This is a genomic window from Mycoplana azooxidifex, from assembly GCF_014196765.1.
Taxonomy (GTDB): Bacteria; Pseudomonadota; Alphaproteobacteria; order Rhizobiales; family Rhizobiaceae; genus Mycoplana; species Mycoplana azooxidifex.
This window is the reverse complement of the sequence record NZ_JACIEE010000004.1, coordinates 213,875-270,385: the sequence shown is the minus strand read 5'-3', so window position 1 is coordinate 270,385 and position 56,511 is coordinate 213,875. Positions and strand designations below refer to the sequence as shown.

Here is a 56,511-nt window from a genome sequence, read left to right as displayed (position 1 = left end):
TCCGGTCGGTATCGTTGATCACGCCGAAGGCGGTGACGGCGCCCGGAATGACGCCGAGATACTCCATCAGCTTCTCGGGCTTGCCGAACGAGACGCGGCTAGCTGCGCCGATGACCGTATGGATAGTCTTCAGGTCGACGCTGGCGTTTTCCTCCACCGTCAGGAGGAAGTAGTTGTCCTTCTTGTCCTTGAGGAAGAGGTTCTTCGTATGCCCCCCCGGAATCTCGTCGCGCAACGCCACGGATTCGGCGACCGTGAAGACGGGCTGATGGGTTTTCGTCGCATGGGCGATGCCGAGGCTGTCGAGGAAGGCGAAAAGATCGCCGTCGGTCTTCGGCTGCTGAGTGTCGGAGGTCATGTCCATGTCAGTCCTCATCGCTGTCGTCTGGCGCCCGCACCTGGCTTCTGGCCCCGCCCTGTTGCCGCGTTGCATAAAGCCTTCCCGGCCGGCAGGCAACGGGAACGGCGGGCAACGGAGGGGAACGGGCCCGGACTTGCGCCATCGGTCCGAAAATTTCTGGAACGCCGCGTCATTTCCCTGTTGCATTTGAAAATCGCTTGGGCCATATAGCGCCCGTCGCCGCAACGCTGCGACCTTCGGCCACCGACTACCCCAGGCCGTCGACGATGAGCGGGTGTAGCTCAGGGGTAGAGCACAACCTTGCCAAGGTTGGGGTCGGGCGTTCGAATCGCCTCACCCGCTCCATTCTTCCCAGACGTTCGAAGCCTCGGTTCGCCGGGGCTTTTGTGTTTTCTGGCCGGTTGAGATCCCCTTCCGTCGAGGATCGACGGAAGGGTGTGGTTACCGCAGGGATATAGGCTCCGGTTCCAGCGAGATCGTGGCGGTGGTGCGAAGGTATGTCGACCTCGATGCCAGCGCCGTTGCCGCACAATTATTGAAACAACACTCCGCACTGATCTGCCATGTATCCGTCGAGGATTTTTCTTAGTCGGGCGGAGATACGACGCGGCCATCGCAACGATTTTCGGCTCTAGGAAATCGACTCATCGCGAAAGGGTCGCATTGACTGGGAGTTCTGCCTCTGCTCAACCTATAGTCACAATTTGCAGGGCGAGGCTAGGGAACGAGCATGACTCATATTACCGGGACGTCCAAGGGAGAAACCCTGAGCGCAACTTCGAGAAACGACGTCGTCAAGGGGCTGGGTGGCGATGACATCCTCTACGGTGGCCTCTCGAGTAACATTGAGGAGAACAACAGCGACGGCGACGACGTGCTTTACGGCGGAGCGGGCAACGATCAGCTTTTTGACGCCGGCGGTGAGGACCGGCTTTATGGCGGAGACGGCGACGACCTCATCGCCGTCTACAATCACGCCGCCATCGACAGCGGGAAACGGGGCGGCGACAAGATCTATGGCGGGGCGGGCGATGATGATATCCAGGTCCGCTACTCGATCGGCCCTACATTGAAGGAAACAGTCTACATCGATGGAGGCAGCGGCGTCGATCGGGCCGTGCTCGACCTATCCGGCTTTAAGAGCGGTGCGACATTCACAGTCTCCGCCACCAAGACCGTCACCATCGGGTCCGTGACTTTGAAAAGGATCGAGCGGGTCTCTCTCGACGGCGGCGTCGGCGACGACAATTTTACCGGTGGGGCTGGTACCGACTATCTTAAAGGTGGGCACGGCAACGACAGGCTGATCGGCAGAGCCGGCGATGACGAACTTCATGGCGGCGTGCGGCAAGGCGACCGGAGTTCCGAATATTACGGCTATTATCTCCCCGACGGCGACGACTACGTCGATGCAGGCGCCGGCAACGATACCATCACCGACTACGGCGGCGCCAACACCATCAGGGCCGGTTCCGGCGACGACAGGGTCGACATAGGTGAAGGCGGCGACTACTTCTGGTGGGAGAAGGGCCAAGATTTGGGTGACAGTGCTCCCGAGACCGTGCCTTTCGATGCCACGGCCAATGGGTCCTATACTGTCGACCTCGGGAGTGGAAACGATCGCCTCGGCTGGCGAGGCGGTCCGCTAGGCGCGCTGGATATCGATGGCGGGCACGGGTCCGACCATGTCTGGCTCGACTTCCGCTATGTCGGTTTCACCAAAGACCTGACATTCGCGCTCGCCTCCGTGGCAACGTTTACCAATGTATCGGTGACGCTGAAGAACATCGAAAGCGTCACGCTGTTTGGCGGGTCAGGAAATGACACCTTCACCGGCGGCGCGCTGGCGGACGAAATGGCCGGTGGCGGGGGCGACGACACGCTGGAAGGTCAAGGCGGTCATGACAGGCTGATCGGCGGGGCTGGCAGCGATACGATCCGGGGCGGAGCGGGTAACGACACGATCTATGGCGGCATGGCCTTCAGCAACGGCGACGGCACGTTGCGCCCCTACGACGACGACGTCGACGACAAGATCTATGGTGGAGCAGGAAACGATACGATCTATGCCGGCCATGGCGACACCGCCGACGGTGGAACGGGTATCGACACGCTCAACTTCGTTCTGGTTACAGAGGAAGATTTCGTCTTCGATTTCACGACCGGCACCGTTGCGGTCGATCCGGAAACGATATTCAGCAATTTCGAGGTGTTGAATTATGGCGGAGGTACGGGCCGGGACAACGTGACAGGCGGCAGCCGCGGCGACACGCTGTTCGGCGGAGCGGGGGACGATACGTTGATCGGTGGTGGCGGAAACGACACGCTCGACGGCGGCCTTGGGACCGACTCCATGGAGGGCGATGTCGGCAATGACATTTATGTCGTTAACAGCCGCAGGGACAAGGTGGTCGAAAAGACAAAAGAAGGTACGGACCGTGTCGAGTCCTCGATCGACTACATGCTTACGGCGAACGTCGAGAACCTGACGCTGACGGGCAAAGCGCATAACGGCACCGGCAACAGCCTCGACAACACCATCATCGGCAGCGATCGGAAGAACAGGCTGGACGGCGGGGCCGGGGTCGACATCCTCAAGGGTGGCATGAACGACGACAGACTGATCGGCGGCGGTGGGGGCGACAAGCTCCGCGGCGGGAGCGGATCGGACACCTTCATCTACAAAACGCTTCAGGACAGCACGCCCGGAAAGTCGGGCCGCGACACGATCTTCGACTTCTCCAAGAGCGACAAGATCGACATTTCAGCTATCGACGCGAGCACGAAGAAGGGTGGCAACCAGGGCTTTACCTTCATTGGAACGGACGACTTCTCGAAGAGGGCAGGTGAATTGCGCTACGACAAGGGCAAGTCCAACACCTATATTCGTGGTGACGTGGATGGTGACGGCAAGGCGGACTTTGCCATTCATCTCGATGATGTGCGGACGCTCGACAAAGCCGATTTCATCCTTTAACGATTGAAGCCGCGCGTTTTGAGCCGACGCCGACAGGGCGTCGGTTTGGAGCGCCGGTTGGCTTTCCGCCTTGGGGGCCGGGGGGTGATCTATCGGCTCCCGGCGACGTAGAATCCCCCAGCGACCTCTACTCCTTCAATCCGTTCGCGTCGGCGACAAAATCCGACAGCATTGGTACAAAGTCCTCGCCGTGGCCGGCGCCGACGGCCTGGGCGAAGGTGTTGCGGACGGCGGCGCCGATCGGGTTGGCTGCGCCTGCCGCGTTGGCGAAGGCTGCGAGGTAGCTCATGTCCTTGAAGCCGTTGCGGATGGCGAACTTGTGGGCGTTCGGGTCGCGTTCGATGACCCAGCGGAAGAAGGTCTGGTAGAAGCCGCAGTCCATCCGTCCGCCGCGTATCACGCTGTCGAAGGTCTCCGGCGCCAGTCCGGCCTTGCGCCCGAGCATCAGGGCCTCGGAGTAGAGTGCCGCATAGCCCATCGAGAGGAAGTTGTTGAGGAGCTTCATGGTGTGGCCCGTCCCCGTCGGGCCGGTGTGGATGACGCGGCCGGCGAAGCAGTCGAGGATGGGACGGACCTGGGCGACGTCGGGCTCGGCGCCGCCGACCATCACGTCCAGCGTGCCCGCGGCAGCGTCGGCGGGCGTGCGCCCCAAGGGTGCATCGAGCAGCGTGATGCCCTTCTGTGCCAGCCGTGCGGCCAGCGCCGTCGTGATCGAGGGGTCGGAGGTCGAGCAGTCGATGACGGTGAGTTTCCGGTCGGCGGAGGCGATGCCGTCCGGTCCCTCGACGACGGCGAGCACTTCGGGCGAACCGGTCACGCAAAGGACGATGACGTCGCATTGCGCCGCCATCTCGCGTGGCGACTTCACCTCGCGCGCACCCTTGGCGACGAGCGCTTCGAGCGGCGTCCGGTTGCGGTGCGCCATGCACACCAGCGGATAGCCCTTGGCGAGGATGTTGGCGGCCATGCCCTGACCCATGTAGCCGAGCCCGATGAATCCGACCGTTTGCTTCGTCATGATAGTTGGCCTCCCTTTCCAGATATCTATTGACGCCTGGTCCGTCGGCAGTCGTCGCGGCACGACGGAACCTTCGACCAGGCTGCTTTCCACGTTCGATCTTCCTGCGGGCGGCCCCGTTGCAGACGCGGTAGGCGCGACCGGCGCTTAGCCCTTCGTGAAGATATAGTCGGTTTCCTGGCGCAGCGTTTCGCCCGGCCGCAGGATCGCGTTCGGAAAGCCCTGATGGTTGATCGCATTCGGCCAGACCTGCGTTTCGAGGCAGAAGCCGGCGAAGGCGCCGTAGCGGCGCCCGTCAAGGCCCGGAACGGGGACGTCGACCATGGAGCCGGTATAGAGTTGCACGCCGGCCTCGGTTGTTCGCACTTCGAGCGCCACGCCGGACCGGTTGCTGCGGGCGACGGCGACCGCGGTCTTGGCGCGACGCTCCCCGGCCAGGCAGAAGTTGTGGTCGAAGGCGACGCCGCCGGTTTCGGTCTGGCGACGCATCGGCGTCATCTTTCGAAGGTCGAACGGCGTTCCCTCGACCGGCCTGATCTCTCCGGTCGGAATCAGGCGCTCGTCCACCGGCAGGTAGCGGTCGGCTGCGATGCTGATCTCGTGTCCCAGCGCGTCGGCTTCACCGTCGAGGTTGAAGTAGCTGTGCTGGCAGAGATTGGCGATGGTCGGCGCGTCGGTGGTGGTCTCGTAGACGACCGACAGCGTTCCCGGATCCTGGAGGCGATAGGTGCAGGTGACCGTGCAGTTGCCGGGATAGCCGGCGCGGCCGGCCGGATCGACGATCTGCAGGGTCACGTGGCTTTCGGACTGCTCCACGATCTGCCAGTTGCGCCGGCCGAGCCCGTCGCTGCCGCCATGGAGATGGGTGGCGTCGCGCTCGTTCCGTTCGAGCTGGAAGGGCGTGCCGTCGATCGCAAAGCGGCCGTTTTCGATCCGGTTGGCGTTGCGGCCGGGGGTGGCGCCGAAATAGGGGGAATGGGCGACATAGTCGGCAAGGCGTTCCAGTCCAAGGACCAGCGGCGGCTCGTGCCCGGCAAGCCGCAGGTCCTGGATGACGGCGCCCCAGGTGATGATCTTCGCCTTCAGGCCACCCCCGGCGAGGGCGACCAGCTGGACGGGCTCGCCCGTCTCGAGCAGGCCGAACTGTTCATTGCGCACGTTCACCGATGTCCCTCCCGGCATTCCCAAATTCGCGCCGCAAACTGCGGCAAAACCGGTGCAGGGGCAACGGAAAAATCATACCATCCATGCAGCTTTGCACGCGCTGGCCGCGCCCGCGCGACCATGGTCGTCAGAGGGTCTTCTGATAGATGATGAAGGGCGTCTGGTCGGCGATCCTGTCGTAGAGCCGGCGGGCCGTGGCATTGAACTCCTGCGTCATCCAGTAGACTTCCGCCGCATTCGCCTCGGCAGCCCTGGCATAGACCGCCTCGATCAGGGCGCGGCCGATGCCGGTGCCGCGGACAGACGGGTCGGCATAGAGATCCTGCAGGTAGCAGACGTTGCCGATCGTCCAGCAACTGCGGTGGAACAGGTAGTGGGCCAGGCCCACGGGCCTGCCGTCGATGACGGCGAGCAGGCCCGCATAGTCGTTCGCGCCGCCGCCGGTCAGCCGGGCGAAGGTCGTGCGAAAAATCTCCTCTGGCAGGACGGTCTCGTAGAAGGCGAGATAGGCAGTCCAGAGGCGCCGCCAGTCGGCCTCGTCAGACGGGGCGAGGGGTCTGATTTCGAGGCCGCTCATGGTCTCATCCTTGCGTGCCGATCTTGTCGAGGTCGTAGGGCGTCGTCTGGTACATCTCGTTGATCCAGTTGCCGAACAGAAGATGCGCATGGCTGCGCCAGCGGTTCAAGGGGGCGATTGCGGGATCGTTGTGCGGAAAGTAGTTCTTCGGCATCTTGATCGGCACGCCGGCATCGACGTCGCGGAAATACTCATCGGCCAGCGAGGTCGAATCGTACTCCACGTGGTTGAAGACGTAGAGCCGCCTGCCGCCCTCTTCCTGCACGAAGCAGACGCCCGTCTCGTCGGATTCCATCAGGATCTCCAGGCCGGGCCGCTTGCGGATGTCCTCCGCCCGCACCTCGGTCCAGCGGGACACCGGAATCTGGAAGTCGTCGGAGAAGCCGCTCAGAAACACCGATGCCGGATTGCGGTTGTGGTGGCGGAACACGCCGAAGGCCTTCTCGTCGAGCGTATATTTCGGTACGCCGTGGAAATGGTAGATCGCCGCCATCGCGCCCCAGCAGACGTTCAGCGTGGAATGGACGTTGGTGACGGTCCAGTCGAGAATGCGCTCCATCTCGTCCCAATAGGTCACGTCCTCGTAGTCGAGCGTCTCGATCGGGGCGCCGGTGATGATGAAGCCGTCGAACTTGCGGTGCCTGATCTCCTCCCAGGTGTCGTAGAAGGCGAGCAGGTGATCCTCGGAGGTGTTCTTGGCCTTGTGGCCGCCGATGCGCACGAGCGACAGTTCGACCTGCAGCGGCGAGGCGCCGACGAGGCGCGCCATCTGGATCTCGGTCTTGATCTTGTTCGGCATGAGGTTGAGAAGCCCGATCTGCAACGGGCGGATGTCCTGCCGGACAGCCACCGTTTCGGTCATCACCCGCACACCCTCGTGAGCGAGGGTTTCGAATGCGGGCAGCGTATCGGGAATCTTGATGGGCATGTTTCACTCGATCAAAAACAAAAAAACCGGCGGCGACGTCAGTCGCAACCGGTCCACGGAAGGTCTCTTCTCGCGGCCCCTTTAGCGACTTGTTTTACGTGGCTGCAAGCCGGCCGGCCAAATCACCACGGGACGGTCCCTACATAGCGCCAGTCCGAACAAGAATCAATGTTGGCCATCCGTGCGACTGTCGTGCCGCCGGCACCGTCGCCAGCGCATCGCTTACGAGGCTGACGATGCCGCCGCGATCCTCGGTGCGACGCGCATGACTTCGGCGGGAGGCCGGCCACGGCGCAACTGCCCGGCCATGAAGCGCATGTAGGGATCCATGTGCGCGAACATCGCCCTGTAGCCGGAGCAGAGATGGTTGTGCCAATGGTTGCCGACGCGGTGGATGCGGTTCTTCGGACAGCCGCCGTGGCAGGTGAAGCGCCACTCGCACTGCACGCAGCTCTTCGGCAGGTCGGCCTTCGCCATGCCGAAGGCGCGCTGCTGCCTGCTGTTGACGAGGCCCGCCAGACCATCCGTCCGGACATTGCCAAGCTTGTGGGCGGGGTAGACGTAGTGATCGCAGGAATAGATGTCGCCGTTCTGCTCTATGACGAGGGCGAAACCGCAGTTCGGCTGCATGACGCAGAGGCTCGGTCTTTCGCCGAGCCAGGCGCCGAGAGCGTTGTCGAATAGCTGCACGTAGACCCGGCCGACATCGCTGCGGACCCATTCATCGAAGATGCCGATCATGAAGCGGCCATAGTCCTCGCCCGAGACGGACCAGGGCGTGACCTTGGCCGTCAGGTCCTCTGTCTGCGGATGGGCGAGTTCGCCGACGGTCGTGCCTTCGGTGCGCTGTTCGACGGCCGGAATGAACTGGATGAACTGTGCGCCCAGATCCCGGGTGAGGTAGCGGTAGATCTCGCGCGGATGCTGGGCCGTCGTGGCGTTGACGACGGAGAGGATGTTGTACTGGACGGCGTGCCGCTTCAGGTGCCCGAGGGCTTCGATCACCCTGGCGTGCACGCCCTTGCGGTTTCGGGCACGGCGGTGGGCGTCGTGCAGATGCTCCGGGCCATCGATGGAGAGGCCGACCAGGAAGTCGTGCCGTGCCAGGAAGGCGGCCCAGGCGTCGTCGATCAGAAGACCGTTTGTCTGGATGGCGTTCGTGACCGTTTTGCCCTTCGCGTACTTCGCCTGAAGGGCCAGCGCCTTCTCGTAGAACGCGATACCTGCCAAGGTCGGTTCGCCGCCCTGCCAGGCGAACTCGATCTCCGACGCCGGATTGGCTTCGATGTAGCTCCGGACGTATGCCTCGAGCGTTGCATCGTCCATGTGACGCCGGGAGTCCTTCGGCTTCAGCGTTCCGGCGTCCTTTTCCAGGTAGAAGCAATAGTCGCACGCTATGTTGCATCGAAAGCCCGTCGGCTTTGCCATGAGGTGGAAAGGTCGCGGGGACGTTCTGCGGGCAGCCATGCGTTTTGATTCCGGGCCAGGATCTGTCAGGGCTCGTTTCTAGCGTCTCGCAGCATCCCGAGGCAACAAGTACGAATGGCCGCCCAGCGGGGGCGCCGGCCCTGCCGGTCGGACGGCGGCGCCCGGCGGCACCGCCGATCTTCGATGCGTCAACCCGTCAGACGAAGAACTGCCCGCCATTGGCGGAAATCGTCGAGCCGGTGATGAAGCCCGCGTCGTCGGAGGCGAGGAAGACGACGCAGCGCGCGATCTCCTCCGGTTCGCCCAGCCTGCCGACCGGGATCTGCGGAATGATGCGTTCGGCCAGCACCTTCTCCGGGATCGCGCGGACCATCTCGGTGCCGATATAGCCCGGGCAGATGGCGTTGACGGTGATGTTCTTCGCAGCACCTTCTTGGGCGAGCGCCTTGGTGAAGCCGAGATCGCCCGCCTTGGCGGCCGAGTAGTTCGCCTGTCCCATCTGGCCCTTCTGGCCGTTGATGGAGGAGATGTTGACGATGCGGCCGAACCCCCGGTCGCGCATGCCGCTCCAGACCGGGTGGGTCATGTTGAACAGGCCCGATAGGTTGGTGTCGACGACTTCGCGCCATTGCTGCGGCGTCATCTTGTGGAACATGGCGTCGCGGGTGATCCCGGCATTGTTGACGAGAATCTCCACCGGCCCGAGGTCGGCCTCCACCCTGCCTACGCCATCGGTGCAGGCCTCGTAGCTGGATACGTCCCATTTGAAGACCGGAATTCCGGTCTCGGCCTTGAAGGCTGCGGCGGCCTCGTCATTTCCCGCATAGTTGGCGGCGACCGCGTAGCCCGCGGCCTTGAGCCCGATCGAGATGGCCGCACCGATACCGCGTGTGCCGCCGGTTACCAAAGCTACCCTGCTCATGTGTGCACTCCCCCCAAAGATTATATTGCCACTGTTCTTGGGCCATTGTTCTTGGGTCGGGCCGGCACCCTGGTGGGCCGCCCCGATGCGGCTTGTCGGTGAAGGCAGTCGGTAAGCTCCTCCTTACGTTCGTTCGACGCACATGGCGACGCCCATGCCGCCGCCGATGCAGAGCGTGGCAAGGCCCCTGGACACGCCGCGGCGCTTCATTTCGAAGAGCAGCGTGTTGAGCACGCGTGCGCCGGAAGCACCGATCGGATGACCGATGGCGATGGCGCCGCCGTTGACGTTGACGATCGCCGGATCCCAGCCGAGGTCCTTGTTGACGGCGCAGGCCTGGGCGGCGAAGGCCTCGTTGGCCTCGACGAGGTCGAGGTCGCCGATCTTCCAGCCGGCCTTCTCCAGGGCCTTGCGGGACGCGGGGATGGGCCCGGTGCCCATGATCTGCGGATCGACGCCGGCCGTCGCCCAGGAGACGATCCTGGCAAGCGGTTGGATGCCGCGGCGGTTGGCCTCTGCCTCGCTCATCAGCAGCGTTGCGGCCGCTCCGTCGTTGAGGCCGGATGCGTTTGCGGCGGTAACGGTGCCGTCCTTGTCGAAGGCCGGCCGCAGCTTGGCCATGGAGTCGAGCGTCGCGCCGTGGCGGATGTATTCGTCGTTGTCGACGATCACGTCGCCCTTGCGCGTCTTGACGGTGAAGGCAACGATTTCGTCCTTGAACCGGCCCTCCTTCTGGGCGGCCTCGGCCTTGTTCTGCGATGCGACGGCAAAGCCGTCCTGCTCCTCGCGGGATAATTGCCACTTCTTGGCGACGTTCTCGGCGGTGATGCCCATGTGATAGCCGTAGAAGGCGTCGGTCAGGCCGTCCTTGATCATCGTGTCGATCATCTTGAAATCGCCCATCTTCACACCGTTGCGGAGGTGGGCGCAATGGGGCGCCATCGACATGGATTCCATGCCGCCCGCAACGATGATGCCGGCGTCGCCGGTCGCGATCTGCTGCATGCCCAGCGCGACGGCGCGCAGGCCCGAACCGCAGAGCTGGTTCATGCCCCAGGCGGTCTTCTCCTGCGGCACACCGGCCTTCATGGCGGCCTGCCGGGCCGGGTTCTGGCCCTCGCCGGCGGTAAGCACCTGGCCAAGGATCACCTCGTCCACTTCCACGGCGGAGACACCGGCCCGCTCGAGCACGGCTGTGATCGCCGCGGCCCCCAATTCATGGGCGGGCGTATTGGCAAAGGCGCCGTTGAAGGAGCCGACGGCGGTCCTGGCTGCGCTGGCGATGACGATGGACGGGGTGGCCATGAAGCGTCTCCTCACGTGTTTTTTGGTGCCGAGACCGCCGGTTGCGAGGCCCTGCGGCCCGCCCGGTTCTCGGGACTACCCTCTTCGATTGCATCGCCGGACGACCGCCGGCGCGAACAACCGCCTCAAGGCAAAACTGTCAAAGCTTAGGGGGAGAGTCAAACAACTTGTCTCGGCAAATCCAGCCCCGTGCGCGGCGACCGGGACCGGCGAAAATGATTTTGCGCAGCATTTTTTCACTGCAACGCACAATGCGTTTGTTATAACGTTGTTTTTTGCGGATACTCGCAAATGCATGGAGTGGATTGGAATACGGGGAGGAGGAGACCCAGATGGCCAAGAACGACAGCCCGATCACAATCAAGAAATATGCGAACCGGCGCCTCTACAATACCGGAACGAGCACCTACGTGACGCTCGACGATCTCGCAGTGATGGTGAAGAAGGGGGAGAACTTTACCGTCCAGGATGCGAAGTCCGGGGAGGACATCACGCATTCGGTCCTGACGCAGATCATCTTCGAACAGGAATCGAAGACCGGCAACACGCTTTTGCCGATATCCTTCCTGCGACAGCTCATCAGTTTCTACGGCGACCAGATGCAGATGGTCGTGCCGAGCTATCTCGAACATTCGATGCAGGCCTTCACCGACCAGCAAGTACAGATGCGCGAGCAGATCAACAAGGCCTTCGGCGACACCCCGCTGACCAAGAACTTGCAGATGCCCATGCAACTGGTTGAGGAACAGGTGCGCCGCAACACCGAGATGTTCCACAAGGCGATGCAGATGTTCTCGCCCTTCATGACGGCGCCGCAGCCGAAAGAAACGAAGAAGGCCGAGGCGAAGGACATAGACGAGCTGAAGGAGCAACTGCGCGCGCTGCAGTCGAAGCTCGACAACCTAGGCTAAGACCCGAGCGGCATTCCAGCAAGAAAAAGGGCCGGTCGAAGCCGGCCCTTTCAGGAATATCGCTGTACGAAAGCGCTTATGCGCTTTCCTTCGGCGTCAGCACCTGGCGACCGCGGTACATGCCGGTCTTCAGGTCGATGTGGTGCGGGCGGCGCAGTTCGCCGGAGTTCTTGTCTTCGATGTAGCTCGGAGCCTTCAGGGCGTCGGCGGAGCGGCGCATGCCACGCTTGGACGGGCTCGTTTTTCTTTTCGGTACAGCCATTTCACTACTCCACTGAACGGGCAAACACGTCTAAAGCCACTGAAAATGGCCGAAAAGACATGTATCTATCTCGGAAATTTGGCGGGCTTATACATGGCAAATACCGGCTTGACCAGTCCCCGCGGCCATTTTTTCATCTTGCCCGGAGCGCCCGCCGATCCAGGACAGGCGAACCCTCAGGCCTCGTCTTCGGGGACGATCCAGGTTTCGGCAAGCGCCGCCGCCTGCCACGTCTTCCAGGCCGGATGGGCCATGACCCGGTCCATGTAGGCAAGCGAGATCGGATCCTTCGTCAGGAGATAGGCGTGGAGGCGGTTGACGACCGGTGCGAACATCGCGTCGGCAGCCGAAAAGGCGCCGAAGAGGAAAGGGCCGTTCCAGCGCTGCAGCGCATCGTGCCAGATCGTCTCGATGCGGGTGACGTCGTCGGTCACGCCGTCGGGCAGGTCGATTGAGCGTTGCGGCCGGCGAATGTTCATCGGGCAGGCGCCGCGGAGCGCCCGGAAGTCGGACAACATCTCCATCGAGACGGATCGTGCCTGGGCCCGGGCTTCACGGTCCCTCGGCCATATCCCCGCCTCCGGGAAGAGCTCGGCCACGTATTCGATGATGGCGAGCGACTCCCAGACTCGCACCTTGCCGTGATGGAGAACGGGGACGCGGCCGGTCGGAGAGATTTCCCTGAAGGCCGGGTTGCCGGCGGCGAAGTCGAAGGGGATCACCCGGTCGGAAAAGGGGATGCCGGCCGCCTCCATCGCGATCCATGGCCGGAACGACCAGGACGAATAGTTCTTGTTGCCGATGTAGAGGACGAGGTGGGACATGCGCGGCTCTCCTTGCGGACTTCAGTTCCGCGCGACCCTAGAAGCCCGGGCGGCCCGGCTCCAATGAAAAGGCATGAAGTCAGTCATAAAGGCACTTGATGTATTCGCCGGAGCGGCTTGCGCGACGCTCGATCACGGATGCGAGGCGACGCAGGCCGCGTCCCGGCTCGCCGGCATTGCGCTCGATGGGATTGGGGAGCGACACCGCGAGCAGTGCCGCCTGGCGCCGTGTCAGCTTGCTGGCGGGAACGTTGAAATGGTGCCGGGCGGCAGCTTCTACGCCGTAGATGCCAGGCCCCCATTCGGCAACGTTCAGGTAGATCTCCATCAGCCGGCGCTTCGACCAGACGAAGTCGGCAGTGACAGCCAGCGGCAGTTCGGCAGCCTTGCGGACGAACGACCGGCCGTTCCAGAGGTAGAGGTTCTTCACCGTCTGCATCGGGATCGTGCTGGCGCCGCGCGTCTGCGCCCCGTCCAGCGCGTCGGTGACGACGGCGCGCATCTCGCCCCAGTCGACGCCGCCGTGGCGGCAGAACTGGCCGTCCTCCGACATCATCACCGATTGCACCAGGACGGGTGCGATGTCCTCGAAATCCACCCACTGGCGGTCGTATCCCTGGAATGTCGCGAGATCGCGCAGCATCAGCGTCGAAACCGGATGGACGAAGCTTATGGCGTAGACCGGAATGAGCAGGTAGGGCAGGAGCAGAAAGGCGACCACGAGGAGAGCCACCTTCCGCCAGCTGCGCCGCAGCCGCCGGGTCAAGCGCTCTTTCGTGCCGGCGCCATCCACGGCGGCATCGCCCTGCCTTGCATCGAATTCCGCATCGGCGCGTGTTTCCGGTGTTATGTCCAAGGGCGGGGTCCGTCCTGTCGCGTTCCCGGTTTTCATACCGTCATGCCGCCCGGTTTGCCAGTGGTTGCAGCCAACTTTGCCGGCTTTGATGCCGCTATCCCTGCCTGTGCCGTTGCCTAACGCTACGCTCCGTGCCAAACAGCGCGCATGACCAGCCAGTCCATCCTTTTCCAGCAACGCCTGAAATCGAACGCCGAAAGCGTCGAGGCCATGCTCGCGGGCCTTCTGTCTGCGGGTCTGCAAGCGGGCGAGATCGCACGCCCAGAACGGTTACTGGCGGCTGTCCGCCACGGCGCCCTCAACGGTGGAAAGAGGCTGCGGCCCTTCCTGGTGATCGAGGCTGCCGCGCTGTTCGGCGAAGGTCCCGCGTCTTCGGCGGTCCGGGTCGGTGCTGCCCTCGAGTGCGTGCATTGCTATTCGCTGGTGCACGACGACCTGCCGGCGATGGACGACGACGACCTGCGCCGCGGCCAGCCGACGGTTCATGTGGCCTATGACGAGGCGACGGCGATCCTTGCCGGCGACACGCTTCTGACGCTGGCCTTCGACATCATCGCGGCCCCGGAGACGGTGCTTACCGACCGCATCAAGACGGAACTCGTGCTGGCGCTGGCGCGAGCCGCCGGCATCGGCGGCATGGCCGGCGGGCAGGCGCTGGACCTGGCTGCCGAGAAGAACGCGCCGGGCGAGGCCGGCATCGTCACGCTGCAGGCGATGAAAACCGGAGCCCTGATCCGCTTTGCCTGCGAGGCCGGTGCGATCGTCGCCGACGCGGACGCCGAGGCACGCGGCCTGCTCAGGCGCTACGGCGAGACGGTCGGGCTGGCGTTCCAGCTCGCCGACGACCTGCTCGACCTGACGGCGGACGCGCAGACGATGGGCAAGGCAACCGGCAAGGACATGGCGCGCGGCAAGGGGACGCTGGTGGCGCTGAAGGGGCAGGACTGGGCGGAACGCCGGCTGAACGAACTGGCCGCGGAGGCCGAGACCCTGCTAGCGCCCTTCGGCGAGCGGGCCGGCATCCTGGTCGAGACCGCCCGGTTCGTGGCCAATCGCAGGAGCTGAACGCATGAGCAAGTTCTGGTCGCCGATCGTTGCGACGCTGAAGCCCTATGTCGCCGGCGAACAGCCGCGCATCGCCGATCTCGTCAAGCTCAACACGAACGAGAATCCGTACGGCCCCTCGCCGAAGGCGATCGCGGCCATGCAGGCGGCGGTGTCGGACAGCCTGAAGCTCTATCCGGATCCCTCGGCGCTCGGCCTCAGGCAGGCGATCGCCAAAGCTTACGGCGTGGAGCCGGAGGAAGTATTCGTCGGCAACGGATCCGACGAGGTGCTGGCGCACGCCTTCGTGGCGCTGCTGAAGCACGAGAGGCCGTTGCTCTATCCTGATATCACCTACAGCTTCTACCCGACCTATTGCGGCCTGTTCGGCATCGAGGCGGTCGAAGTGCCGTTAAGAGACGACTACACGATCGACATTGCCGATTACCGCCGGCCCTGCGGCGCGATCATCCTGCCGAACCCGAACGCCCCGACGGGCATCGGCCTGCCGCTGTCGACGATCGAGACACTGGTTTCGGAGCATCCCGACCAGCCGGTCGTCGTCGACGAGGCCTATATCGACTTCGGCGGCGAGAGTGCTGTGCCGCTGACGCGCCGGTACGACAACCTGCTCGTCGTCCACACGCTGTCGAAGTCGCGCTCGCTCGCCGGCCTCCGGGTCGGCTATGCGATCGGCCAGCGGCCGCTGATCGAGGCGCTGGAGCGGGTGAAGGACAGCTTCAATTCCTACCCCCTCGACCGGGTGGCGCAGGCGGGGGCGACCGCTGCGATCGAGGATGTCGCCTGGTTCGACGAGACCCGGGGCAAGGTGATCGAGACGCGCGAGCGCGTCGCCGGCGCCCTGCGCCAGCGCGGCTTCGAGGTGCTGCCGTCGCAGGCGAACTTCGTCTTCGCCCGCCATCCCGGCCATAGCGGGGCGGACATCGCCCGGGGCCTGCGGGAGCGGGCGGTGCTGGTGCGGCATTTCGCCAAGCCGCGCATCTCGGACTTCCTGCGGATCACGATCGGCACGCCGGAGGAATGCGACCGGCTGGTGGCTGCCCTCGACGAACTCGTCTAGGTTCCGACGGGGGCCGAGGCGCCGACGGGCCCCCGGATGTTGCGCTTGGCGCCCGCGGCAGGATATGGCTTGCCTGGACAAATAGAGGGGACGACATGAGCGACATCCTGCCCTACCTGCCGCAGCTTGTTGTCGGATGGACGGCCTATCTGATCGCGACCGCTTCGCCGGGGCCGGCCATCCTCGCCATCATCGGCACTTCGATCAGCCAGGGGCGCAAGGCGGGGCTGGCGCTGGCATTCGGCGTGCTGACCGGATCCTATGTCTGGGCCATGCTGACGGCTTCGGGCCTGTCCGCCCTGATCCGCGCCTATGGCCAGGCGATCATCGTGCTCAAGATCGCGGGCGGACTGTATCTCCTCTGGCTCGCCTGGAATGCGCTGCGCTCGGCAATGCGCAGCGGCGAGGCCTATGGCGCGCGGCAGGCATTGCCGGTGCTCTCGCCGCGCCGGCAATATCTGAAGGGGCTCGGCATCCACCTCACCAACCCGAAGGCGATCTTTTCCTGGATCATGCTGACGTCGCTCGGCATGCCGGCGGGTGCCCCGCCCTGGACGATGGCCGCCTTCATCGCCGGCTGCATGGCGCTGGGGCTGATGACCTTCATCGGGTTTGCGCTGCTGTTCTCGCTGGGGCCGGTCCACCGCGCCTACCTGCGCTCGCGCCGCCTCATCGAGGGCGCGATGGCTGCCTTCTTCGCGCTTGCCGGCTTCAAGCTGCTGACGGCGCGGATCTGAGCTATTCCGCGGCCGCCTGGCCCTGGCCGAAACGCTGCTCGATATAGTCGGCGACCAGCGCCTCGAATTCGCCGGCGATGTTGGTGCCGCGCAGCGTCATCGCTTTCTTGCCGTCGATATAGACCGGGGCGGTCGGCAACTCGCCGGTGCCGGGAAGCGAAATGCCGATGTCGGCATGCTTGCTCTCGCCGGGGCCGTTGACGATGCAGCCCATGACGGCGACCTTGAGCGCTTCCACGCCCGGATATTTCTCGCGCCACACCGGCATGTTCTTGCGGATGTCGTCCTGGATCTTCTGGGCGAGTTCCTGGAACACGGTAGAGGTGGTGCGGCCGCAGCCGGGACATGCCGCGACGACCGGCAGGAACTGGCGGAAGCCCATGACCTGGAGCAGTTCCTGGGCCACCTGCACCTCGCGGGTGCGGTCGCCGCCCGGCTCGGGGGTGAGCGAGATGCGGATCGTGTCGCCGATGCCCTGCTGCATCAGGATGCCGAGCGAGGCGGAGGAGGCGACGATGCCCTTGGTGCCCATGCCGGCTTCGGTCAGGCCGAGGTGCAGCGCATGGTCGGAGCGGGCAGACAGCATGGCATAGACGGCGATCAGGTCCTGGACGTTGCTGACCTTGGCCGACAGGATGATGCGGTTGCGCGGCAGGCCGATCTCCTCGGCAAGTTCGGCCGACAGCAGCGCGGAGGCGCAGATCGCCTCGCGCATGACCTCCTGGGCGGTAAGCGGAAACCCCTTTTCCTGGTTTTCGTTCATCAGCCGGGTCAGGAGTTCCTGGTCGAGAGAGCCCCAGTTGACGCCGATGCGCACCGGCTTGTCGTAGCGGATCGCCGTCTCGACGATGGCGCCGAACTGCCTGTCCTTCTTGTCCTTGAAGCCGACATTGCCGGGATTGATGCGATATTTCGCCAGCGCCTCGGCGCAGGCCGGATGATCGGCCAGCAGCTTGTGGCCGATATAGTGGAAGTCGCCGACCAGCGGCACGTCCATGCCGAGCCGCAGCAGGCGTTCGCGGATCTTCGGCACGGCGGCAGCACTTTCGTCGCGGTCGACGGTGATGCGCACGAGTTCGGAGCCGGCGCGAGAGAGGGCTGCGACCTGCGCCACGGTCGCATCGACGTCGGCCGTGTCCGTGTTCGTCATCGATTGCACGACCACCGGCGCGCCGCCGCCAACCATGACGCCGCCGACATCGACGCCGACGGACTGGCGGCGCGGCTTGGGGTCGAAATCGAAGGAGAAGGACATGATAAGCCTCGTGTGGCCTCGCTGTGGTTCCATCCTGGCCGTCGATCATGACAGCCCGTTGCCGGAACGTTCGTCCCTCAGGTGGAACAGGAAATGTGGCTTGTCAACTGCCGGGGCCGTCTAGCGTGCGCGCGCCGCCGTCGATACGAGCCGCACGCGTTATTGTGTTAAAGGTGTTGAAACCCGCTGCGACGGTATCACATCCCATCAGCAGGCGAAAAGCCGGCGTCGGCCAGCTGGAGCCGTCGCGATGACCCTCGAGGAGACAACGATGAAGCTGAACGTCAACGGCAGCGAGCACGAGATCGATGTCGAAACGGAGATGCCGCTTCTGTGGGCGCTGCGCGACGAACTGGACATTCGCGGTCCGAAATTCGGCTGCGGCATCGCCCAGTGCGGCGCCTGCACCGTCTTCATCGACGGCGAGCCGGTGCGCTCCTGCTCGGTCACCGTCGGCGAGGTGTCCGGCGCGGTCACGACCATCGAGGGGTTGGCAGCGGACGGCCGCCTGCATCCGGTCCAACAGGCCTGGATCGACGAACAGGTCGCCCAGTGCGGCTATTGCCAGGCCGGCCAGGTCATGACGGCGATCGCGTTGCTCGAGGCCATTCCCGATCCGACCGACGCGGACATCGACAACGCCATGTCCGGCAATCTCTGTCGATGCGGGACCTATCCGCGCATCCGCGCCGCGATCAAGCGCGCAGCCAGCGCAACGGCGGGGGCATGACGATGGCCACGCTCGGAAAGATCGCGCGCCGTACCTTCCTGATCGGCACGGGGCTGGTCGCCGGGGGCCTGGCGGTCGGCTACTACTATTATCGCAAGCCCTATCCCAACCCGCTCGAGGACGAACTCGCCGAGGGTGAGGCCACGTTCAACCCCTACGTCAAGATCGCGCCGGACAACACGATCACGCTGATCGCGCCGCGGGCGGAGATGGGGCAGGGCGTCTCCACCACGCTTGCCGCACTTGTCGCTGAAGAGCTGGACGTCCGGCTCGACCAGGTGATTGTCGAGCACGGCCCGGCCGGCCACGCCTACGCCAACACGACGATGCTGGAGGAAGGCGTGCCCTTTCCGCACTTCGACGAATCGACCGTCGCGGAACTGATGCGGTCCGGCATGGCGGTGGCCGGCAAGTTTCTCGGCCTTCAGGGTACGGGCGGGTCGACGTCGATCGTCGACGGCTTCTACAAGATGCGCCAGGCCGGTGCCGCTGCGCGCGAGGTGCTGAAACTCGCCGCGGCGAAGCGGCTGGGCGCGGAGCCCGGTTCGCTCTGGACATCGGACGGCATCGTCACCGACCCGGCCTCGGGCACGACCTTCACCTATGGAGAACTGGCGCAGGAGGCCGCCGCCCTGGCGCCGCCGGCCGAGATCCGTCTGCGCGAGAAGTCGGAGTGGAAGATCCTCGGCAAGCCGCAGGCGCGCATCGACATGCGAGCCAAGGTGACCGGCGCGCCGATCTTCGGCATCGACGTGCGCCTGCCCGACATGCTGTTCGCAACGCTGCGGATGAACCCCTATCGCGGCGGCCCGATCGCAAGCCTCGACGATGCCGACGCCATGAAGATGCGCGGCGTCCTCAAGGTCGTGAAGGTCGAGACCGGCATTGCCAACGGCTATGCCGTCATCGCGGACAATACCTGGCGGGCGTTCCAGGCGGCCGATGCGGTCAAGGCGGAGTGGGGCAAGGGCACCTATCCGCCAGACAGCGCCGGCATCCGCCAGGCGCTGGAGGCGGCGCTCAAGGAGGGCGATGCCAGCTACGGCCGGGACGACGGCAATGTCGAGACCGCCTTTGCCGATGCGCCGCGCGAACGCATCGTCGAGGCGGACTACGGCGTGCCCTATCTGGCGCATGCGACGATGGAGCCGATGAACGCCACGGCACGGCTCAAGGACGGCCGGCTCGATATCTGGGCGCCGAACCAGATGCCGACGATGGTGCGCCAGCTCGCTGCCGCCGCCGTCGGCATCGAGACCGCAGACTGCTTCGTTCATACCACCTATCTCGGCGGCGGGTTCGGCCGCCGCGGCGACGTCGACTACGCCATCTATGCCGCGATCGTCGCCAGCAAGACCGAAGGGCGGCCGGTACAGGTGACCTGGACGCGCGAGGAGGACATGCAGCAGGACATGTATCGCCCTGCAGCGCTCGGCCGGTTCCGCGCGCGGCTCGGTAACGACGGATTGCCTGTTGCCGTCGACATGCGTATTGCCGCACCCTCGATCATCGGCAGCATCCTGCCACGCTACTTTCCCAGCATCTCTCCGATCGGCCCCGACAAGTCGATCACCGATGGCTCGGCGAACCAGCCCTATACGATCGCCAACTATCGCGTGGGCGGTATCAAGGCACCGGTCTCGATACCGGTCGGCTTCTGGCGCTCCGTCGGCAATTCCTTCAACGGGTTCTTCCACGAGGGCTTCATGGACGAGATCGCCGTTGCCGGCGGTCTCGATCCGCTGGAACTGCGGCGAAAGCTGATGGCGGCCTATCCCACGGCCGTCAACGTGGTCGACAAGGTCGGCGCCATGTCGCGCTGGGGCGAGAAGCTGCCGCCGGGGACTGCGAAGGGCTTCGCGTTCACGCTGTCCTTTGGCACCTGGGTCGCGCAGGTCGTGCAGGTTGCCGATGTCGGCGGCCGGATCCGCATCGAGAAGGTGTGGTGCGCGGCCGATCCCGGCCAGGTGATGGATCCGGCGATCTTCGAGGCGCAGATGATGTCCGGCATCGTCTATGGCCTGTCATCGGCGATCGGGGAGGAAATCACCTTTGCTGACGGCGCGGCGGAGCAGTCCAATTTCCACGACTACACGCCGATGCGGATACACCAGTGCCCGCAGATCGAGGTCGGGATCCTGGAAACCGCGCATCGCATGGGCGGCGCCGGCGAACCGGGCACGCCGCCTTCCATCCCCGCGCTCGCCAATGCGGTCCATGCGCTCACCGGAAAGCGCATCCGTTCGATGCCGCTGTCGAAGGAAGTGGAATTCCTATGATCGACCTGCTCAAGGCGCTCACAGGGTTTGCCGGCTGCGCTGTCGCCGCGCTTCTTTCCGCAACCGCGGCAGGCGCGCAGGATCCGGGGCTCGACGCATGGCGGGGCATATACGCGGTCTTTTCACATCCGCGCTGCGCCAACTGCCATGTGGAGGACGACCGGCCGCGATGGTCGGGCGCGCACTACGGCAGGACGCGCGTCCACGACATGAACGTCCAACGCGGCGCGGACGGCCTCGGCAATCCGGGCATGCGCTGCACGACCTGCCACCAGGAGCAGAACGCGGCGCAGCGTCACGGCCCGCCCGGCGCCCCCGCCTGGCATCTGGCGCCGGCCGAGATGGTGTGGTGGCAGAAGTCGTCGAAGGAGATCTGCGAGCAGGTGAAGGACCCGGCCCGCAACGGCAACAGGACGCTCGACGAGATCGCCCTGCATGTTCGCGACGACGACCTCGTCAGTTGGGGCTGGCAGCCGGGAACGGGGCGGGAGCCCGCCCCCGGTTCGGCCGAGGAAACCTACCAGTTGCTGCGGCAATGGTCGGCGGCCGGGGCGCCCTGCCCGGCCGATTGAGCATTCGGCAATCTGCTCAGTGGCGCTCGTGCACGTCCGCATGCACGGCGTGCTTCGACAGCAGCAGCACGACCAGGAGCAGGACCGGGAGAACGGAAAAGACCCAGCCAAAGCTCGTATGCTCGGCGATGAAGCCGATGGAGGAGGGGGCGAACAGCGAGCCGGAATATCCCATCACGGTCGTCACCGAGAGCGCCACGCCCTGGGCGAAGCCCGGCAGGTTGCCGGCCGCGGAAAAGGCGATCGGAACCATGTTGGAGATGCCGATGCCGCAGATGGCGAAGCCCGTCATCGCTATGTAGGCGTTCGGAGCGAAGCCCGCGATCACCATGCCGATGATGGCCAGCACGGTGGAGACGCGCAGCGTCCTGACCGCGCCGAAGCGGTCGCGCACGTGGTCGCCGGCAAAGCGCATGATGGCCATGGTGGCGGAGAAGGCGCCGAAAGCGAAGCCGGACAGCGCCAGCGACGCGCCGAGCTCGTCGCGCATGTAGAGGGCACCCCAATCGAGGATGGAGCCTTCGGGGATCATCGTGAACAGCGCCATGATGCCGATCAGCCATGGCAGCGGTGACATCGGCAGGCGAACCTTCTGGCGCGTTTCGGCCGGATGCGGCCGGTCGTGCAGGATCGAGGTCCAGACGGCCGCGAGCCCGGCAAGCGCCAGCACCGTCAGCAGGCCCGCATGTTCCAGAACGCCGATGGTCTCGATCAGGTAGCCGCCCGTCGTGGCGCCAATGAACGCGCCGAGGCTCCAGAAGGCATGGCAGGACGACATGATCGCCCGCCGCATCGACTTTTCGACCTCGACGGCATTGGCGTTCATCGCGATGTCCATCGCCCCGGTCAGCCCGCCGAAGAGGAAGATGGCGATCGCGCCGGTCCAGATGCTTGGGGCGAGCGACAGCAGCAGCATCGTCGGGATGAAGGCGATCGTGGCGCCACGCACGGCCCGCGATGTGCCGACATGGGCGATGAGGATGCCTGCAAGCGGCATCAGGATGAGCGAGCCAATGCCGAAGCAGACGATCATCAGGCCGAGCTGGGATTCGCTCAAGGACAGGCGGCTTGCGAATTCGGGGATCTTGGGCGCCCAGGCGCCCATGAACGTGCCGTTCAGGAGAAACAGGCCGGAGACGGCGACCCGCGAAGCCGGGTAGTAGGACGATCGCACGGCTGCTGTCGCTGTGTTTTCTGGTATGGTCATTTCCTGTTCCAGTTTGCTGGCGACGCCGTTGCGAGGGCGCCCGTGTTTCGTTCATGTTTCGATGATGCGCCCCTGGTGTTACGCCGGGTCGCCGTTTTTCGATCGCCGGCCCGGCCGTTGGTTCGGGCGCGGCTCCACCGGATCGGCCCGGGTCGCCCGCAAACCGGCCGCCCTGCATTCGGCCACTTCCTGCTCGTCCGCATCGGCTTCGAAGATGGCCCGGTCGAGCCGCCCGATCGGTATCACCGCGTAGGGAGCTGCCATGGCGAGCTTGTCGTTGGTCACGGCCGTCAGCACCGTGCGGCTGCGCTGTGCCATGAAGCGCTTGAACTCGGCATCCTCGAAGCCGAAGGCGGTGACGCCCACGTCCGGATGAAGCCCGCAAATGCCGAGGATGCAAAGGTCGGGGCGCAGCACCTCGGCGTCGCGCAGCGCTTTCGCGCCGATCGCCGCGCCGGTCTTCCGGTCGATCGGACCGCCGATCTGGATGACTTCGATGCCGCGCCTGTCGATCAGCGCTGCTGCGATAGCCGGTGTGTTGGTCGCCACCGTCAGGCCCTTGTCCTCCGGCAGGGCGCGGGCAATCGCGAGGTTGGTGCTGCCGGCGTCGAGGAAGACGAAGGAGCCCGGCTCGACGAGGGCGGCTGCGGCGCGGGCAAGGGCTTCCTTGCGGTCGCCATCGCTCCCGACGCGCTCGCTGAAGCTGGTGGACGGGCTCGGTGGCAGTGCGCCGCCATAGACGCGCCGGCACAGCCCGGCCGCGGCCATTTCGCGCAGGTCCCGCCGGATCGTATCCTCCGAGACGCCGAGTTCCTGCGCGAGGTCGGCCGCGATCACCCGGCCATGCGCGGCGAGGCGCGCCTCGATGAGCGTCTGGCGTTCGCCAAGGAGGAGTTCGCTGAGCGACATGCGGCTTTCCAATCGTGCAATAATGCGCCTAAATACGCATAATCATGCACGATTGGCAAGTGCCATCCCGATGGCGGCAGCGCGCAAACAAAAACCCCGCCGTTGCCGGCGGGGCTGTCTCGCTGATCCGTTGTGCGGCCGTGCCGCGGTGCTTAGCTGTTGCGGTTGCCCATGAAGCGCAGCAGGAACAGGAACAGGTTGATGAAGTCGAGGTACAGGGTCAGGGCGCCCATGATCGCCTTGCGACCGGCAACCGCCGCTTCGTCGGCTTCGAAGTACATCTCCTTGATCTTCTGCGTATCCCAGGCGGTCAGGCCGGCGAAGACCAGAACGCCGATGGCGGAGATCGCGAAATCAAGTGCCGTCGACTGCAGGAACAGGTTGACGAGCGAGGCGATGATGAGGCCGAACAGGCCCATGACCATGAACGAGCCCATGGCGGACAGGTCCCGCTTCGTCGTGTAGCCGTAGAGCGACAGGGCGCCAAAGGCCGCGGCCGAAACAAAGAAGGTCTGCGCGATGCTGGCGCCCGTATAGATCAGGAAGATCGACGACAGCGACAGACCCATCAGGCCGGCATAGACCCAGAATGTCGCCTGTGCGGCCGCAACGCTCATGGTGTGGATCCTAAAGCTCAGGAAGAACACCAGCGCCAGCGGCGCAAGGATCACCACCCACTTGAGGGGGCTGACATAGATCGCCTGGCCGAACGCGGTCAGTTGACCGCCGGAGAAGGCGGCCTGAGAAGCGAAGAACGCGACCACGCCGGTGATTGCAAGGCCCAGTGCCATCAGGTTGTAGACCTTCAGCATATAGGCGCGGAGGCCTTCGTCGACGACGGCGCCGGCCTGCGTGCCGGTGTTCGTCACTCGCGTCTGGTAGTTGCGGAAATCTGACATTTTATCCTCTCGAAAGCCCCGTTGATTGTTACGGTGTCGGGTGTCGCATCCGGTCCTGTTGCGGACAGGGCGATGTTTCGGCCGATCGAGGCTTTCCAGCCGATGTCGTGCCGAACACCCAGGCGCCGCTGCGGGGCCCCAGCATGCCTGCCCTCAATATGATCACTAAGCTGCTGTTGTACAAGTACCAATACCGGGCGCGCGATCAGTTTCGCGCGAGCGGCGCAGTGGCGAACGGGCGTTTTTCCTTCGCTCAAAGCTCTCGCAGGACGGTCGCCGCCTTCTGGCCGAGGACGCGCCAGGTGCCGGCCAGGCCGATGCCGACCGTCATCGCCAAGGCGATCAACACCGTCATGAGGGCGACGTCGGGCAGGAAGCTCGACGGCAGCGTCATGATGCGGCTGACGACGAACCAGGCGGCGACGCCGCCGGAGAAAAGCGCAAAGACGGCCGTCGCCAGGCCGAGCATGACGTACTCGTAGCTGAAGGCGCGGATCAGCGTCGTGCGCGTTGCGCCGAGCGTCTTCAGCACCACGGCGTCATGGGTTCGTGCCCTGTTGCCGGCCGCAAGCGCGCCGGCCAGAACCAGAACCGATGCGATCAGCGCCACGGCGGCAGCTGCTCGCACGGCGGTGGCCAACTGGCCCATCAACTCGTTGACAATGTCGAGCGCGTCCTTCACCCGCACGCTCGTAATGGTCGGATAGGCATTGGTGACGGCGCGCAGGGTCGCCGCCTCCTGCTCGGCCGTGGCGTCGGGGTCGATCATGGTGGCGAGCCAGGCATGCGGCGCGCCGGCGAAGGTGTTGGGCGAGAAGACCATGACGAAATTGATCGACAGCGATTCCCACTCGACGTTGCGGAAATTGGCGATGCGGGCGGTCATGTTGCGGCCGAGCACGTTGACGGTGACAGTGTCGCCGACCTTCAGGCCGAGTTCGCCGGCTTCTTCGGCGGAGAAGGACACCAGCGGCTCGCCGGCATAGTCGGCCGGCCACCACTGGCCCGCGGCCAGCGTCGAGTTCTCCGGCAGGTTCTTGGCATAGGTGATGCCGCGATCGCCCTGCAGCACCCAGCGGCCCGAGGCCGGCACGTCGCGGCGCGCCACGTCCTCGCCGTTGAAGGCGGTGATACGGCCGCGCAGCATCGGCACCTCGATGATCTTGCCGTCCGGCATGGTGTCGGTCAAAACCTTGCGGAAGCCGTCGAGGTCGTTGCCCTGGATGTCGATGAAGAAGAAGTTGGGCGCGCGTTCCGGTAGGCTGCTTGTCAGTTCGCGGCGCAGGTTGCCGTCGATCAGGGTGAGGGTGACGAGCAGCGCAAGGCCGAGCCCAAGCGACAGCACGACGGAGGGCGTCAGCGCGCCCGGGCGGTGGATGTTGCCGATCGCGAGCCGCAGCGCAGGCGAATTGACCCTGGGTGCGCGGCGGGCGAGTGCGGTCACAAGCGAGGCGACCAGCCTCAGGACGACGAAGGCAAACGCGATCGAGCCGAGGAAGACGACGGCGATGTAGCGGTCGTAGGCCGTCCAGACGGCAAGCCCGCCGAGGGCCGCCAGAAAAAGGCCGGCCCCTGCGATGTAGGGCCAGGCGGGCAGGCGGCTGCGCTCGAAGCCCTGCTCGCGGAAGAGCGCCGTCGCCGGCACCTCCCGGGCATGGCCGAGCGGCATGATGGCAAAGGCGAGTGCTGTGATGACGCCGAAGGCAGCGGCGAGCGCCAGCGCGCCGGGATAGATCGCAAGCCCAGCGGGAACCGGTAGGACGCCTTCCAGGAAGCGCACGGCGACGATCGGTATCAGCATGCCGAGGACGAGGCCGATCAGGATGCCGATGACGGCGATCAGGACGATCTGGATCAGGTAGATCGCCGAGATCAGCCGCGCCGGCGCGCCGAGGCACTTGAAGGTGGCGATCACGCCGCGCTTGGTGTCGAGATAGGCGCGCACGGCATTGGCGACGCCGACGCCGCCGACGATCAGGGCGGTCAGGCCGACGAGCGTCAGGAACTGCGAGAAGCGGGTGATGTTGCTGGTCAGCGACGGGGTGGCGTTGTTGCTGGTGCGGATCGACCAGCCGGCGGAGGGAAACTGCCGTTCCGCCTGCCTGCGGACCTCGGCGATGGCCCGGGAGGTCGGCGCGTCGAGGCGGACCTTGTACTGGTGTTCCACCAGGCTGCCGGTCTGCACGAGGCCCGTGGCCGCCAACGCGTCGTTGGAGATCAGCAGGCGCGGCGCGAGCCCGAAGCCGTCGGAAAGCGCATCGGGCTCCCGGTCGATCGTTGCGGTGATGCGAACCCTGGCGGTGCCGAGCAAGAGCTCGTCGCCGACGCGTACGCCCAGCCGTTCGAGCAGGAGGGGTGCTGCGAGCGCGCCGAAGGTGCCGCCGTCGTCTGCCGTCAGCCGGGCCAGAGGCTCGGCGGGCGTGGTCTCGACCGTGCCGTAGAGCGGATAGTCGTCGTCGACGGCCTTCAGCTCGACCAGTGTCTGGTCGGAGCCGTCCGGCAGACGCGCCATGGAGCGCAGGCCGGCGGAGACGGAGACGTCGCCGAGCGTGTCGAAATAGCCGCGCTCCGCATCGGTCGCCACCCGGTTGCGTAATTGAAAGCGGATGTCGCCGGCCAGCAGCGTCTGCCCCTGCGCCTCGATGGATTGGCTGATGGCGCCGGAGACCGAATTGACGCCGGCGATCGCAGCCGTGCCGAGCGCGATGCAGGCGAGGAAGATGTAGAAGCCGCGCAAGCCGCCGCGCATCTCGCGAAGCGCGAGACGGAAGGCCAGCGACAGCCAGCCGGCAGAGCGCGCCGGCGCGTTCATGCCGAAACCTTCCGGCCGCTCGTCACGGGGGTGGCCTCGGCGCCGACCACCTCGCCGGAGCGCATGCGCACCTGGTGCTGGCAGCGGGCGGCGAGTGCCGGATCGTGGGTGACGAGCACGAGCGTCATGCCGCGTCGGGCCTGCTCGGCAAAGAGCAGGTCGGAGATCTGCCGCCCCGTGTCGCCGTCGAGATTTCCGGTCGGCTCGTCGGCGATCAGCAGGCGCGGCTGCGGCGCGAGCGCGCGGGCGATGGCGACGCGCTGCTGCTCGCCGCCCGAAAGCTGCCCGGGATAGTGCGACAGGCGCTCGCCGAGCCCCACGGCCTCCAGTTCGCGCCGGGCGATGGCGAAGGAGTCCTTGACGTTGGCGAGCTCCAGCGGAACGGCGACGTTTTCGAGCGCGGTCATATTGGGGATGAGATGGAAGGACTGGAAGACGATGCCGATGTTGCGGCCTCGAAAGTCGGCCACCTGGTCCTCGCTCATCGTGTGCAGCGCCGCGCCGCCGATATGGATCTCGCCGCGGTCCAGCCGCTCGAGGCCCGCCAGGACCATGAGAAGGGTGGACTTGCCGGATCCGGAGGGGCCGACGATGCCGACCGACTGCCCGGCGGCGATCTGCAGGTCGATCCCCTTCAGCACATGGACCGATGCCGCGTCCCGGCCGAGCGTGAGGTCCGCCTTTTTAAGATCGATGATGGTTTCGCCCACGAAAATCTATCCTATATCTTGGTGCAATGCGGGAATGCGGGATCGGCAGGGGCAGGTCCCCCGTAACCGCCGAGCCGCAGCCCGCTCGGTTCCGGAAAGTTCGGGAGCTGCCGCAGCAACTTAGGATCAGCGAAATGCCGTTTAAAGCCGCTCACGGAATTTTCATCGCCATGGTCCTCATGGTGCTGTCAGTCGCGCGTCCGGCCGCAGCCGAGCCCGTCGCTCTTGTCGGCTTCGGCGACAGCCTGATGGCAGGATACCAGCTTCCGGCGGAAGATGCCTTCCCGGTGCAGCTGGAAAAGGCGCTGCGGGAAAAGGGCGCGGAGGTGGCGATCACCAATGCGGGCGTCTCCGGCGACACGACCTCGGGTGGGCTGGCGCGCCTCGACTGGTCGGTTCCCGACGGCACCAAGGGCGTGATCCTCGAACTCGGCGCCAACGATGCGCTGCGCGGCATTCCCCCGGAACAGACGGAACAAAATCTCGACAAGATGGTTTCCGGCCTGAAAAGCCGCGGGATAGCCGTGTTGCTCGTCGGAATGCTCGCACCGCCCAACATGGGCGGCGACTATGGCGAGCGCTTCAACGGCATGTACGAAAGGCTCGCCGAGAAGCATCAGGTTCCGCTCTACCCGTTCTTCCTGGACGGGGTGGTGACGCATGCCGACCTGCAGATCGAAGACGGAATGCATCCCAACAGCAAGGGCGTTGCCGTCATGGTCGAGAGAATGTTGCCGGTAGTTGAGCAGTTCCTGAAAAGCCTGGGGGAAAGGGACTGACTGTTTTCGCGGGTGCGAAATTAGGGTTGCGCATACGAGTAATGCGTGATTCCCTGAGCAAACGATCACAGATTCGGGGAGCTCGCCATGCCGAGACTTTTTGTTGCCCTCGAAGTGCCGCGTAATGCCGCCATGAGCCTCTCGCTGCTCCGCGGCGGTCTGCCCGGAGCACGCTGGATCGACGTCGAGAACTTCCACATCACATTGCGGTTCATCGGCGACATCGATGGTCGCACCGCCGATGAGGTCGTCGACCGGCTCGATCGAATCGAGAGGCCCGAATTCCAGCTGTCGTTGTCGGGCGTGGGCTCCTTCGGTTCCAAGAAGCCGCATTCCATCTTCGCAAGCGTCTCGCAAGCGCCTGAAATGTATGCGCTCCAGGCGGAGATCGAGCGCATCTGCCAGCGGCTCGGACTTCCGGCCGATCCGCGCAAGTTCACCCCGCATGTGACGCTGGCGCGGCTCAGGAACGCCCGGCTGGACGACGTGGTGTCCTATCTCTCCGGGCGCGGAAACTTCTATTCCTCCCCGTTCGTGGTCAACCGCTTCGTGCTGATGTCGTCCAAGGAATCGGTCGGCGGCGGGCCCTACGTGACGGAAGAGGTGTTCCCGTTATACGAGGGCGGCTCCTCCTTCGGGCTTCCGGCGATGGAAGCGCATCCCCGGTAGAGCATGCGATAGACGGCATCGAATTCGGCCCTTCCGCCAAAATAGGGATCGGGCACGTCTTGTGCGGTTGCGAAGGCATGCTCGGAGAAAAGCGCGATCCGGGCCGTGGCGCCTGAGGGCGCGCTCTCCCTCAGGCTGAGCAGGTTGTCGTGATCCAGCGCCAGGATCAGGTCGAAGCGATCGAAGTCCGCCGGGGCGACCTTGCGCGCCCTCAATCCCGAAATGTCGATATCGTGATCGGCGGCGACGGCGATGGCGCGGCTGTCCGGCGGATCGCCGATGTGCCATGCGCCGGTTCCCGCCGAATCGATCAGGAACTCGTCGGCGCGACCCGCCTTTTCGGCGAGATGGCGAAGGATTCCTTCGGCCAGCGGCGAGCGGCAGATGTTGCCAAGGCAGACGAACAGGATCGAGATCTGGGGCAAGACGGGCTCCGCAAAGGTGAAGGGTCAGAAATTATCTGCTAAGAGGGGGGCCTGCAACGGAGGACACTGTCGATGAAGCAGGACAAGCTCAGCACCGAGGTGATCACCTCCAGTCTCGCCATGCTCGAGGGCTGGAAGCTTGAGGATGACGGAGTCGCGATTGCGAAATCGTTCAGGTTCAAGACGTTTGCTTCTGCGTTCGCGTTCATGACGGAGGCTGCGCAGGCGGCGGAGCGGCTGAACCACCACCCGGAATGGTTCAACGTCTACGACAAGGTCGATGTCCGCCTCACCACCCATTCGGCCGGTGGCGTCACCGCGCTCGATTTCCGCCTGGCGGAGGCGATGGAGAAGGCAGCACGGGCGCGCTGAGCGCTTGCCGCCGGGGTCGGGGCTTCCCATATCAGGGACCGCGCCGGGTGAAGGCCGGATGAAGGACTGCGCAAGGAGTGTCGGAATGGACGATGTGAAGATCGGAGAGATCCTGCTGCCGGGCGACGAAGAGGAGCAGGAGAGCCAGCGCCAGCGGGTCCGCAAGCGCTTCTGGCCCGTGCTCAAGCGCGCCTTCCGGCAGGTTCCGTTCAGCCGGGATCTCGTTGCCGCCTATTTCTGCGCGCTCGACCGGCGCACCCCGACGCGCGTGCGCGGCATCCTGCTCGCAGCGCTTGCCTATTTCGTCCTGCCGCTCGACGGCATCCCGGACATTTTGGCGGTGGTCGGCTTTTCCGACGACATCGCCGTGCTGACTGCGGCCTTCGCAGCCATTCGTGGCCATATCCGCGAGGATCACTACGTCGAGGCGGACCGCGCCTTGATGGACGGGCTGGAGGAAGCCGGCTGAAGCTGGAACAGACCACAGGTTCCTGCGGCGACAACCCACGGCAAGGCCTTGGGGCGGCAGGCTCGTGCCAAGATGGTGCATTGTCAAACTCTTGCCTGAATCTTTGCCGACATCTTCTCCCTGATGGGATGGGCTTCTTCATCGGCACCACGGCGATCCGGCCTCGAAGTCCGGCGGCAATTTGCATTGCCGCCCGTTTCATAGTAACCGCCGCATCGACGAGATGAGGGTTTGTTGACGATTTGGTAACCAGAATTAAGTCAAATTAAATCAAATCGTGATCATTCGAGCCGTTACGCCCGCGCTCGGGCGACGACAGCAAGACAACCGGCAGGGAATCATGTTTGTAAGAAAATTCGCAACCGCACTCACCTTCGCTGTGGCAACGGCCGGCGTTGCACTGGCGCAGTCTCCGACGCGCATTCAGCAGTTCAACGCATGGGGTGCCTACTCCTACCAGGCCAATAACAGCAAGGTCTGCTACGTTCTCTCGGTGCCGAAGGAAAAGGCACCGGCGGGCGTCGACCATGGCGACATCTTCTTCCTCGTGTCGCAGCGCCCCGGCCAGAACATCTCCTACGAGCCGCAGGCGATGATGGGCTATCCGCTGCAGGAGAACTCCAAGGTCAATGTCGTCATCGACGGCCGCACCTTCGTGATGTTCACCAAGGGCAATTCGGCATGGGTCGAGAATGCCGCCGAGGAACCGGCCCTGGTCGCAGCGATGAAGACGGGCAAGGACATGTCGGTCAAGGCGACGTCGCGTCGCGGCACGGGCACCAGCTATTCCTATTCGCTGTCGGGAATTTCCGCGGCGCTGAAGCAGATCGAGACCTGCAAGTAAGCAGCCAATCGTCTCTTTCGTGAAAGGCCGGTCCCGCGACCGGCCTTTTCGCTTTTCCGGGCGGGCGTGACTTCCGGGCCGAAGGATGCTAAAGGCGCGGGCAACAGCTGGAGACGCGCGCAGAACGATGCGCCGGGCGCTCCTTGGATTTCATGATCGAGACGCGGCAGATCTGTGGGGCGGGCAGCCCGGCAGCATGAACGCGCAACGGGATTGCACGAATGGCGACCTTGGATTTTCTCAACGGCACGGAGCCTGCAACCGCGCGGCCGATGCGCACGGCGCCGATGGCCGAAAAGCCGACGCTGATCGGCCTTTCGCGCGAGGACATGGGCAAGGCACTGGTCGAGAAGGGCGTCCCGGAGCGGCAGGCGAAGATGCGCGTCAGCCAACTCTGGCATTGGCTCTACGTGCGCGGCGTCTCCGATTTCGACCACATGCTCAACGTCTCCAAGGACATGCGGGAGATGCTGAAGACGCATTTCACCATCGCCCGTCCCGAGATCGTCGAGGAGCAGGTCTCCAACGACGGCACGCGCAAATGGCTGCTGCGCTTTCCCGCGCGCGGCGCCGGCCGGCCGGTCGAGGTGGAGACGGTCTATATCCCCGAGGAAGGGCGTGGCACGCTCTGCATTTCCAGCCAGGTCGGCTGCACGCTCACCTGTTCGTTCTGTCACACCGGCACGCAGAAGCTGGTGCGCAACCTGACGGCCGAGGAGATCCTGGCGCAGCTGCTGCTCGCCCGCGACCGACTGGGTGACTTCCCGGACCGCGAGACGCCGGCGGGCGCGATCGTGCCGAGCGACGGCCGCAAGGTCTCCAATGTCGTCATGATGGGCATGGGCGAGCCGCTCTACAATTTCGAGAACGTCAAGCAGGCGCTCCTGATTGCCACCGACGGCGACGGGCTGTCGCTGTCGAAGCGGCGCGTCACGCTGTCGACATCCGGCATCGTCCCGGAGATCTACCGCACCGGCGAGGAGATCGGCGTGATGCTGGCGATCTCGCTGCATGCGGTGCGCGACGAGCTGCGCGACATGCTGGTGCCGATCAACAAGAAGTATCCGTTGAAGGACCTGCTGGAGGCCTGCCGCGCCTATCCGAGCCTGTCGAACGCGCGCCGCATCACCTTCGAATACGTGATGCTCAAGGACGTCAACGACAGCCTCGAGGACGCCAAGCTTCTCACCCACCTCCTGAGGGGCATTCCGGCCAAGATCAACCTGATCCCGTTCAATCCCTGGCCGGGAACGAACTACCAGTGTTCGGACTGGGAGCAGATCGAGAAGTTCGCCGACTTCATCAACCAGGCCGGCTATGCCTCGCCGATCCGCACGCCGCGCGGCCGGGACATCCTCGCTGCCTGCGGCCAGCTGAAATCGGAATCGGAACGCATGCGCAAGGTCGACCGCATGGCCTATGAAGCGATGATGATCGCCGGCCACGGCGAGGACGACTGAGGGCCGCTGCAGCCGCCGTCCGCTTCGCTTTTGCCGTTCGATCGCGTCCCCATCAGAAAATGTGATTGATCGAGCAGGATCCGAGAATTGATCTGAAGCGCCGTATTGCCTAGAACCTGCCCGAATTTCATTCAGGGAGATCAATTCATGCGCACACTCTTGCTTGCTTTTGCGGCAACTCTGGCCATTTCGCTACCGGCTCGCGCCGATGACGTCACCGTCGCGGTGACCGCGATCGTCGAGCATCCGGCGCTCGATGCGACACGGGACGGGGTCAAGGAGGCCCTGGCCGCCGCGGGCTACAAGGAAGGCGAGAACCTGACGTTCCTCTACGAGTCCGCACAGGGCAACCCGGCGACGGCGGCGCAGATCGCGCGGCAATTCGCAGGCGAGGCGCCGAACGTGATCGTGCCGATCTCCACCCCTTCCGCACAGGCGGTGGTTTCCGCCACCCGTGACATTCCGGTGGTCTTCACCGCCGTGTCCGATCCGCTCGGAGCGCAGCTGGTGAGGGACATGGACAAGCCCGGCGGCAACGTCACCGGGTTGTCCGACATGTCGCCGGTCGCCGAGCACCTGGCGCTGATCAAGGAGATCCTGCCGGAGGCCAAGACCATCGGCTATCTCTACAATTCCGGCGAGGCCAACTCCGTCTCGCTGCTGGCCGTGCTGAAGGAAGAAGCAGAAAAGGCCGGCCTGAGCGTGGTGGAATCGGCTGCTACCAAGTCCGCGGAGGTCCAGGGCGCCGCGCGCGCGCTGGTGGGCCGTGCCGACGCCATCTACATTCCGACGGACAACACCATCATCTCCGCCCTCGAGGGTGCGGTGGCCGTCGCCGTGGAAAGCAAGCTGCCGTTGTTCACGGCCGACACGGATTCGGTCCAGCGCGGCGCGCTCGCCGCACTCGGCTTCAACTACCGCGACGTCGGCAAGCAGACGGGCGAAATCGTCGTGCGCATCCTGAAGGGTGAGAACCCGGGCGACATTCCGGTGAAGGTTGCCGCCGGCACCGACCTCGTCGTCAACAAGGCAGCGGCCGAAAAGATGGGCGTGACCCTGCCGGAAGGCCTGCTGGGCCGCGCGACGCGCGTGATCGAATAGCGCCTGCGCACATCGTCTAACCCCTGTTCGACCGCCGCCGCATCTTTCGGCGGCGGTTGTGCTATCAAGGACCCGGGCCGCAGCGAACGGCCGCGTCAGGAAAGAGAGAGAAACGAGCCGTGAGCGGGATTGCCTTCTGGGGAGCTGTGGAGCTCGGACTCGTCTATGCCTTCGTCGCCATCGGCGTTTACCTCGCCTTCCGCGTCCTGGATTTTCCGGACCTGACGGTGGACGGCTCGTTTCCCCTGGGTGCGGCGGTTGCGGCGGTTCTGATCATTGCGGGCGTCAACCCCTGGCTTGCCAGTGCCGTCGCGATGCTGGCGGGTGCTGCAGCGGGCCTGGTGACGGCGATGCTGAACGTGCGCTTCCGCATCCTCAACCTGCTCGCCTCGATCCTGACGATGATCGCGCTGTTCTCGGTCAACCTGCGGGTCATGGGCAAGCCGAATGTCGCCCTGATCAATGCGGACACGATGCTCAGCCCCTTCTTCGGGCTGGGCCTGCGCGATTTCTACGTTCGTCCGCTCTTCATCGGGGTTCTGGTGGTGGTCGCGCTGTTCCTGGTGTGGCGTTTCCTCGAAAGCGACGCGGGGCTGTCCATGCGCGCGACCGGCGCCAACGCCCGCATGGCGCGGGCGCAGGGTGTCGACACCGACCGGCAGATCTATCTCGGCATCGCGCTGTCCAATGCGCTGGTCGCTCTCGGCGGCGCGCTGTTCGCGCAGACCAACGGTTTCGCCGATGTGACGTCCGGCGTCGGCACCATCGTGGTCGGCCTTGCCGCTGTCATCATCGGCGAGACGCTGTTCGGCACGCGCGGCATCCTGGTTGCGCTGATCGGCTGCGTGCTCGGCTCGATCCTCTACCGCATCGCCATCCAGCTTGCGCTTTCGTCCGACGTGCTCGGCCTGCAGGCGTCCGACCTCAACCTGGTGACGGCCGTGCTGGTGACCGTGGCGCTCGTGCTGCCGCGCCTGCGCCGGGGAGGAGCCGCGTCATGATCGCGCTGTCCGACATCAAGGTGGTCTTCGGCCGTGGTACGCCTTTGGAAAAGCAGGCGCTGAACGGCATCAGCCTGACGATCGAGGAAGGCTCGTTCGTCACCGTCATTGGCTCGAACGGCGCCGGCAAATCGACGCTTCTGGGCGTGCTGGCCGGCGACGTGATCGCGACATCAGGACAGGTGCGGATCGGCACCGCCGACGTGACGCGGCAGGGGACGGCGGCGCGCGCCGGCCGGGTGGCGCGGGTGTTCCAGGATCCGCTCGCCGGCAGTTGCGGCGCGCTGTCGATCGAGGAGAACCTGGCGCTGGCGGCCCGTCGCGGTGAGCGGCGCGGCCTTGCCCCGGCGCTTGGTGCCCGCAGGCGCGAGCTGTTCCGCGCGCGCATCGCCGAGCTGAACCTCGGGCTAGAGAACCGGATGGGCGACCGCATGGACCTCTTGTCCGGCGGCCAACGCCAGGCGGTGTCGCTGGTGATGGCGACGCTGGCGGGCTCCGACGTGCTGCTGCTCGACGAACACACGGCGGCGCTCGATCCGGGCATGGCGGAATTCATCATGAGCCTGACGCAGAAGATCGTTTCGGAGCGCAGGCTTACGACGCTGATGGTCACCCATTCCATGCGCCAGGCACTGGACTATGGCCACCGCACGATCATGCTGCATGGCGGCGAGATCGTGCTCGACGTCACCGGCGACAGCCGCAAGACGCTGCAGGTGGAGGACCTGATCGCCATGTTCCGCAAGATGCGCGGCCAGACGCTGGACGACGACGCGCTTTTGATCGGTTGACGCGGTCGAGTCCCGCGACGGGCGTCAGCGCGTCTGCGTCATGAAGATCTTGACCGCGAAGATCGAGAAGACGCCGGCGAAGGTGTAGTCGAGGCCGCGCAGGAAGCGTTTGTTGCACTTCATCCAGGCGGACAGCCTGTCTGCGGCCAGCACCACGAGCGTGTTCACCGGCATGCCGATCATGATGAACAGCAGCCCGAAGACGATGAGCTTGCCGGTGACATCGGGATCGCCGGCGGAGACAAATTGCGGCAGGAAGGTCATGAAGAAGATGATGACCTTCGGGTTCAAAAGGTTGACCCAGAAGCCGGTGGAGATGTTGGCAAGCGCGGAGACCTTCGGCATGGCCAAGGCCTCCCCCGTCTTGTCGGAGAAGCTGGAGCCGACCCGGATCGCCTGGATCGCCAGCCACAGCAGGTAGCCCGCGCCGCCGGTCTTGAGGATCATGAACGCGGTCGGCGAGGCGGTGATCAGCGCCGAGATGCCGAAGGCGACAAGCAGCGTGTGCGCCACGATGCCCATCGAGGTGCCGAGCACGACGAACAGCGCAGGACCGCGGCCCTGCGATAGCGCGCGGCTGATCGACAACGTCATGTCCGGTCCGGGCGTTGCGGCAAGCAGGAGGCTCGCGGCGGCAAAGGCGATGAGCGTTGGCAGGGAGGGCAGGTATTCCATGTTGGTGGATCCGCGTTTTCGATATCTGCCGTTCGTTACTCCTGCGCGTGCGGCTTGGAAAGCCAAATTGTCGAGCGTGTGGGCCGGGACGCTTGTATCCGCGCGCTTTCTGACTAAAAGTGCCGCCGATAAATTGCGCGGCCCGGCCGCTATTCCTGACACCAGACGGACAGAAACCATGGCATCTCCCAAGCAAGTCAAGAAGGTCGTTCTCGCCTATTCCGGCGGCCTGGACACCTCGATCATCCTGAAGTGGCTCCAGACCGAACTCGGCGCCGAAGTCGTCACCTTCACCGCCGACCTCGGCCAGGGCGAGGAACTGGAGCCGGCGCGCAAGAAGGCGGAGATGCTCGGGATCAAGGAGATCTTCATCGAGGACGTGCGCGAGGAGTTCGTGCGCGACTTCGTCTTCCCGATGTTCCGCGCCAATGCCGTCTACGAGGGCGTCTACCTGCTCGGCACCTCGATCGCCCGGCCGCTGATCTCCAAGCATCTAGTCGAGATCGCCAGGAAGACGGGTGCGGACGCGATCGCCCACGGCGCCACCGGAAAGGGCAATGACCAGGTTCGTTTCGAGCTTTCGGCCTATGCGCTGAACCCCGACATCAAGATCATCGCGCCCTGGCGCGACTGGTCGTTCAAGAGCCGGACCGATCTGCTGGCATTCGCCGAGCAGCACCAGATTCCGGTCGCCAAGGACAAGAAGGGCGAGGCGCCGTTCTCGGTCGACGCCAACCTCCTGCACTCATCCTCGGAAGGCAAGGTACTGGAGGATCCGGCGGTCGAGGCGCCGGAATACGTGCACATGCGCACGATTTCGCCTGAGGCGGCGCCGGACAAGCCGACCGTCATCACCGTCGGCTTCGAGCGCGGCGACGCCGTCTCGATCAACGGCGTGCGCATGTCGCCCGCCACGCTGCTGTCGGCGCTCAACACCTATGGCCGCGACAACGGCATCGGCCGCCTCGACCTCGTCGAGAACCGCTTTGTCGGCATGAAGAGCCGCGGTGTCTACGAGACCCCCGGCGGCACGATCCTGCTGGCCGCGCACCGTGCGATCGAGAGCATCACGCTCGACCGGGGTGCGTCGCACCTCAAAGACGAACTGATGCCGCGCTATGCCGAGCTGATCTACTACGGCTTCTGGTTCTCGCCGGAGCGCGAGATGTTGCAGGCGGCGATCGACCTCAGCCAGAAGAATGTCGAGGGCGAAGTGACGCTGAAGCTCTACAAGGGCAACGTCATGGTCACCGGCCGCAAGAGCGACAAGTCGCTCTATTCCGACAAGCTCGTCACCTTCGAGGACGACCAGGGCGCCTATGACCAGAAGGACGCCGCCGGCTTCATCAAGCTGAACGCGCTGCGCCTGCGCACGCTCGCCGCGCGCGACCGCAAGGGCTGAGCCCAGCCAGCCACAGTGCTCATTCGAACAACCCGCCGGAATGATCCGGCGGGTTTTTCGTTCGCTACGCACCGGAGGCGGGCGATGCTGCGACCCCGCTTGACGGAGCCCAGGAGACAGGCTCAGATGGGTTCTTTCCCGCGGAGATTCCCATGACCGGTTCGATGCTGTTCGGCGCCTTTCTTGCCGCGCTGTTCTATGTCCTCATTCCCGGCCCGGCCTTCCTGGCGCTGCTCGGCATCGGCGCCGGCCAGGGACGGAAGGCGGGTGCGATGTTCATGGGCGGCCATCTGGCGGGCGACATCGTCTGGTCGACGCTGGCGCTCGTGGCAATCGTCGGGGCCAGGACGATCGGCACTCTGGTGTTTGACGTGCTCGGCCTTCTCTGCGGACTGTATCTCGCCTGGATCGGCTGGACTGCGCTCAGGGCCAAGCCGCGCGGGACGGACAAGCCGCTCGTGACGGTGGAACGGCCGCTGCGGCGCGGGCTGATCTTCGGCCTGACCAATCCGAAGGGCTATCCGGTGGCGCTCGCGACCTTCACGGCGCTGCTCGCCGGTTCCTCCAGCGCGCTGGACTTCTCGTCCCTGCCCATGCTGCTTGCCGTTTCGCTCCTGGGCTTTCTGGTCGCCGATATCGTCCTGATCGCGGTCATCGGCGCTTCGTTCGTGCGCAGGTTTTATCGCCGGCACGAGCTTGCGATCGTGCGGATGTCGGGCGTGCTGTTCATGGGCTTCGCCGTCCAGGCCGTCTGGCATGCGGCCCCCGGACTTGCAGGCTGGCGCAGAACATAGCGGACCTTCGGACCCGCTCCGGTATCAGCCCGCAGGGACGTTGGCGGGGAAGGTGATGGTGGCGCACAGGCCCCGTCCGCCGGGGTTGTCCTCCAGCGCCAGCGTTGCGCCGAAGAGGGCGGCGATATCCTGGACGATCGGCAGGCCGAGCCCCATGCCGGGAGCATCCCCTAGCCCTCCGCGGGCGAAGCGCTGCAGCACCTCGGCGCGGCGGTCGGCGGGAATTCCGGGCCCATTGTCCACCACCTGCAGGCTCGTCCTGCCTGCCTCCGCCTTGACGGAGACCGTGACCTCCGAGCCCGGTCCCGCATAGGCGATCGCATTTTCGATCAGGTTTCGAAGCATCTCGCCGAACAAGAGCGGCTCGGCGCGCGCGGGCGCCGGCAGTTCGCCCTCGTAGCCGAGGTCGATGCCGGCCTGGGCGGCGAGCGGCACATAGTCGGCGGTCGTCGCCTGGGCGAGTGCCGTGACATCGATCACGGCCAGCGGGCGCGGCTCCGCCGATCCGGCGGCGTCGATCTTGGCCATCAGCAGGAGCTGGGCAAGGATGCGCTCGGCATGGGCCACCACCGCGTCGCCCTTGCGAGCGGCATCCTGCGCCGCCTCCAGCGTGCCGGCCCGGGTCGCCAGCGCGAGCTGGGTGCGGATGATGGCTAGCGGCGTGCGGAGCTGGTGGCTGGCATTGCCGGAGAAGTGCCGCAGCGAATTCAGCGCCGATTGCAGGCGGACCATGAAGGAGTTGACCGTCTCGACGAGACCCTCGACCTCCTGCGGCACCTGTTGCTCGATCGGGTGCAGGTCGTCGGGGCTGCGTTCGGCGATCGCATCGCTGAGCCGGTAGAGCGGGCGCAGGGCGAGCGTCACGGCGATCCAGACGATGGCGGCGGCCCCCGTTATCATGAGGGCGAGGCGGAGCGCCGAGCGGAAGAGAATGGCCTGGGCGAGTTGGCGCCTGGCGATCGTGGTCTCGGCGACCGTGACGACGAAGGGGACCGAATTGACGCCGGTGGAGGCGGAGCGGTGCAGCACCGCCACCCGGATCGCCTCGCCGCGGAAGCTCGCATCCGCGTAAGCCGTCGGCCTGTCTCCCGCCCCCGTGATCGTCGGAAGCGCCTGGTATCCGGTGATGAAATGGCCGGGAGGGCCCTCGACGCGATAGAAGACGCGGTCCTGGGCGGCCGAGGTCAGCATCTCCAGCGCCACATAGGGGATATCCACCTCCAGGGCACCGTTCTCGTTGACCACGACCCGTTCGGCAATGGCCAGTGCGGAGCCAGCGAGCACGCGGTCGGAGACGGTGTTGGCCGTCTTGACCGCCTCGCGGTAGGTGTCGATCAGTGCCAGGACGCCGAAGACAGCGGTGGCGACGAGAAGCCAGACGAGAAGCTGGCGACGCAGCGATGGAGCCGGATTGCGGGTCAAGCCGGGGTCACCTTGTCCAGATAGTAGCCGATGCCGCGGGCGGTGCGCACCGTAAGCCCGTGCGGGGCGATGCGCTTGCGCAGGCGGCTGACATATTGCTCGATCGCGTTGGCGCTGAGATCGTCGTCGAAGGCTGCGAGCGACTGCATGATCGCCTCCTTGGACACCACCTTGCCGGCGCGCATGAACAGGATTTCCAGAAGGCCGAGTTCCCTTGCCGGGATGTCGAGCGGGACGCCGCCGGCGGAGAAGGTGCGCGAGTTGAGGTCGAATTCGACCTTGCCGAAGCTGAGCGCGGAGGAGCGCAGCCCCGCCTGCCGGCGCAGCAGCATCCGCACACGCGCCTCGAATTCGGAGATGTCGAAGGGCTTGCTCATGTAGTCGTCGGCGCCGAGGTCGAGACCCTTCACCTTGTCCTCCGCCGCCCCGCGCGCGGTCAGGATCAGCACCGCTGCCCGGTTCTGGCGGGCGCGCATGGCCCGCAGCACCTCCAGCCCGTCCATTTCCGGCAGGGTCAGGTCGAGGATCACCAGATCGAAGGCCTCCGCCGAGATCGCAGCGTCAGCGGAGGCACCGTCGCTGACGACGTCCACGGCGTGACCCGTGCCGCGCAGGATGGCGGACAGGCCGTCGGCCAGGGTCCGGTTGTCTTCGACGAGCAGTATGCGCACCTGGTCCCTTCCTCCCGGCTCACCCTTCCATGCCGACGTGGCGGCGCAAAGGGCGGCCAACACTTTGACTTTGTGCACAAACCTTTCGGAAAATCGATACCGAACTTCGAACCTTACCGCAGGCCACCGGATCCCGCTTGAGAACCCCGGCGCGGTCAGGCAATCTCGCCTCCATGCGCACCCTTCATGCCTTCATGCTTGCAGCCTCCCTCTGTTCCCCCGCCCTGGCCGGGGAGACGTTCTATCCCGCGCCGGAGGGCAAGGGAGACGCGCCCGTCCTCGTCGTCTATTCCTCGCTGGACGAGCCCTTGGCGCGGCCGATGATCAAGGGTTTCCAGGCGGCCAATCCCGACGTCGCGGTGCGTTACGACGAGATGCTGACCGGCGAGGTCTACGACCGCGTCGTCAAGGAGACCGACGCCGGGCAGAAGACGGCCGACTTCGCGTTCTCCTCGGCGATGGACCTGCAGGTGAAGCTCAGCAACGACGGCTACGCCCAGCGCAGCGACCTGCCGATGAGCGAGCGCTGGCCGCAATGGGCCAACTGGCGCAATACGGCTTACGCGCTGACCTTCGAGCCTGCCGTGTTCGTCTACCACAAGCCGAGCTTCAGGAACGAGAAGCCGCCGGCCTCGCGCGCCGAGTTCCTCGACTATCTCAACCGCCACGGCAACGACATCTACGGTCGGATCGGCACCTACGACATCGAGCGCTCCGGCGTCGGCTTCCTGTTCATGGCGCGCGACCAGGAGCAGTTCGGCGATATCTGGACGGTGATCCGGGCGATGGGGGCTGCCGGGGTGAAGCTCTATTCGACGAGTTCGGCGATCCTCGAGCGGGTTGCCGATGGCCGCTTCGTGCTCGGCTACAACATCCTTGGCTCCTATGCCGCCGACTGGGTGGCCAGGCACCCCGATGTCGGCATCGTCCTACCGAAGGACTACACGGTTGTGATGTCGCGCATCGGGCTGGTGCCGCAGGCGGCGGCCTCGCCCGAGCTCGGTCGCCGCTACCTGTCGTTCTTCATGTCCAAGGAGGGCCAGACGATCATGGCGCGCGAACTGCAGATCGCCGCCGTCTCGCCCGACGTCGCCGGCTGCAATACTGCGACGGGGATGCAGGCGCTTTTGGGTGCGCAGCTCAAGCCGGTGCCCGTCAGCCCGGGCCTGATGGTCTACCTGGACCAAGTGAAGCGGGCTCGGCTGATTGCCCGCTGGAACGAAGTGCTAAGAACGCAATAGGGGCGGGATCGCGCCCCGATCGTGGCAAGACTGTGCTAGGATGTCAGCTAGATGACAGGTTTTTGTGGTGGCTTGAAGATCCCGGTGGTTCCGTGGAGGCGGTGCCGGGGCAATGGGAGGGGAGCCGCCATCATGGCGCGGCCGGCATGAACGCCGGCGCAGAGTGCTTTCTCCCTCGACAGCTTGAAACAATGCGCGGCCACGGTAGCTGCGCCTGACGGAGGATATGCCTTGAAACACTTTTTCCTTGCTTCCATTCTTGCCGGCGCCATGGCGCTGCCCGCGTTCGCGGCCGATTACAAGATCATCGCACCGGCCAATCCCGGCGGCGGATGGGACCAGACGGCCCGCACGCTGCAGACGGTCATGCAGTCCGAAGGCATTTCCGGCAACGTGCAGGTCATCAACGTGCCGGGCGCCGGCGGAACGATCGGCCTCGCCCAGTTCGCCAGCCAGGACAAGGGCAATGCCGGCGCGCTCATCGTCGGCGGCTACGTCATGGTCGGGGCGATCCTCACCAACAAGTCGCCCGTCACGCTGAAGGACGTCACCCCGATCGCGCGGCTGACCGGCGAGTATGAAGCGATCGTCGTGCCGGCCTCCTCGCCGTTCCAGACCTTCGGTGATCTCGTCGAGGCGCTGAAGAAGGATCCGGGCGCGGTTTCCTGGGCCGGCGGCTCGGCTGGCGGCACAGACCATATCGCCGTCGGCCTGATCGCCAAGGCGGCCGGCGTCGATCCGAAGAAGATCAACTACATCGCCTATTCGGGCGGCGGCGAGGCGCTGGCTGCGATCCTCGGTGCCCAGGTCAGCGCCGGCATTTCCGGCTATGGCGAGTTCGAATCCCAGGTGAAGGCCGGCACGCTGCGGCTGCTCGCCGTCTCCAGCGCCGACCGGCTCGAGGGCATCGACGCCCCGACGATCAAGGAAAGCGGCCTCGACGTCGTCGTCGAGAACTGGCGCATGGTCGCCGCGGCTCCCGGGCTGAGCGACGAGCAGAAGGCCGCCGTCTCGGCCGATATCGAAAAGCTCGTCAAGTCGGCCGCCTGGCAGGAGCAGCTGAAGACCAAGGGCTGGCAGGATACCTACCTTTCCGGCGCGGCCTTCGACGAACAACTGGCCAAGGACGTGTCTGCCACCGAGGGTGTCCTTAAAGACATCGGACTGGTCGAATGACCGACGGGAACAAACCCGCAAGCGCAACGCGCCGCCCCGATGGGGCGGCGTTCGTCATCGCCGTCGTGCTGGCCGCAATCGCCGGCGTCATCTTCTGGGACGTCTCCCGCCTGGCGGGTGCAGCCGGCTATTCGCAGGTGGGGCCGACGACCGTGCCCCATGCGATCGCCTACTGTCTCCTCGGCCTTGCGATCTGGACGGCGATCGAGGCCTGGCGCGGCGAATTTCCCGCACGCGAGCGGCAAGAGGTCGCGCCTGTCGTCTGGATCGTCGGCGGGCTCGCCGCGCAGATGCTGCTCCTCAAGGTTGCCGGCTTCTCGATTTCGACGGGCCTGCTGTTTGCGCTGACGGCCGCGGGCTTCGGCAAGCGCAAGCTCTGGATCACCATCCCCGTCGGCATTGTTCTCTCCTTCGTCATCTGGGTGATCTTCTCCAAACTTCTGCAGCTCTCCCTGCCCGCCGGGCCGCTCGAGCACCTGTTCTTCTGAGGGACGGCAGCCAATGAGTACTTTCGAATTTCTCCTCCAGGGCCTTGCGGTCGCCGCCCAGCCGATGAACCTGCTCTATGCGTTGATCGGCGTCACGCTCGGAACGGCCGTCGGCGTGCTGCCGGGCATCGGCCCGGCGCTGACGGTGGCGCTTCTGCTGCCGGTCACCTACAAGCTCGATCCGGCCGGCTCGCTGATCATGTTCGCCGGCATTTATTATGGCGGCATGTATGGCGGCTCGACGACCTCGATCCTGCTCAATACGCCCGGCGAAAGCGCGTCGATCGTCACGGCGCTGGAGGGCAACAAGATGGCCCGTGCCGGCCGCGGCGGACCGGCGCTGGCGACGGCTGCCATCGGCTCCTTCGTGGCCGGCCTGATCGCGACGCTGGCGCTCGCCTTCGTCGCGCCCTTCATCGTCAAGGTCGCGCTGGTGTTCGGACCGCGCGAGTATTTCGCCCTGATGGTGCTCGCCTTCGTCACCGTGTCTTCGGCATTCGGGGATTCGACGCTGCGGGGGCTGACCTCACTCTTCGTCGGCCTGACGCTGGCTATCATCGGCATCGACCAGTTGAGCGGCCAGGCGCGCCTTTCGTTCGGCATCCCGGACCTGCTCGACGGCATCGAGGTCACCACGCTCGCGGTCGCCATGTTCGCCATCGGCGAGACGCTCTACATCGCCGCGCAGGGCGACAAGGGGCCGGACAAGGTCGAGGCGGTCAAGGGATCGGTGTGGATGAATGCCGCCGACTGGGCGCGTTCGTGGAAGCCATGGCTGCGCGGAACGGCGATCGGCTTTCCGATCGGGGCCATGCCGGCCGGCGGTGCGGAGATCGGCACCTTCCTGTCCTATGCCGCCGAGAAGCGACTGACCAAACATCCGGAGGAATTCGGCAACGGCGCCATCGAGGGTGTCGCGGGCCCGGAGGCTGCCAACAACGCGTCTGCCGCCGGCACGCTGGTGCCGCTCCTGACGCTCGGCCTGCCGACGACTGCGACGGCTGCGATCATGCTGGCCGGCTTCCAGCAATATGGCCTGCAGCCCGGTCCCCTGCTGTTTGCGACCAATCCGCAGCTCGTCTGGGGCCTGATCGCAAGCCTCCTGATCGCCAACTTCATGCTGCTGGTGCTGAACCTGCCCCTGATCGGGCTCTGGGTGAAGCTGCTGACGATTCCGAAGCCCTGGCTCTATGCCGGCATCCTGCTGTTTGCCACGCTCGGGACGATCGGGGCCAACCCGTCCGTGTTCGAACTCGGCATGCTGCTGGCGTTCGGCCTGCTCGGCTATGTCATGCGGATCTTCGGTTATCCGATCGCGCCGGTCGTGGTCGGGCTGATCCTGGGGCCGCTCGCCGAGCAGCAGTTGCGCCGGGCGCTTGCGATCAGCCAGGGCGACCTGACGACGCTGGTGGCCTCCCCCGTGGCCGTCGTCCTGCTTCTGATCGCGGCTGCGGCTCTCATCGTCCCGCTGATCCTGCGGGCGCGTGGCAGGGGACAGGTGCTGTCGCAACTGGCGGCGAGCGAAGACTGAGCCACCGCCTCCCCGACAGGAATTTGCACAAAAAGCAGGCCGCAAGCGATTGCGGCGTGCTTTCGTTGCATGGCTGCCCTGCTGATCTATCCATTGAACGCAAGGCTGTTTGGTATCATCTATTGTGCATCGCAACAGGGTCGTAACCCTAGAGAAAAGAGCAAGACGATGAACCAGAATCGCAATGGAGTTCGCCAGGGTTTCTTGGGCCGCGCATTCGCGGTTCTGGGCGCGGCGAGTGCAGCCGCAGCAGCGGTCGAAGGCAACCGTCGTCCAAAGGATCGCGACCTGCGGATCCTCGGCATCGATCCGGCGAACTTCCCGAAGTAAGCATCGTCCGCAAAGGACGGAGGTCCAGCCGGTTTCAACGGCGGATCCTGTGCCCGGAGAGGCACATCGCAGTGACAGCAATATTCAGCAAAAGGCCCGGCGATCTCAGATCGCCGGGCCTTTTCTTGTCTCGTAGGGGAGCGGCGGCGCCGGGATGGCGCCGCCGTCCGCGTCAGACGTTTTCGACCGGCTGGGCACCATGTGCTTCGGCCAGTTCCCGCCGGTTGTAGCGGATCGAGGACCAGAGCGAGATGCCGATGAGGCCGGCGCCGCCAAGGCCAGTGATGACCTCCGGAATATGCACCAGCGTCTGGCAGTACATGATCACCGACAGGATCAGGATCGCGTAGAAGGCGCCGTGCTCCAGGTAGCGGTATTCGGCGAGCGTGCCCTTGTCGACCAGCATGATCGTCATCGAACGCACATACATGGCACCGATGCCGAGGCCGATGGCGATGATGAAGAGGTTCTGCGTCAGCGCGAAGGCTCCGATCACGCCGTCGAACGAGAAGCTCGCATCGAGCACCTCGAGATAGATGAAGGCGCCCAGGCCACCCTTTGCGGCTGCGCTCATCGTCTGCTGCGACGCATCCAGGAGGCCACCCACGACTTCGACGGCAAGGAAGGTCAGCAGACCGTAGATTGCCGAATAGACGAAGCTATCCGCCGCCTCGCCTTCGAGGAAGTTCGAGAAGACAAGGATCAGGATCAGGACGAAAGCGATCTCTACGCCCTTGATCGTCGCATAGCGGGCCATGCGCTTCTCGATGAAGGCGATCCAGTGCACATCCTTCTCATGGTCGAAGAAGTAGGTCAGGCCGACCATCATCAGGAAGGTGCCGCCAAAGGCGGCGATCGGCAGATGCGCCTCGTGCATGATCCGGGCGTATTCCTCCGGCTGCTTTGCCGCCAGCACGATCGCCTCGATCGGGCCGATCTGGGCCGCGATCACGACGATCAGGAGCGGAAAGATGATGCGCATGCCGAAGACGGCGATGATGATGCCCCAGGTCAGGAACCGATGCTGCCACTCCGGCGTCATGTCCTTGAGCTTGTTGGCGTTGACGATGGCGTTGTCGAAGGACAGCGAGATCTCCAGCACCGCAAGCACGGTGCAGATGAAGAATACGGTTGCCATTCCGCCGATCGTGCCGGTGGTCTGCCAGCCGAGCCAGGCGCCGAGAACGAGGCCGAGCGCGGTGACGATGAAGGCCCAGGTGAAATAGGACAGCGAACTTTGCGGTTGTACGCGCGTGGTCATGCCCGCACCTCGCTTTCGAGGACGGTCATGCTTGCAAGGTTGCAGATACGGGAAAAGCGCGTGCCAGAAAAGGCATGCGCATCAGGCATGTTCAGGATTTTCATATTCTTGAATCCGCCGGCTTAATTGCTGGCGGTACCGACATCACGAGAGCGCCGTAAAAACTCTCGCCAGAGGGGCCCGGCACCAAAGTTGGTTCTGCGGCGGGATGTCTAGGGCCGCAGCAATCCCGTTGTCCTCGAAGTATGCCGTTTCGTCAAGCTTTTTCGCTCAGTGGCAGGGCCCGAGGGCGTATCGGCCCGGCGGTGAAAGAAATGGATGCGTGGCGTACACAAGCCGGCATTCTGTCCCTATATTCCGCCGATCAGCCCTGCCGAGACGAGGAACACTTTACAATGAGCGCATCTTCCAAGATCAGCCCCGCCCTTACCCACTGGAGCGGGATCAACGGCCTGCCGCGCTTCGACCTCGTCTCTGACGACAGTTTCGCAGAAGCGTTCGATGCGGCCTTCGCCCTGCACGAGGCGGAGATCGACGCGATCGCAACGAACGCCGAGGCGCCGACTTTCGACAACACCGTCACAACGCTCGAGACCGCGGGCGACGAGCTTTCGCGCGTCTCGGCGCTGTTCTGGAGCCGTGCCGGCGCCAATACCAACGAGGTCATCCAGGCGCTGGAGCGCGAGACCGCACCGAAGATGTCGCGGCACTACTCGAAGATCGGCAACAATGCCGAACTCTTCTCGCGCATCGATGCGCTGTGGGAGGGTCGCGACGGGCTCGGGCTTACGCTGGAGCAGGCGCGCGTGCTGGAGCGGCACTGGAAGAGCTTCGTCAAATCCGGTGCCAAGCTCGCAAAGCCCGAGCAGGACCGGCTCTCGGCCATCAACGAGCGGCTCGCCGGGCTCGGCGCGCAATTCGGCCAGAACGTGCTTTCCGACGAGAAGGAATGGTCGCTGTTGCTTTCCGAGGCAGCCGACCTCGAAGGACTGCCCGACTTCTTGAAGGATGCGATGGCGGCGGCGGCCCGTGACCGGGGCGCCGAGGGCAAGTATGCGGTGACGCTGTCACGCTCGATCATCGAGCCGTTCCTGACGTTTTCCGCCCGCCGCGAGCTGCGCGAGCAGGCGTTCCGCGCCTGGACCGCGCGCGGCATCAACGGCGGGGTGACCGACAACCGCGAGATCGTGCGCGAGACGCTGGCATTGCGGGCGGAGAAGGCGGCGCTTCTGGGCTACGGGAACTATGCCGCGCTCAAGCTCGACAACACGATGGCGAAAACGCCCGATGTCGTGAACGGGCTCCTCTCCCAGGTATGGGAGAAGGCGGTGGCGCGCGCCGGTGAGGAGGAACAGGAGCTGGCACGCCTGGTCGCCGCCGAGGGGCGCAATCATCCCGTCATGCCGTGGGACTGGCGGTACTATGCGGAGAAGCTGCGCGCAGAAAAATTCGATTTCTCCGAGGCGGAACTGAAGCCCTATCTGCAGCTGGAAAAGGTGATCGAGGCGTGCTTCGACGTCGCCGAACGGCTGTTCGGCATCCATGCCGTACCGCTTGCGGGCGTGCCGGCCTATCACCCCGACGTGCGTGTCTTCGAGATCCGCGACCGCGACAACAGGCTCGTCGCCATGTTCCTCGGCGACTATTTCGCCCGGTCCTCCAAGCGCTCCGGCGCCTGGATGAGTTCCTATCAGAGCCAGCACAAGCTGCCGCTGAAGAACGGGACCACCGGCGAGATCCCCATCATCTACAACGTCTGCAATTTCGCAAAGCCCGCCGAGGGCAAGCCGGCGCTGCTTTCGCTCGACGACGCACGCACGCTGTTCCACGAATTCGGTCATGCCCTGCACGGCATGCTGTCCGACGTGACCTATCCGTCGGTCTCGGGCACCGGCGTCTCGCGCGATTTCGTCGAATTGCCCTCGCAACTTTACGAGCACTGGCTGACGGTGCCCGAAATCCTGAAGACCTACGCCGTGCACTACGAGACCGGCGAGCCGATGCCGCAGGCGCTGCTGGACAAGGTGCTGGCGGCGCGCACCTTCAACGCCGGCTTCGCTACCGTGGAGTTCACCTCCTCCGCGCTGGTCGACATGGCATTCCATACGCGCGGCGCCGTCGAAGATCCGATGGCGGTTCAGGGCGAGGTACTGGGGGAGATCGGCATGCCGGCATCCATCGTCATGCGCCATGCGACCCCGCATTTCCAGCACGTCTTCTCCGGGGACGGCTACTCGGCCGGCTACTATTCCTACATGTGGTCGGAGGTCCTCGATGCCGACGCGTTTGCCGCCTTCACCGAGACGGGCGACGCCTTCGATCCCGGCATGGCAGCCAAGCTGAAGGCCAACATCTATTCCGTCGGCGGCGCCATCGACCCCGAGGACGCCTACAAGGCCTTCCGCGGCAAGCTGCCTTCGATCGACGCCATGCTGGAGAAGAAGGGGCTGGCGGCCTGACCCTGGCCGCCTGAACACAGTCTCGGTGACCCTCACCCTCGCCTGAAGGGGATGTAGGGCGCCGACGCCACTCCTTCGTCATCCCTCCGTCACCGAACTGTATCGCCTGCGTCATCGATCCGTAACGTCGCTGACACGTGACCGCCCGATGGTCGGCCGCGCGGATCGGACAGCGATTCGCGCGGTTTCGACGAGGGATCCATGGCGACAGCGGCCGACCTCCTGACACGGCGCTCCTTTCTGCTGACGGCGGGCGCCGCCGGCCTTGCCGCCTCCTCGGCGCTGGCCGTCCCGCATTATGCGCGGCGTCACGGCAGCCCGGTCTTCACGCACGGCGTCCAATCGGGCGACGTCGATACGTCGTCGGGCATGATCTGGGCGCGAACCGATCGTCCGGCGGAGATCGCGGTCGAGTATTCCACCACCGAGAGCTTCACCAATGCCGTGCGCGGCCCGGTGCTGAAGGCAGGGCAGGAGACGGATTTCGCCGCCAAGCACCTCCTGACCGAGCTTCTGCCGGACCAGGACATCTTCTATCGGCTGACGGCGACGGACCCCTCTTCCTCGCACCTGGTCTCCGAGCCGATCGTCGGCCGGTTCCGGACTGCTCCGCTGCGGCGGCGCTCGGTCCGGCTTGTCTGGTCCGGCGATACGGCCGGGCAGGGCTGGGGCATCGACGATATCGGCATGAAAACCTATTCGACCATGCTCCTGCACGAGCCGGACTTCTTCATCCATTCCGGCGACACGATCTATGCCGACAATCCCATTCCCGACGAGATCCGGCTTCGCGACGGCACGATCTGGAAGAACCGCATCGTCAGCGACGAAAAGCGCGAGGTGGCGCGGACGCTTTCGGAATACCGCGGGCAGTGGAAGTACAACATGCTCGACCGGCACCTGCTGGACTTCAACGCGCAATGCCCGACATTCTTCCAGTGGGACGACCACGAGGTGCTGAACAACTGGTCGGCCTCGACGGACCTCAGGGACGATCCGCGCTATCCGGAGAAGGACATCGCCGTCTATGCCGGCCGGGCGATGCGCGCCTTCCAGGAGATGACGCCGATCCGCCACAGGCCGTCGGAACCGGGGCGGATCTTCCGCAAGATCGCCTATGGTCCTCTGCTGGACGTGTTCTTCGTCGACCTGCGCTCCTATCGCGACGCAAACCGCGGCAGTTCCGACCACGACCTGTTCGGCTGGCGGCAGGCGAGTTGGCTGAAGCGCGAACTCGCCGCGTCGAAGGCCACGTGGAAGGTGATTGCCTGCGACATGCCGCTCGGCGTTGTGATCTGGGACGACTATGGCCAGAAACTCGGCTACGAGGGCGTCGCCGACGGGTTGAACGGACCGCCTGCAGGGCGCGAGCGCGACATCGCCGACCTGCTTACCTTCATGCGCGACAACGCTATCCGCAACGTCGTGTGGCTGACGGCCGACATCCACTATACAGCCGCCCATCACTACGATCCGGCGCGGGCGAAGTTCAAGGAATTCGAACCTTTCTGGGAATTCGTCTCCGGGCCGCTGCATTCGGGCACCTACGGCCCGCATCCGCTCGACATGACCTTCGGGCCGGAGGTGCGTTTCATGAAAGCGTCGGGCGGCGGGGCCGACAGCAACCTGCCTCCCTCCGCGGGCCTGCAGTTCTTCGGTCTCGTCGACATCAACGGCTCCAGCGAGCAGATGACCGTGCGGCTGATGGACCGGGAAGACCGGGAACTCTGGAACGTCACGCTCGATCCGGCGGTGACGGCTTGAGCGCCCGCGGACAGAGTTTCCGCCTGCCTCTTTCGCAATTGCGTAAAACCATGTATGGAGCGCGCCACATGCACGTGGCGCCTCTTTGTTCGTGCGCGCCCAAAACCTCAGAGATCAGAACATGTCCATTCGCAATATCGCGATCATCGCGCACGTCGACCATGGCAAGACCACGCTCGTCGACGAACTCCTGAAGCAGTCCGGTTCCTTCCGCGAAAACCAGCGCGTCGCCGAGCGCGTGATGGATTCCAACGACCTGGAAAAGGAACGCGGCATCACCATTCTCGCCAAGGCCACCTCGGTCGAGTGGAAGGGGCACCGCATCAACATCGTCGACACGCCCGGCCACGCAGACTTCGGCGGCGAGGTGGAGCGCATCCTGTCGATGGTGGACGGCGCGATCGTTCTGGTGGATAGCTCCGAAGGCCCGATGCCGCAGACCAAGTTCGTCGTCGGCAAGGCGCTCAAGGTCGGCCTCAGGCCGATCGTGGCGATCAACAAGATCGACCGTCCGGACGGCCGCCACGAGGAAGTCATCAACGAGGTGTTCGACCTGTTCGCCAATCTCGATGCGACCGACGACCAGCTCGATTTCCCCATCCTCTACGGTTCGGGCCGTGACGGCTGGATGAACGTCAATCCGGAAGGTCCGAAGGATCAGGGCCTTGCCCCATTGCTCGACCTGGTTCTCAAGCACGTTCCCGAACCGAGTGTCGGCGAAGGCCCGTTCCGCATGATCGGTACGCTTCTCGAAGCCAACCCGTTCCTCGGCCGTATCATCACCGGCCGCATCGCGTCGGGTTCGATCAAGCCGAACCAGCCCGTCAAGGTTCTCGGCCAGGATGGCAAGACGGTCGAAACCGGCCGTATCTCCAAGATCCTCGCATTCCGAGGTATCGAGCGTCAGCCGATCGAGGAAGCCCATGCGGGCGACATCGTCGCCATCGCCGGCCTGACCAAGGGTACGGTTGCCGACACGTTCTGCGATCCGGCCGTGACCGAAGCCATGACCGCGCAGCCGATCGATCCGCCGACCGTCACCATGTCCTTCCTCGTCAACGACAGCCCGCTGGCCGGCACCGAGGGCGACAAGGTCACCTCGCGCGTGATCCGCGACCGCCTGTTCAAGGAAGCCGAAGGCAACGTTGCGTTGAAGATCGAAGAAGCAGAGGGCAAGGATTCGTTCTTCGTCTCCGGCCGCGGCGAATTGCAGCTGGCCGTCCTGATCGAGACCATGCGCCGCGAAGGCTTCGAGCTTGCCGTGTCGCGTCCGCGCGTCGTCATGCACAAGGACGAGAACGGCACGCTGATGGAGCCGATCGAGGAAGTCGTGATCGACGTCGACGAAGAGCACTCCGGCATCGTCGTCCAGAAGATGTCCGAGCGCAAGGCTGAGCTGTCCGAGCTTCGTCCTTCCGGTGGAAGCCGTGTTCGCCTGGTGTTCTTCGCTCCGACCCGCGGCCTCATCGGCTACCAGTCGGAACTCCTGACCGATACCCGAGGCACGGCGATCATGAACCGGCTGTTCCACGATTATCAGCCCTTCAAGGGCGAAATCGGCGGCCGCACCAACGGCGTCCTGCTTTCCAACCAGTCGGGCGAAGCCGTTGCCTATGCCATGTTCAACCTGGAAGACCGTGGTCCGATGATCATCGAGCCGGGTGAAAAGGTCTATGCCGGCATGATCATCGGCATCCACTCCAGAGACAACGACCTCGAGGTCAACGTGTTGAAGGGCAAGCAGCTCACCAACATCCGTTCGGCCGGCAAGGACGAGGCCGTTCGCCTGACGCCGCCGATTCGCATGACGCTCGACCGCGCGCTCTCCTGGATCCAGGACGACGAACTGATGGAAGTCACGCCGAAGTCGATCCGGCTGCGCAAGATCTACCTCGACGCCAACGACCGCAAGCGGTTCGAAAAGTCGCGCTCGGCGGGCGCTGCCTGATAGGCGGACTGATTCGCGCCGAAAGTACGTAGGAACATCGCCAAAACGATCGAGGCCCCGGCAGAAATGCCGGGGCCTTTTCATGTGTGTGCCGACCTATTACGGCTTGTGGCATTTCTTAAAAAAGCGTTAACTTTCCCGGACGCCGCGGGCAAACTTGCCTGTGGGCAAGGGGATCTCCGGAAGGGCCCGGGATTCTCGCGGAGTCGATGCGGGTTTAGAGTCATTTCGATGAAAACACTATCGATCGATGTGCGGCGTGCCGAGCCGCAGGACGCGGCGGCCATCTCCGAGGCCCACAGGGCGTCCTGGCTGCATGCCTACGCGGGCATCATTCCCCACAAGCCGTTGATGCAGATGGTTCAGCGGCGCGACGCGGCGTGGTGGCGCAAGGCGACCCGCGGCCCGGCGACGCTGCTCGTGCTCGACGTCGCCGGCGTGATCGCCGGCTATGCCACGCTCGGCCTGAACAGGGCGCGCGCCCTGCCGCAGGACGGCGAGATCTACGAAATCTATCTTCGACCGGAGTATCAGGGCCTCGGGCTCGGCCGGATGCTGTTCGGCGAAAGCAAGCGGCTCCTGAAGTCGCTCGGCTGCGAGGGGATGGTGGTCTGGTGCCTGGAGGAAAGCGAGATGGCCGAAAGGTTCTTCCGCGCCGCCGGCGGGGTCGATATCGCCGAGGGCATGGAGGATTTCGGCGAAAAGGAACTGAAGAAGGTCGGCTTTATCTTCCGCTAGACCGTCCATGGCGTTTCAGCATCCTCCAACGGCGTGGATTGACTTCTGCCATCCGAGCCATACCTGAACAGGTGATCGCACCGCCGTGCTCCTGAAAACGGCGATACGTGCGGCGGAGGGCTGCCGGCGACGGTGGATTGCAATCACCGGCGACAGCCTTTTCCGGCAACCGTGCCTGGAGGAGAGGCTTGTTGTCATGCGAACCAAGGTGATTGCTCTCGCATTCCTTTCTGCCGCCTATCTCCCGGCCGCCCACGCCCAGGAGGGCGATGTTTCGGCGGGCGAAACGGTCTTCAAGAAATGTGCGATCTGTCATGTCGTGGATTCGGACACGAACAAGATCGGCCCCTCGCTGCACGGGATTTTCGGGCGCACCGCCGGTACGCATCCCGACTTCAAGTATTCGAAGGCGATGACGGAAGCCGGCAAGGGCGGCCTCGTCTGGGACGACGCCACGCTGCGCGACTACCTGCACAATCCGAAGGCGAAGGTGAAGGGCACGAAGATGGTCTTTCCCGGCCTGAAGGACGAGGCCGACATCACCAATCTGCTCGCCTACCTGAAGCAGCACGCGACGTAGTGCGCCGGAAGGGGTCGGAGCGAGGCGCGGGAGCCATCCGGACCGGCAATTGCCTGCCATTTTCATTCGTGAGATAGTTGTAATGCAGATTGCAGGTTGATGCCCACGGCCGGTACGGCGGGAGGGACGGATATGGCAGTCGTACTGGTGCTGGTGGCGATCGCGCTCGGGTCGGTGCTCTTTCATCTCATGAGCCCGTGGTGGTGGACGCCCATCGCCTCCAACTGGAGCTACATCGACCACACCCTCGTCATCACGTTCTGGATCACCGGCGCCGTCTTCGTCGCTGTCGTGCTGTTCGTCGCCTATTGCGTCTGGCGCTTCCGCTACCAGCCCGGGCGGCGTGCCGCCTACGAGCCGGAGAACCGCAGGCTGGAGAGCGGCCTTGCCGTCGGCACGGCGGTCGGCGTCTTCGCGATGCTGGCGCCCGGCCTGTTCGTCTGGCACCAGTTCATCACCGTGCCGCCGGAGGCGACGGAGATCGAGGTCGTGGGCCAGCAGTGGCTGTGGAGCTTCCGGCTGCCGGGGGCGGACGGCAGGCTCGGGCGGGCCGAGACGCGGGACGTGGCGCCGGACAATGCGCTCGGGATCGACAGGGCCGATGCGGACGGGCTGGACGACATCGTCATCGAGGGGGGCGAACTGCACCTGCCGATCGGCAAGCCGGTGAAGGTGCTGCTGCGCTCTGTCGATGTGCTGCACAATTTCTACGTGCCGGAATTCCGCGCCAAGATGGACATGATCCCAGGCATGGTCACCTATTTCTGGCTGACGCCGACGCGCACCGGCACCTTCGACGTTCTTTGCGCCGAACTCTGCGGCGTCGGCCATCCGATGATGCGGGGCACGGTCGTCGTGGACACCGAGGCCGACTACCAGGCCTGGCTCGCCGAACAGTCGACATTCGAGCAATTGCAGGCCGCTGCCATGCCGGCCGCGACGACGGTGGCGGAGGTGCCTGCAAGGTAGAGCGCCGGATCCGGGAGGGATCGGGAGAAGGAGGAGGACGATGGTGGAGGCATCAGGGGCAGGCGAGGTCATTCCGCCCGCCGCGGTGGAGGACGTCGAGCTCTATCATCCGCACAGCTGGTGGACGCGATACGTCTTCAGCCAGGATGCGAAGGTCATCGCCATCCAGTACAGCTGCACGGCGATCGCGATCGGGATGGTGGCGCTGGTGCTGTCCTGGCTCATGCGGATCCAGCTCGCCTTTCCAGGCGCGCTCGCTTTCCTCGATGCCGAGCGCTATTTTCAGTTCATCACCATGCACGGCATGATCATGGTGATCTACCTGCTTACCGCGCTCTTCCTCGGCGGCTTCGGCAACTACCTGATCCCGCTGATGGTCGGCGCGCGCGACATGGTGTTCCCCTATGCCAACATGCTGAGCTACTGGCTGTATTTCGTGGCCGTGCTGGTGTTGGTCGCAAGCTTTTTTGCTTCCGGCGGCCCGACAGGGGCGGGCTGGACGCTCTATCCGCCGCAGGCGATCCTGTCCAATACGCCAGGCGGGCAGGACTGGGGCATCGTCCTGATGCTGGTCTCGCTCATTATCTTCATCATCGGGTTCACCATGGGCGGCCTCAACTACGCCGTCACGGTCCTGCAGGGGCGAACGCGCGGGATGACGCTGATGCGCATGCCGCTCACCGTCTGGGGCATCTTCACCGCCACGGTGATGGCGCTTTTCGCCTTTCCGGCGCTGTTCGTGGCCTGCGTCATGATGTTGTTCGACCGGCTGGCCGGCACCAGCTTCTTCATGCCGGCGATCGTGGAGATGGGCGAGCAGCTCAAGCACGGCGGCGGCAGCCCGATCCTGTTCCAGCACCTGTTCTGGTTCTTCGGCCATCCGGAGGTCTACATCGTGGCACTTCCGGCCTTCGGCATCGTGTCCGACCTGATCAGCACGCATGCGCGCAAGAACATCTTCGGCTACCGCATGATGGTCTGGGCGATCGTCATCATCGGCGCGCTTTCGTTCGTCGTATGGGCGCACCACATGTATGTCAGCGGCATGAATCCCTATTTCGGCTTCTTCTTCGCCACGACGACGCTGATCATAGCGGTGCCGACGGCGCTGAAGGTCTACAACTGGACGCTGACGCTGTGGCGCGGCAACATCCACCTGACCCTGCCGATGCTGTTTGCGCTCGCCTTCATCGTCACCTTCGTCAATGGCGGGCTGACGGGGCTGTTCCTCGGAAACGTCGTGGTCGACGTGCCTCTGTCCGACACGATGTTCGTCGTCGCCCATTTCCACATGGTGATGGGCGTGGCGCCGATCCTCGTCATCTTCGGCGCGATCTACCACTGGTATCCGAAGATCACCGGACGGATGCTCAACGAAGGAAT

At 64.8% G+C, this 56,511-nt stretch carries 53 protein-coding genes, 1 tRNA gene and 1 riboswitch (2 of these 55 only partly in view); of the genes, 32 read left to right on the top strand and 22 right to left on the bottom strand.

Annotated features, from left to right (window positions below; translation table 11 throughout):
* A protein-coding gene (locus GGQ64_RS10580) for a prolyl-tRNA synthetase associated domain-containing protein (RefSeq protein ID WP_183803404.1) crosses the window boundary here: on the bottom strand, window positions 1-358 show its 5' portion. Its footprint begins 158 nt before the window's first position; only the first 358 of its 516 coding nucleotides appear in the window; the start codon lies at window positions 356-358; its stop codon lies off the left edge, out of view.
* Window positions 359-631: 273 nt separating this feature from the next.
* Between GGQ64_RS10580 and GGQ64_RS10575 the strand changes: the two genes are divergently transcribed.
* Both GGQ64_RS10575 and GGQ64_RS10570 read left to right on the top strand, forming a co-directional pair.
* A tRNA-Gly gene (locus GGQ64_RS10575) sits at window positions 632-706 on the top strand.
* 385 nt (window positions 707-1,091) lie between these two features.
* The gene (locus GGQ64_RS10570) at window positions 1,092-3,338 is read left to right on the top strand and encodes a calcium-binding protein (protein ID WP_183803401.1); all 2,247 of its coding nucleotides are present in this window, start codon (window positions 1,092-1,094) and stop codon (window positions 3,336-3,338) included.
* Window positions 3,339-3,465: 127 nt separating this feature from the next.
* Here the strand turns inward: GGQ64_RS10570 and GGQ64_RS10565 are convergent, their stop codons facing one another.
* The 7 genes from GGQ64_RS10565 to GGQ64_RS10535 form a co-directional block, all read right to left on the bottom strand.
* Window positions 3,466-4,356 carry an NAD(P)-dependent oxidoreductase gene (locus GGQ64_RS10565; RefSeq protein ID WP_183803398.1) on the bottom strand — a complete coding sequence of 297 codons (891 nt, stop codon included), beginning with the start codon at window positions 4,354-4,356 and terminating at the stop codon, window positions 3,466-3,468.
* A gap of 147 nt (window positions 4,357-4,503) precedes the next feature.
* Entirely contained in the window at window positions 4,504-5,538 is a 1,035-nt protein-coding gene (locus GGQ64_RS10560) for an aldose epimerase family protein (RefSeq protein WP_183803395.1), read from the bottom strand.
* A gap of 109 nt (window positions 5,539-5,647) precedes the next feature.
* Window positions 5,648-6,097, bottom strand: a complete 450-nt coding sequence (locus GGQ64_RS10555; protein WP_183803392.1) for a GNAT family N-acetyltransferase — start codon at window positions 6,095-6,097, stop codon at window positions 5,648-5,650.
* A 4-nt stretch (window positions 6,098-6,101) separates the two neighbouring features.
* Entirely contained in the window at window positions 6,102-7,025 is a 924-nt protein-coding gene (gene metA, locus GGQ64_RS10550; protein WP_183803390.1) for a homoserine O-acetyltransferase MetA, read from the bottom strand.
* 60 nt (window positions 7,026-7,085) lie between these two features.
* Window positions 7,086-7,164: riboswitch (SAM riboswitch) on the bottom strand.
* An 83-nt stretch (window positions 7,165-7,247) separates the two neighbouring features.
* Complete coding sequence (locus GGQ64_RS10545) at window positions 7,248-8,453, bottom strand: anaerobic sulfatase maturase (RefSeq protein ID WP_210300219.1); 1,206 nt, start codon at window positions 8,451-8,453, stop codon at window positions 7,248-7,250.
* A 196-nt stretch (window positions 8,454-8,649) separates the two neighbouring features.
* Window positions 8,650-9,375: a beta-ketoacyl-ACP reductase gene (gene phbB / locus GGQ64_RS10540; protein ID WP_183803385.1), complete on the bottom strand. Its 726-nt coding sequence runs from the start codon at window positions 9,373-9,375 to the stop codon at window positions 8,650-8,652.
* Between the two features lie 123 nt (window positions 9,376-9,498).
* The gene (locus GGQ64_RS10535) at window positions 9,499-10,680 is read right to left on the bottom strand and encodes an acetyl-CoA C-acetyltransferase (protein ID WP_183803382.1); all 1,182 of its coding nucleotides are present in this window, start codon (window positions 10,678-10,680) and stop codon (window positions 9,499-9,501) included.
* Between the two features lie 332 nt (window positions 10,681-11,012).
* Here GGQ64_RS10535 and phaR point away from each other — a divergent pair, with 332 nt between their 5' ends.
* Window positions 11,013-11,591 (top strand): polyhydroxyalkanoate synthesis repressor PhaR, encoded by a 579-nt coding sequence (gene phaR / locus GGQ64_RS10530; RefSeq protein WP_183803379.1) that lies wholly within the window; start codon window positions 11,013-11,015, stop codon window positions 11,589-11,591.
* A gap of 76 nt (window positions 11,592-11,667) precedes the next feature.
* On the opposite strand, the gene rpmF is transcribed toward phaR, so the two are convergent.
* The 3 genes from rpmF to mtgA all read right to left on the bottom strand — a co-directional run bounded on the left by rpmF (window position 11,668) and on the right by mtgA (window position 13,533).
* The gene (gene rpmF, locus GGQ64_RS10525) at window positions 11,668-11,853 is read right to left on the bottom strand and encodes a 50S ribosomal protein L32 (RefSeq protein WP_097137963.1); all 186 of its coding nucleotides are present in this window, start codon (window positions 11,851-11,853) and stop codon (window positions 11,668-11,670) included.
* A 176-nt stretch (window positions 11,854-12,029) separates the two neighbouring features.
* Window positions 12,030-12,677 carry a glutathione S-transferase family protein gene (locus GGQ64_RS10520; protein WP_183803376.1) on the bottom strand — a complete coding sequence of 216 codons (648 nt, stop codon included), beginning with the start codon at window positions 12,675-12,677 and terminating at the stop codon, window positions 12,030-12,032.
* 79 nt (window positions 12,678-12,756) lie between these two features.
* Window positions 12,757-13,533, bottom strand: a complete 777-nt coding sequence (mtgA, locus tag GGQ64_RS10515) for a monofunctional biosynthetic peptidoglycan transglycosylase (protein ID WP_246422568.1) — start codon at window positions 13,531-13,533, stop codon at window positions 12,757-12,759.
* A 147-nt stretch (window positions 13,534-13,680) separates the two neighbouring features.
* On the opposite strand from mtgA, the gene GGQ64_RS10510 reads away from it, so the two are divergent.
* From GGQ64_RS10510 to GGQ64_RS10500, 3 genes are all read left to right on the top strand, one after another.
* On the top strand, window positions 13,681-14,598 hold the full coding sequence (locus GGQ64_RS10510; RefSeq protein ID WP_183803370.1) for a polyprenyl synthetase family protein: 918 nt from the start codon (window positions 13,681-13,683) through the stop codon (window positions 14,596-14,598).
* A gap of 4 nt (window positions 14,599-14,602) precedes the next feature.
* Entirely contained in the window at window positions 14,603-15,658 is a 1,056-nt protein-coding gene (gene hisC, locus GGQ64_RS10505) for a histidinol-phosphate transaminase (protein ID WP_183803367.1), read from the top strand.
* 95 nt (window positions 15,659-15,753) lie between these two features.
* Window positions 15,754-16,395, top strand: a complete 642-nt coding sequence (locus GGQ64_RS10500; RefSeq protein WP_183803364.1) for a LysE family translocator — start codon at window positions 15,754-15,756, stop codon at window positions 16,393-16,395.
* Window position 16,396: 1 nt separating this feature from the next.
* Here the strand turns inward: GGQ64_RS10500 and ispG are convergent, their stop codons facing one another.
* Entirely contained in the window at window positions 16,397-17,650 is a 1,254-nt protein-coding gene (ispG, locus tag GGQ64_RS10495; protein ID WP_183803361.1) for a flavodoxin-dependent (E)-4-hydroxy-3-methylbut-2-enyl-diphosphate synthase, read from the bottom strand.
* Between the two features lie 271 nt (window positions 17,651-17,921).
* Here ispG and GGQ64_RS10490 point away from each other — a divergent pair, with 271 nt between their 5' ends.
* The 3 genes from GGQ64_RS10490 to GGQ64_RS10480 are packed head-to-tail and all read left to right on the top strand — an operon-like array spanning window position 17,922 to window position 21,231.
* Window positions 17,922-18,380, top strand: a complete 459-nt coding sequence (locus GGQ64_RS10490; RefSeq protein ID WP_183803357.1) for a (2Fe-2S)-binding protein — start codon at window positions 17,922-17,924, stop codon at window positions 18,378-18,380.
* The gene (locus GGQ64_RS10485; protein ID WP_246422566.1) at window positions 18,377-20,659 is read left to right on the top strand and encodes a xanthine dehydrogenase family protein molybdopterin-binding subunit; all 2,283 of its coding nucleotides are present in this window, start codon (window positions 18,377-18,379) and stop codon (window positions 20,657-20,659) included. The genes GGQ64_RS10490 and GGQ64_RS10485 overlap by 4 nt, the downstream gene beginning before the upstream one ends.
* Window positions 20,656-21,231: a hypothetical protein gene (locus GGQ64_RS10480; RefSeq protein WP_210300218.1), complete on the top strand. Its 576-nt coding sequence runs from the start codon at window positions 20,656-20,658 to the stop codon at window positions 21,229-21,231. Before GGQ64_RS10485 ends, GGQ64_RS10480 begins: the two co-directional genes overlap by 4 nt.
* 16 nt (window positions 21,232-21,247) lie before the next feature.
* Here GGQ64_RS10480 and GGQ64_RS10475 read toward each other — a convergent pair whose 3' ends face one another.
* The 5 genes from GGQ64_RS10475 to GGQ64_RS10455 all read right to left on the bottom strand — a co-directional run bounded on the left by GGQ64_RS10475 (window position 21,248) and on the right by GGQ64_RS10455 (window position 27,768).
* A complete protein-coding gene (locus GGQ64_RS10475) occupies window positions 21,248-22,438 on the bottom strand; it encodes an MFS transporter (protein ID WP_183803351.1) in 1,191 nt (396 codons plus the stop codon).
* A gap of 78 nt (window positions 22,439-22,516) precedes the next feature.
* Window positions 22,517-23,347, bottom strand: coding sequence for a DeoR/GlpR family DNA-binding transcription regulator (locus tag GGQ64_RS10470; protein ID WP_183803348.1), 831 nt, complete (start codon window positions 23,345-23,347; stop codon window positions 22,517-22,519).
* 152 nt (window positions 23,348-23,499) lie between these two features.
* Complete coding sequence (locus GGQ64_RS10465; RefSeq protein ID WP_183803344.1) at window positions 23,500-24,246, bottom strand: Bax inhibitor-1/YccA family protein; 747 nt, start codon at window positions 24,244-24,246, stop codon at window positions 23,500-23,502.
* 253 nt (window positions 24,247-24,499) lie between these two features.
* Entirely contained in the window at window positions 24,500-27,058 is a 2,559-nt protein-coding gene (locus GGQ64_RS10460; RefSeq protein ID WP_183803341.1) for an ABC transporter permease, read from the bottom strand.
* Window positions 27,055-27,768 carry an ATP-binding cassette domain-containing protein gene (locus tag GGQ64_RS10455; RefSeq protein WP_183803337.1) on the bottom strand — a complete coding sequence of 238 codons (714 nt, stop codon included), beginning with the start codon at window positions 27,766-27,768 and terminating at the stop codon, window positions 27,055-27,057. The genes GGQ64_RS10460 and GGQ64_RS10455 overlap by 4 nt, the downstream gene beginning before the upstream one ends.
* A gap of 134 nt (window positions 27,769-27,902) precedes the next feature.
* Here GGQ64_RS10455 and GGQ64_RS10450 point away from each other — a divergent pair, with 134 nt between their 5' ends.
* Window positions 27,903-28,547, top strand: coding sequence for an arylesterase (locus GGQ64_RS10450; RefSeq protein ID WP_183803333.1), 645 nt, complete (start codon window positions 27,903-27,905; stop codon window positions 28,545-28,547).
* Window positions 28,548-28,634: 87 nt separating this feature from the next.
* Window positions 28,635-29,216: an RNA 2',3'-cyclic phosphodiesterase gene (thpR, locus tag GGQ64_RS10445; RefSeq protein WP_183803330.1), complete on the top strand. Its 582-nt coding sequence runs from the start codon at window positions 28,635-28,637 to the stop codon at window positions 29,214-29,216.
* Here the strand turns inward: thpR and GGQ64_RS10440 are convergent.
* Window positions 29,135-29,641 (bottom strand): low molecular weight protein-tyrosine-phosphatase, encoded by a 507-nt coding sequence (locus GGQ64_RS10440; protein WP_183803326.1) that lies wholly within the window; start codon window positions 29,639-29,641, stop codon window positions 29,135-29,137. The two genes, thpR and GGQ64_RS10440, sit on opposite strands and share 82 nt — an antisense overlap.
* Window positions 29,642-29,713: 72 nt before the next feature.
* Between GGQ64_RS10440 and GGQ64_RS10435 the strand changes: the two genes are divergently transcribed.
* From GGQ64_RS10435 to GGQ64_RS10405, 7 genes are all read left to right on the top strand, one after another.
* Window positions 29,714-30,013 (top strand): 4a-hydroxytetrahydrobiopterin dehydratase, encoded by a 300-nt coding sequence (locus GGQ64_RS10435; RefSeq protein ID WP_183803323.1) that lies wholly within the window; start codon window positions 29,714-29,716, stop codon window positions 30,011-30,013.
* Between the two features lie 85 nt (window positions 30,014-30,098).
* On the top strand, window positions 30,099-30,482 hold the full coding sequence (locus GGQ64_RS10430) for a YkvA family protein (protein ID WP_183803320.1): 384 nt from the start codon (window positions 30,099-30,101) through the stop codon (window positions 30,480-30,482).
* 340 nt (window positions 30,483-30,822) lie between these two features.
* Window positions 30,823-31,326, top strand: coding sequence for an invasion associated locus B family protein (locus tag GGQ64_RS10425; RefSeq protein WP_183803317.1), 504 nt, complete (start codon window positions 30,823-30,825; stop codon window positions 31,324-31,326).
* Between the two features lie 272 nt (window positions 31,327-31,598).
* Entirely contained in the window at window positions 31,599-32,786 is a 1,188-nt protein-coding gene (gene rlmN / locus GGQ64_RS10420; RefSeq protein ID WP_425488505.1) for a dual-specificity RNA methyltransferase RlmN, read from the top strand.
* A gap of 147 nt (window positions 32,787-32,933) precedes the next feature.
* On the top strand, window positions 32,934-33,887 hold the full coding sequence (locus tag GGQ64_RS10415; RefSeq protein ID WP_183803311.1) for an ABC transporter substrate-binding protein: 954 nt from the start codon (window positions 32,934-32,936) through the stop codon (window positions 33,885-33,887).
* Between the two features lie 119 nt (window positions 33,888-34,006).
* Complete coding sequence (locus tag GGQ64_RS10410) at window positions 34,007-34,888, top strand: ABC transporter permease subunit (protein WP_183803308.1); 882 nt, start codon at window positions 34,007-34,009, stop codon at window positions 34,886-34,888.
* Window positions 34,885-35,679 carry an ABC transporter ATP-binding protein gene (locus tag GGQ64_RS10405; RefSeq protein WP_183803305.1) on the top strand — a complete coding sequence of 265 codons (795 nt, stop codon included), beginning with the start codon at window positions 34,885-34,887 and terminating at the stop codon, window positions 35,677-35,679. The genes GGQ64_RS10410 and GGQ64_RS10405 overlap by 4 nt, the downstream gene beginning before the upstream one ends.
* A 24-nt stretch (window positions 35,680-35,703) precedes the next feature.
* On the opposite strand, the gene GGQ64_RS10400 is transcribed toward GGQ64_RS10405, so the two are convergent.
* A complete protein-coding gene (locus tag GGQ64_RS10400) occupies window positions 35,704-36,354 on the bottom strand; it encodes a LysE family translocator (RefSeq protein WP_183803302.1) in 651 nt (216 codons plus the stop codon).
* 178 nt (window positions 36,355-36,532) lie between these two features.
* Between GGQ64_RS10400 and GGQ64_RS10395 the strand changes: the two genes are divergently transcribed.
* Window positions 36,533-37,756 carry an argininosuccinate synthase gene (locus GGQ64_RS10395; protein WP_183803299.1) on the top strand — a complete coding sequence of 408 codons (1,224 nt, stop codon included), beginning with the start codon at window positions 36,533-36,535 and terminating at the stop codon, window positions 37,754-37,756.
* Window positions 37,757-37,908: 152 nt separating this feature from the next.
* Window positions 37,909-38,550, top strand: a complete 642-nt coding sequence (locus GGQ64_RS10390; RefSeq protein ID WP_183803296.1) for a LysE family translocator — start codon at window positions 37,909-37,911, stop codon at window positions 38,548-38,550.
* A 24-nt stretch (window positions 38,551-38,574) separates the two neighbouring features.
* Here GGQ64_RS10390 and GGQ64_RS10385 read toward each other — a convergent pair whose 3' ends face one another.
* Together GGQ64_RS10385 and GGQ64_RS10380 are read right to left on the bottom strand one after the other, a co-directional pair.
* Window positions 38,575-39,972, bottom strand: a complete 1,398-nt coding sequence (locus GGQ64_RS10385; protein WP_183803293.1) for a sensor histidine kinase — start codon at window positions 39,970-39,972, stop codon at window positions 38,575-38,577.
* Window positions 39,969-40,643: a response regulator gene (locus GGQ64_RS10380; protein ID WP_183803290.1), complete on the bottom strand. Its 675-nt coding sequence runs from the start codon at window positions 40,641-40,643 to the stop codon at window positions 39,969-39,971. The genes GGQ64_RS10385 and GGQ64_RS10380 overlap by 4 nt, the downstream gene beginning before the upstream one ends.
* 194 nt (window positions 40,644-40,837) lie before the next feature.
* Here GGQ64_RS10380 and GGQ64_RS10375 point away from each other — a divergent pair, with 194 nt between their 5' ends.
* From GGQ64_RS10375 to GGQ64_RS10355, 5 genes are all read left to right on the top strand, one after another.
* Window positions 40,838-41,884, top strand: coding sequence for an ABC transporter substrate-binding protein (locus GGQ64_RS10375; protein WP_183804239.1), 1,047 nt, complete (start codon window positions 40,838-40,840; stop codon window positions 41,882-41,884).
* 231 nt (window positions 41,885-42,115) lie between these two features.
* Window positions 42,116-43,060, top strand: a complete 945-nt coding sequence (locus tag GGQ64_RS10370) for a Bug family tripartite tricarboxylate transporter substrate binding protein (protein ID WP_183803287.1) — start codon at window positions 42,116-42,118, stop codon at window positions 43,058-43,060.
* Window positions 43,057-43,548 (top strand): tripartite tricarboxylate transporter TctB family protein, encoded by a 492-nt coding sequence (locus tag GGQ64_RS10365; RefSeq protein ID WP_183803283.1) that lies wholly within the window; start codon window positions 43,057-43,059, stop codon window positions 43,546-43,548. Before GGQ64_RS10370 ends, GGQ64_RS10365 begins: the two co-directional genes overlap by 4 nt.
* 13 nt (window positions 43,549-43,561) lie before the next feature.
* Complete coding sequence (locus GGQ64_RS10360; protein ID WP_183803280.1) at window positions 43,562-45,079, top strand: tripartite tricarboxylate transporter permease; 1,518 nt, start codon at window positions 43,562-43,564, stop codon at window positions 45,077-45,079.
* Between the two features lie 69 nt (window positions 45,080-45,148).
* A complete protein-coding gene (locus GGQ64_RS10355; protein WP_183804317.1) occupies window positions 45,149-45,409 on the top strand; it encodes a hypothetical protein in 261 nt (86 codons plus the stop codon).
* A 172-nt stretch (window positions 45,410-45,581) separates the two neighbouring features.
* On the opposite strand, the gene GGQ64_RS10350 is transcribed toward GGQ64_RS10355, so the two are convergent.
* A complete protein-coding gene (locus tag GGQ64_RS10350; protein ID WP_183803277.1) occupies window positions 45,582-46,670 on the bottom strand; it encodes a DUF475 domain-containing protein in 1,089 nt (362 codons plus the stop codon).
* Between the two features lie 395 nt (window positions 46,671-47,065).
* On the opposite strand from GGQ64_RS10350, the gene GGQ64_RS10345 reads away from it, so the two are divergent.
* From GGQ64_RS10345 to GGQ64_RS10315, 7 genes are all read left to right on the top strand, one after another.
* Window positions 47,066-49,129: a M3 family metallopeptidase gene (locus GGQ64_RS10345; protein ID WP_183803274.1), complete on the top strand. Its 2,064-nt coding sequence runs from the start codon at window positions 47,066-47,068 to the stop codon at window positions 49,127-49,129.
* A 201-nt stretch (window positions 49,130-49,330) separates the two neighbouring features.
* Window positions 49,331-50,893: an alkaline phosphatase D family protein gene (locus tag GGQ64_RS10340; RefSeq protein ID WP_183803271.1), complete on the top strand. Its 1,563-nt coding sequence runs from the start codon at window positions 49,331-49,333 to the stop codon at window positions 50,891-50,893.
* Window positions 50,894-51,014: 121 nt separating this feature from the next.
* Entirely contained in the window at window positions 51,015-52,841 is a 1,827-nt protein-coding gene (gene typA, locus GGQ64_RS10335; RefSeq protein ID WP_183803268.1) for a translational GTPase TypA, read from the top strand.
* Window positions 52,842-53,072: 231 nt separating this feature from the next.
* A complete protein-coding gene (locus tag GGQ64_RS10330; protein ID WP_183803265.1) occupies window positions 53,073-53,579 on the top strand; it encodes a GNAT family N-acetyltransferase in 507 nt (168 codons plus the stop codon).
* Window positions 53,580-53,775: 196 nt separating this feature from the next.
* Window positions 53,776-54,159 carry a c-type cytochrome gene (locus GGQ64_RS10325; RefSeq protein WP_183803262.1) on the top strand — a complete coding sequence of 128 codons (384 nt, stop codon included), beginning with the start codon at window positions 53,776-53,778 and terminating at the stop codon, window positions 54,157-54,159.
* A 132-nt stretch (window positions 54,160-54,291) separates the two neighbouring features.
* On the top strand, window positions 54,292-55,128 hold the full coding sequence (locus tag GGQ64_RS10320; RefSeq protein WP_183803259.1) for a cytochrome c oxidase subunit II: 837 nt from the start codon (window positions 54,292-54,294) through the stop codon (window positions 55,126-55,128).
* 40 nt (window positions 55,129-55,168) lie between these two features.
* Window positions 55,169-56,511: the 5' portion of a cytochrome c oxidase subunit I gene (locus GGQ64_RS10315; RefSeq protein ID WP_183803256.1), read on the top strand. The gene runs 430 nt beyond the window's last position; 1,343 of the gene's 1,773 nt are visible here — the first part of the coding sequence; its start codon is at window positions 55,169-55,171; the stop codon falls past the right edge of the window.

Coding starts and splice junctions, on each gene's coding strand:
- GGQ64_RS10570 (WP_183803401.1), top strand. CDS start 1,092: ATGACTCATATTACCGGGACGTCCAAGGGAGAAACCCTGAGCGCAACT.
- GGQ64_RS10565 (WP_183803398.1), bottom strand. CDS start 4,356: ATGACGAAGCAAACGGTCGGATTCATCGGGCTCGGCTACATGGGTCAG.
- GGQ64_RS10560 (WP_183803395.1), bottom strand. CDS start 5,538: ATGCCGGGAGGGACATCGGTGAACGTGCGCAATGAACAGTTCGGCCTG.
- GGQ64_RS10555 (WP_183803392.1), bottom strand. CDS start 6,097: ATGAGCGGCCTCGAAATCAGACCCCTCGCCCCGTCTGACGAGGCCGAC.
- metA (WP_183803390.1), bottom strand. CDS start 7,025: ATGCCCATCAAGATTCCCGATACGCTGCCCGCATTCGAAACCCTCGCT.
- GGQ64_RS10545 (WP_210300219.1), bottom strand. CDS start 8,453: ATGGCAAAGCCGACGGGCTTTCGATGCAACATAGCGTGCGACTATTGC.
- phbB (WP_183803385.1), bottom strand. CDS start 9,375: ATGAGCAGGGTAGCTTTGGTAACCGGCGGCACACGCGGTATCGGTGCG.
- GGQ64_RS10535 (WP_183803382.1), bottom strand. CDS start 10,680: ATGGCCACCCCGTCCATCGTCATCGCCAGCGCAGCCAGGACCGCCGTC.
- phaR (WP_183803379.1), top strand. CDS start 11,013: ATGGCCAAGAACGACAGCCCGATCACAATCAAGAAATATGCGAACCGG.
- rpmF (WP_097137963.1), bottom strand. CDS start 11,853: ATGGCTGTACCGAAAAGAAAAACGAGCCCGTCCAAGCGTGGCATGCGC.
- GGQ64_RS10520 (WP_183803376.1), bottom strand. CDS start 12,677: ATGTCCCACCTCGTCCTCTACATCGGCAACAAGAACTATTCGTCCTGG.
- GGQ64_RS10510 (WP_183803370.1), top strand. CDS start 13,681: ATGACCAGCCAGTCCATCCTTTTCCAGCAACGCCTGAAATCGAACGCC.
- hisC (WP_183803367.1), top strand. CDS start 14,603: ATGAGCAAGTTCTGGTCGCCGATCGTTGCGACGCTGAAGCCCTATGTC.
- GGQ64_RS10500 (WP_183803364.1), top strand. CDS start 15,754: ATGAGCGACATCCTGCCCTACCTGCCGCAGCTTGTTGTCGGATGGACG.
- ispG (WP_183803361.1), bottom strand. CDS start 17,650: ATGTCCTTCTCCTTCGATTTCGACCCCAAGCCGCGCCGCCAGTCCGTC.
- GGQ64_RS10490 (WP_183803357.1), top strand. CDS start 17,922: ATGAAGCTGAACGTCAACGGCAGCGAGCACGAGATCGATGTCGAAACG.
- GGQ64_RS10485 (WP_246422566.1), top strand. CDS start 18,377: ATGACGATGGCCACGCTCGGAAAGATCGCGCGCCGTACCTTCCTGATC.
- GGQ64_RS10480 (WP_210300218.1), top strand. CDS start 20,656: ATGATCGACCTGCTCAAGGCGCTCACAGGGTTTGCCGGCTGCGCTGTC.
- GGQ64_RS10475 (WP_183803351.1), bottom strand. CDS start 22,438: ATGACCATACCAGAAAACACAGCGACAGCAGCCGTGCGATCGTCCTAC.
- GGQ64_RS10470 (WP_183803348.1), bottom strand. CDS start 23,347: ATGTCGCTCAGCGAACTCCTCCTTGGCGAACGCCAGACGCTCATCGAG.
- GGQ64_RS10465 (WP_183803344.1), bottom strand. CDS start 24,246: ATGTCAGATTTCCGCAACTACCAGACGCGAGTGACGAACACCGGCACG.
- GGQ64_RS10460 (WP_183803341.1), bottom strand. CDS start 27,058: ATGAACGCGCCGGCGCGCTCTGCCGGCTGGCTGTCGCTGGCCTTCCGT.
- GGQ64_RS10450 (WP_183803333.1), top strand. CDS start 27,903: ATGCCGTTTAAAGCCGCTCACGGAATTTTCATCGCCATGGTCCTCATG.
- thpR (WP_183803330.1), top strand. CDS start 28,635: ATGCCGAGACTTTTTGTTGCCCTCGAAGTGCCGCGTAATGCCGCCATG.
- GGQ64_RS10435 (WP_183803323.1), top strand. CDS start 29,714: ATGAAGCAGGACAAGCTCAGCACCGAGGTGATCACCTCCAGTCTCGCC.
- GGQ64_RS10430 (WP_183803320.1), top strand. CDS start 30,099: ATGGACGATGTGAAGATCGGAGAGATCCTGCTGCCGGGCGACGAAGAG.
- GGQ64_RS10425 (WP_183803317.1), top strand. CDS start 30,823: ATGTTTGTAAGAAAATTCGCAACCGCACTCACCTTCGCTGTGGCAACG.
- rlmN (WP_425488505.1), top strand. CDS start 31,599: ATGCGCACGGCGCCGATGGCCGAAAAGCCGACGCTGATCGGCCTTTCG.
- GGQ64_RS10415 (WP_183803311.1), top strand. CDS start 32,934: ATGCGCACACTCTTGCTTGCTTTTGCGGCAACTCTGGCCATTTCGCTA.
- GGQ64_RS10405 (WP_183803305.1), top strand. CDS start 34,885: ATGATCGCGCTGTCCGACATCAAGGTGGTCTTCGGCCGTGGTACGCCT.
- GGQ64_RS10400 (WP_183803302.1), bottom strand. CDS start 36,354: ATGGAATACCTGCCCTCCCTGCCAACGCTCATCGCCTTTGCCGCCGCG.
- GGQ64_RS10395 (WP_183803299.1), top strand. CDS start 36,533: ATGGCATCTCCCAAGCAAGTCAAGAAGGTCGTTCTCGCCTATTCCGGC.
- GGQ64_RS10390 (WP_183803296.1), top strand. CDS start 37,909: ATGACCGGTTCGATGCTGTTCGGCGCCTTTCTTGCCGCGCTGTTCTAT.
- GGQ64_RS10375 (WP_183804239.1), top strand. CDS start 40,838: ATGCTTGCAGCCTCCCTCTGTTCCCCCGCCCTGGCCGGGGAGACGTTC.
- GGQ64_RS10365 (WP_183803283.1), top strand. CDS start 43,057: ATGACCGACGGGAACAAACCCGCAAGCGCAACGCGCCGCCCCGATGGG.
- GGQ64_RS10360 (WP_183803280.1), top strand. CDS start 43,562: ATGAGTACTTTCGAATTTCTCCTCCAGGGCCTTGCGGTCGCCGCCCAG.
- GGQ64_RS10355 (WP_183804317.1), top strand. CDS start 45,149: ATGGCTGCCCTGCTGATCTATCCATTGAACGCAAGGCTGTTTGGTATC.
- GGQ64_RS10350 (WP_183803277.1), bottom strand. CDS start 46,670: ATGACCACGCGCGTACAACCGCAAAGTTCGCTGTCCTATTTCACCTGG.
- GGQ64_RS10345 (WP_183803274.1), top strand. CDS start 47,066: ATGAGCGCATCTTCCAAGATCAGCCCCGCCCTTACCCACTGGAGCGGG.
- GGQ64_RS10340 (WP_183803271.1), top strand. CDS start 49,331: ATGGCGACAGCGGCCGACCTCCTGACACGGCGCTCCTTTCTGCTGACG.
- typA (WP_183803268.1), top strand. CDS start 51,015: ATGTCCATTCGCAATATCGCGATCATCGCGCACGTCGACCATGGCAAG.
- GGQ64_RS10330 (WP_183803265.1), top strand. CDS start 53,073: ATGAAAACACTATCGATCGATGTGCGGCGTGCCGAGCCGCAGGACGCG.
- GGQ64_RS10325 (WP_183803262.1), top strand. CDS start 53,776: ATGCGAACCAAGGTGATTGCTCTCGCATTCCTTTCTGCCGCCTATCTC.
- GGQ64_RS10320 (WP_183803259.1), top strand. CDS start 54,292: ATGGCAGTCGTACTGGTGCTGGTGGCGATCGCGCTCGGGTCGGTGCTC.